53 protein-coding genes, 1 tRNA gene and 1 pseudogene (1 of these 55 only partly in view) are annotated in these 57,671 nt (G+C 36.7%); 26 read left to right on the top strand and 29 right to left on the bottom strand.

Going from position 1 to position 57,671, the window contains the following annotated elements:
• Positions 1 to 137: 137 nt before the first annotated feature.
• The 6 genes and pseudogenes from ASG21_RS18450 to ASG21_RS20650 all read left to right on the top strand — a co-directional run.
• On the top strand, positions 138 to 692 hold the full coding sequence (locus tag ASG21_RS18450) for a hypothetical protein (RefSeq protein WP_056084246.1): 555 nt from the start codon (positions 138 to 140) through the stop codon (positions 690 to 692).
• A gap of 68 nt (positions 693 to 760) precedes the next feature.
• Positions 761 to 1,411, top strand: a complete 651-nt coding sequence (locus ASG21_RS18455) for a hypothetical protein (RefSeq protein ID WP_056084249.1) — start codon at positions 761 to 763, stop codon at positions 1,409 to 1,411.
• Positions 1,408 to 3,042, top strand: coding sequence for a hypothetical protein (locus tag ASG21_RS18460; protein ID WP_056084252.1), 1,635 nt, complete (start codon positions 1,408 to 1,410; stop codon positions 3,040 to 3,042). The genes ASG21_RS18455 and ASG21_RS18460 overlap by 4 nt, the downstream gene beginning before the upstream one ends.
• A gap of 84 nt (positions 3,043 to 3,126) precedes the next feature.
• Positions 3,127 to 3,387, top strand: coding sequence for a helix-turn-helix domain-containing protein (locus ASG21_RS18465; RefSeq protein ID WP_056084255.1), 261 nt, complete (start codon positions 3,127 to 3,129; stop codon positions 3,385 to 3,387).
• 76 nt (positions 3,388 to 3,463) lie between these two features.
• Positions 3,464 to 3,793 (top strand): hypothetical protein, encoded by a 330-nt coding sequence (locus ASG21_RS18470; RefSeq protein WP_199767890.1) that lies wholly within the window; start codon positions 3,464 to 3,466, stop codon positions 3,791 to 3,793.
• A 405-nt stretch (positions 3,794 to 4,198) separates the two neighbouring features.
• A pseudogene (locus tag ASG21_RS20650) lies at positions 4,199 to 5,170 on the top strand (recombinase family protein); the annotation flags it as partial.
• A 553-nt stretch (positions 5,171 to 5,723) separates the two neighbouring features.
• Here ASG21_RS20650 and ASG21_RS18475 read toward each other — a convergent pair.
• Positions 5,724 to 5,794, bottom strand: a tRNA-Gln gene (locus ASG21_RS18475).
• A 99-nt stretch (positions 5,795 to 5,893) separates the two neighbouring features.
• Between ASG21_RS18475 and ASG21_RS18480 the strand changes: the two genes are divergently transcribed.
• The 5 genes from ASG21_RS18480 (at position 5,894) to ASG21_RS18500 (ending at position 10,217) form a co-directional block, all read left to right on the top strand.
• Positions 5,894 to 6,925 (top strand): AMP-binding protein, encoded by a 1,032-nt coding sequence (locus tag ASG21_RS18480; protein WP_056084258.1) that lies wholly within the window; start codon positions 5,894 to 5,896, stop codon positions 6,923 to 6,925.
• A gap of 33 nt (positions 6,926 to 6,958) precedes the next feature.
• Positions 6,959 to 7,351 (top strand): alternative ribosome rescue aminoacyl-tRNA hydrolase ArfB, encoded by a 393-nt coding sequence (gene arfB / locus ASG21_RS18485; protein WP_056084261.1) that lies wholly within the window; start codon positions 6,959 to 6,961, stop codon positions 7,349 to 7,351.
• A gap of 45 nt (positions 7,352 to 7,396) precedes the next feature.
• Positions 7,397 to 8,065 carry a hypothetical protein gene (locus ASG21_RS18490; RefSeq protein WP_056084265.1) on the top strand — a complete coding sequence of 223 codons (669 nt, stop codon included), beginning with the start codon at positions 7,397 to 7,399 and terminating at the stop codon, positions 8,063 to 8,065.
• Between the two features lie 27 nt (positions 8,066 to 8,092).
• Complete coding sequence (locus ASG21_RS18495; protein WP_047444737.1) at positions 8,093 to 9,064, top strand: deoxyhypusine synthase family protein; 972 nt, start codon at positions 8,093 to 8,095, stop codon at positions 9,062 to 9,064.
• 64 nt (positions 9,065 to 9,128) lie between these two features.
• Complete coding sequence (locus tag ASG21_RS18500) at positions 9,129 to 10,217, top strand: acyltransferase (protein WP_056084268.1); 1,089 nt, start codon at positions 9,129 to 9,131, stop codon at positions 10,215 to 10,217.
• 88 nt (positions 10,218 to 10,305) lie between these two features.
• On the opposite strand, the gene ASG21_RS20375 is transcribed toward ASG21_RS18500, so the two are convergent.
• Together ASG21_RS20375 and ASG21_RS18505 are read right to left on the bottom strand one after the other, a co-directional pair.
• Positions 10,306 to 10,452, bottom strand: a complete 147-nt coding sequence (locus tag ASG21_RS20375; protein WP_185113747.1) for a hypothetical protein — start codon at positions 10,450 to 10,452, stop codon at positions 10,306 to 10,308.
• A gap of 203 nt (positions 10,453 to 10,655) precedes the next feature.
• Positions 10,656 to 11,447: a glucose 1-dehydrogenase gene (locus ASG21_RS18505; protein ID WP_056084272.1), complete on the bottom strand. Its 792-nt coding sequence runs from the start codon at positions 11,445 to 11,447 to the stop codon at positions 10,656 to 10,658.
• A 57-nt stretch (positions 11,448 to 11,504) separates the two neighbouring features.
• Here ASG21_RS18505 and ASG21_RS18510 point away from each other — a divergent pair, with 57 nt between their 5' ends.
• Both ASG21_RS18510 and ASG21_RS18515 read left to right on the top strand, forming a co-directional pair.
• Positions 11,505 to 11,714 carry a hypothetical protein gene (locus tag ASG21_RS18510; protein WP_056084275.1) on the top strand — a complete coding sequence of 70 codons (210 nt, stop codon included), beginning with the start codon at positions 11,505 to 11,507 and terminating at the stop codon, positions 11,712 to 11,714.
• 639 nt (positions 11,715 to 12,353) lie between these two features.
• On the top strand, positions 12,354 to 12,650 hold the full coding sequence (locus tag ASG21_RS18515) for a methylated-DNA--[protein]-cysteine S-methyltransferase (RefSeq protein ID WP_056084279.1): 297 nt from the start codon (positions 12,354 to 12,356) through the stop codon (positions 12,648 to 12,650).
• Between the two features lie 337 nt (positions 12,651 to 12,987).
• Here ASG21_RS18515 and htpG read toward each other — a convergent pair whose 3' ends face one another.
• Complete coding sequence (gene htpG, locus ASG21_RS18520; RefSeq protein ID WP_056084282.1) at positions 12,988 to 14,880, bottom strand: molecular chaperone HtpG; 1,893 nt, start codon at positions 14,878 to 14,880, stop codon at positions 12,988 to 12,990.
• A 462-nt stretch (positions 14,881 to 15,342) separates the two neighbouring features.
• Between htpG and ASG21_RS18525 the strand changes: the two genes are divergently transcribed.
• From ASG21_RS18525 to ASG21_RS18535, 3 genes are all read left to right on the top strand, one after another.
• Complete coding sequence (locus tag ASG21_RS18525; RefSeq protein WP_128414362.1) at positions 15,343 to 15,945, top strand: hypothetical protein; 603 nt, start codon at positions 15,343 to 15,345, stop codon at positions 15,943 to 15,945.
• Positions 15,946 to 16,022: 77 nt separating this feature from the next.
• Entirely contained in the window at positions 16,023 to 20,027 is a 4,005-nt protein-coding gene (locus ASG21_RS18530) for a hypothetical protein (RefSeq protein ID WP_056084289.1), read from the top strand.
• A 120-nt stretch (positions 20,028 to 20,147) separates the two neighbouring features.
• Positions 20,148 to 20,720 (top strand): hypothetical protein, encoded by a 573-nt coding sequence (locus ASG21_RS18535; protein ID WP_056084292.1) that lies wholly within the window; start codon positions 20,148 to 20,150, stop codon positions 20,718 to 20,720.
• 150 nt (positions 20,721 to 20,870) lie between these two features.
• Here ASG21_RS18535 and recA read toward each other — a convergent pair whose 3' ends face one another.
• From recA to ASG21_RS18580, 9 genes are all read right to left on the bottom strand, one after another.
• Positions 20,871 to 21,878 (bottom strand): recombinase RecA, encoded by a 1,008-nt coding sequence (gene recA / locus ASG21_RS18540; RefSeq protein WP_056084295.1) that lies wholly within the window; start codon positions 21,876 to 21,878, stop codon positions 20,871 to 20,873.
• A 300-nt stretch (positions 21,879 to 22,178) separates the two neighbouring features.
• Entirely contained in the window at positions 22,179 to 23,375 is a 1,197-nt protein-coding gene (locus ASG21_RS18545) for an oxygenase MpaB family protein (protein WP_056084299.1), read from the bottom strand.
• Positions 23,376 to 23,603: 228 nt separating this feature from the next.
• Positions 23,604 to 24,377, bottom strand: a complete 774-nt coding sequence (locus tag ASG21_RS18550; RefSeq protein WP_056084303.1) for a LuxR C-terminal-related transcriptional regulator — start codon at positions 24,375 to 24,377, stop codon at positions 23,604 to 23,606.
• A 301-nt stretch (positions 24,378 to 24,678) separates the two neighbouring features.
• Positions 24,679 to 25,689 carry a type I glyceraldehyde-3-phosphate dehydrogenase gene (gap, locus tag ASG21_RS18555; RefSeq protein WP_056084305.1) on the bottom strand — a complete coding sequence of 337 codons (1,011 nt, stop codon included), beginning with the start codon at positions 25,687 to 25,689 and terminating at the stop codon, positions 24,679 to 24,681.
• A gap of 31 nt (positions 25,690 to 25,720) precedes the next feature.
• Positions 25,721 to 26,707: a 6-phosphofructokinase gene (gene pfkA, locus ASG21_RS18560; RefSeq protein ID WP_056084307.1), complete on the bottom strand. Its 987-nt coding sequence runs from the start codon at positions 26,705 to 26,707 to the stop codon at positions 25,721 to 25,723.
• A 292-nt stretch (positions 26,708 to 26,999) separates the two neighbouring features.
• Positions 27,000 to 27,758: a TIGR03915 family putative DNA repair protein gene (locus ASG21_RS18565; RefSeq protein ID WP_056084310.1), complete on the bottom strand. Its 759-nt coding sequence runs from the start codon at positions 27,756 to 27,758 to the stop codon at positions 27,000 to 27,002.
• A 108-nt stretch (positions 27,759 to 27,866) separates the two neighbouring features.
• Positions 27,867 to 28,178: a HigA family addiction module antitoxin gene (locus ASG21_RS18570; RefSeq protein WP_056084313.1), complete on the bottom strand. Its 312-nt coding sequence runs from the start codon at positions 28,176 to 28,178 to the stop codon at positions 27,867 to 27,869.
• A gap of 12 nt (positions 28,179 to 28,190) precedes the next feature.
• The gene (locus tag ASG21_RS18575) at positions 28,191 to 28,472 is read right to left on the bottom strand and encodes a type II toxin-antitoxin system RelE/ParE family toxin (RefSeq protein ID WP_056084315.1); all 282 of its coding nucleotides are present in this window, start codon (positions 28,470 to 28,472) and stop codon (positions 28,191 to 28,193) included.
• Between the two features lie 122 nt (positions 28,473 to 28,594).
• Complete coding sequence (locus tag ASG21_RS18580; protein ID WP_056084317.1) at positions 28,595 to 29,854, bottom strand: putative DNA modification/repair radical SAM protein; 1,260 nt, start codon at positions 29,852 to 29,854, stop codon at positions 28,595 to 28,597.
• Between the two features lie 196 nt (positions 29,855 to 30,050).
• On the opposite strand from ASG21_RS18580, the gene ASG21_RS18585 reads away from it, so the two are divergent.
• From ASG21_RS18585 to ASG21_RS18600, 4 genes are all read left to right on the top strand, one after another.
• A complete protein-coding gene (locus ASG21_RS18585) occupies positions 30,051 to 31,382 on the top strand; it encodes a hydroxymethylglutaryl-CoA reductase, degradative (RefSeq protein ID WP_056084320.1) in 1,332 nt (443 codons plus the stop codon).
• A 3-nt stretch (positions 31,383 to 31,385) separates the two neighbouring features.
• Positions 31,386 to 32,048: a hypothetical protein gene (locus tag ASG21_RS18590; RefSeq protein WP_056084323.1), complete on the top strand. Its 663-nt coding sequence runs from the start codon at positions 31,386 to 31,388 to the stop codon at positions 32,046 to 32,048.
• A gap of 26 nt (positions 32,049 to 32,074) precedes the next feature.
• Positions 32,075 to 32,461: a DUF423 domain-containing protein gene (locus ASG21_RS18595; RefSeq protein WP_056084326.1), complete on the top strand. Its 387-nt coding sequence runs from the start codon at positions 32,075 to 32,077 to the stop codon at positions 32,459 to 32,461.
• Positions 32,462 to 32,630: 169 nt separating this feature from the next.
• A complete protein-coding gene (locus ASG21_RS18600) occupies positions 32,631 to 33,908 on the top strand; it encodes a chloride channel protein (protein WP_056084329.1) in 1,278 nt (425 codons plus the stop codon).
• Between the two features lie 251 nt (positions 33,909 to 34,159).
• On the opposite strand, the gene ASG21_RS18605 is transcribed toward ASG21_RS18600, so the two are convergent.
• Genes ASG21_RS18605 through ASG21_RS18620 form a run of 4 tightly spaced genes read right to left on the bottom strand, consistent with a single transcriptional unit; the run spans position 34,160 to position 39,221 of the window.
• Positions 34,160 to 35,563 carry a TolC family protein gene (locus ASG21_RS18605; RefSeq protein ID WP_056084333.1) on the bottom strand — a complete coding sequence of 468 codons (1,404 nt, stop codon included), beginning with the start codon at positions 35,561 to 35,563 and terminating at the stop codon, positions 34,160 to 34,162.
• Positions 35,547 to 36,860: an HlyD family efflux transporter periplasmic adaptor subunit gene (locus tag ASG21_RS18610; protein WP_056084336.1), complete on the bottom strand. Its 1,314-nt coding sequence runs from the start codon at positions 36,858 to 36,860 to the stop codon at positions 35,547 to 35,549. The genes ASG21_RS18605 and ASG21_RS18610 overlap by 17 nt, the downstream gene beginning before the upstream one ends.
• A gap of 13 nt (positions 36,861 to 36,873) precedes the next feature.
• Positions 36,874 to 38,541 (bottom strand): ATP-binding cassette domain-containing protein, encoded by a 1,668-nt coding sequence (locus ASG21_RS18615; protein WP_056084338.1) that lies wholly within the window; start codon positions 38,539 to 38,541, stop codon positions 36,874 to 36,876.
• Positions 38,542 to 38,546: 5 nt separating this feature from the next.
• Positions 38,547 to 39,221, bottom strand: a complete 675-nt coding sequence (locus ASG21_RS18620) for a TetR/AcrR family transcriptional regulator (RefSeq protein WP_056084342.1) — start codon at positions 39,219 to 39,221, stop codon at positions 38,547 to 38,549.
• Positions 39,222 to 39,503: 282 nt separating this feature from the next.
• Between ASG21_RS18620 and sucC the strand changes: the two genes are divergently transcribed.
• From sucC to ASG21_RS18635, 3 genes are all read left to right on the top strand, one after another.
• Positions 39,504 to 40,694, top strand: a complete 1,191-nt coding sequence (gene sucC, locus ASG21_RS18625; protein ID WP_056084345.1) for an ADP-forming succinate--CoA ligase subunit beta — start codon at positions 39,504 to 39,506, stop codon at positions 40,692 to 40,694.
• Positions 40,695 to 40,879: 185 nt separating this feature from the next.
• Positions 40,880 to 41,257, top strand: coding sequence for a hypothetical protein (locus tag ASG21_RS18630; protein WP_128414363.1), 378 nt, complete (start codon positions 40,880 to 40,882; stop codon positions 41,255 to 41,257).
• A gap of 16 nt (positions 41,258 to 41,273) precedes the next feature.
• On the top strand, positions 41,274 to 43,478 hold the full coding sequence (locus ASG21_RS18635; RefSeq protein ID WP_056084352.1) for a reprolysin-like metallopeptidase: 2,205 nt from the start codon (positions 41,274 to 41,276) through the stop codon (positions 43,476 to 43,478).
• Positions 43,479 to 43,544: 66 nt separating this feature from the next.
• Here the strand turns inward: ASG21_RS18635 and deoC are convergent, their stop codons facing one another.
• From deoC to ASG21_RS18660, 5 genes are all read right to left on the bottom strand, one after another.
• Positions 43,545 to 44,291, bottom strand: coding sequence for a deoxyribose-phosphate aldolase (gene deoC, locus ASG21_RS18640; RefSeq protein WP_056084353.1), 747 nt, complete (start codon positions 44,289 to 44,291; stop codon positions 43,545 to 43,547).
• Positions 44,292 to 44,762, bottom strand: a complete 471-nt coding sequence (locus ASG21_RS18645; RefSeq protein ID WP_056084358.1) for an Lrp/AsnC ligand binding domain-containing protein — start codon at positions 44,760 to 44,762, stop codon at positions 44,292 to 44,294.
• Between the two features lie 47 nt (positions 44,763 to 44,809).
• Entirely contained in the window at positions 44,810 to 45,742 is a 933-nt protein-coding gene (locus ASG21_RS18650; RefSeq protein WP_056084362.1) for an endonuclease, read from the bottom strand.
• Positions 45,743 to 45,960: 218 nt separating this feature from the next.
• Positions 45,961 to 46,632, bottom strand: a complete 672-nt coding sequence (gene trmD / locus ASG21_RS18655; RefSeq protein ID WP_056084365.1) for a tRNA (guanosine(37)-N1)-methyltransferase TrmD — start codon at positions 46,630 to 46,632, stop codon at positions 45,961 to 45,963.
• The gene (locus ASG21_RS18660) at positions 46,629 to 47,891 is read right to left on the bottom strand and encodes an NAD(P)/FAD-dependent oxidoreductase (RefSeq protein WP_056084368.1); all 1,263 of its coding nucleotides are present in this window, start codon (positions 47,889 to 47,891) and stop codon (positions 46,629 to 46,631) included. Before ASG21_RS18660 ends, trmD begins: the two co-directional genes overlap by 4 nt.
• A gap of 60 nt (positions 47,892 to 47,951) precedes the next feature.
• Here ASG21_RS18660 and ASG21_RS18665 point away from each other — a divergent pair, with 60 nt between their 5' ends.
• On the top strand, positions 47,952 to 48,815 hold the full coding sequence (locus ASG21_RS18665) for a GH25 family lysozyme (protein WP_056084371.1): 864 nt from the start codon (positions 47,952 to 47,954) through the stop codon (positions 48,813 to 48,815).
• 1 nt (position 48,816) lies between these two features.
• On the opposite strand, the gene ASG21_RS18670 is transcribed toward ASG21_RS18665, so the two are convergent.
• The 4 genes from ASG21_RS18670 to ASG21_RS18685 all read right to left on the bottom strand — a co-directional run bounded on the left by ASG21_RS18670 (position 48,817) and on the right by ASG21_RS18685 (position 53,000).
• Complete coding sequence (locus ASG21_RS18670) at positions 48,817 to 50,463, bottom strand: alpha/beta fold hydrolase (RefSeq protein ID WP_056084373.1); 1,647 nt, start codon at positions 50,461 to 50,463, stop codon at positions 48,817 to 48,819.
• A 129-nt stretch (positions 50,464 to 50,592) separates the two neighbouring features.
• Positions 50,593 to 51,723 (bottom strand): hypothetical protein, encoded by a 1,131-nt coding sequence (locus ASG21_RS18675; RefSeq protein ID WP_056084376.1) that lies wholly within the window; start codon positions 51,721 to 51,723, stop codon positions 50,593 to 50,595.
• Positions 51,724 to 51,764: 41 nt separating this feature from the next.
• Positions 51,765 to 52,283, bottom strand: coding sequence for a DUF1761 domain-containing protein (locus tag ASG21_RS18680; protein ID WP_056084378.1), 519 nt, complete (start codon positions 52,281 to 52,283; stop codon positions 51,765 to 51,767).
• 99 nt (positions 52,284 to 52,382) lie between these two features.
• Positions 52,383 to 53,000 carry a hypothetical protein gene (locus tag ASG21_RS18685; RefSeq protein WP_056084381.1) on the bottom strand — a complete coding sequence of 206 codons (618 nt, stop codon included), beginning with the start codon at positions 52,998 to 53,000 and terminating at the stop codon, positions 52,383 to 52,385.
• 67 nt (positions 53,001 to 53,067) lie between these two features.
• On the opposite strand from ASG21_RS18685, the gene ASG21_RS18690 reads away from it, so the two are divergent.
• A complete protein-coding gene (locus tag ASG21_RS18690) occupies positions 53,068 to 54,969 on the top strand; it encodes an ABC-F family ATP-binding cassette domain-containing protein (protein WP_056084384.1) in 1,902 nt (633 codons plus the stop codon).
• A 62-nt stretch (positions 54,970 to 55,031) separates the two neighbouring features.
• Here the strand turns inward: ASG21_RS18690 and ASG21_RS18695 are convergent, their stop codons facing one another.
• The 3 genes from ASG21_RS18695 to ASG21_RS18700 are packed head-to-tail and all read right to left on the bottom strand — an operon-like array spanning position 55,032 to position 57,450.
• Positions 55,032 to 56,204, bottom strand: a complete 1,173-nt coding sequence (locus tag ASG21_RS18695; protein WP_056084386.1) for a redoxin domain-containing protein — start codon at positions 56,202 to 56,204, stop codon at positions 55,032 to 55,034.
• Positions 56,205 to 56,209: 5 nt separating this feature from the next.
• On the bottom strand, positions 56,210 to 56,368 hold the full coding sequence (locus ASG21_RS20265; protein ID WP_157844476.1) for a hypothetical protein: 159 nt from the start codon (positions 56,366 to 56,368) through the stop codon (positions 56,210 to 56,212).
• 23 nt (positions 56,369 to 56,391) lie between these two features.
• Positions 56,392 to 57,450 (bottom strand): Gfo/Idh/MocA family oxidoreductase, encoded by a 1,059-nt coding sequence (locus ASG21_RS18700; protein ID WP_056084390.1) that lies wholly within the window; start codon positions 57,448 to 57,450, stop codon positions 56,392 to 56,394.
• Between the two features lie 148 nt (positions 57,451 to 57,598).
• Here ASG21_RS18700 and ASG21_RS18705 point away from each other — a divergent pair, with 148 nt between their 5' ends.
• On the top strand, positions 57,599 to 57,671 hold the start of the coding sequence (locus tag ASG21_RS18705; protein ID WP_056084395.1) for a hypothetical protein. It continues 443 nt past the right edge of the window; 73 of the gene's 516 nt are visible here — the first part of the coding sequence; its start codon is at positions 57,599 to 57,601; its stop codon lies off the right edge, out of view.

Raw genomic sequence — 57,671 nt, forward strand, 5'->3', positions numbered from 1 at the left:
ATTAATTCGTCTGAATTGTAAAGTTAAAAAATTATCCTGTAAAATATCCCTTCCAACGGATATTTTATTCACTAGAAAAATAGAATACTCAGTGGTAACAACAGAATTTAGTTCTCACATTTTAAAAACGTATTCTTATGAAAAAGACAAAAATATCTTTGGAGACGAGTTTCTGGGCACTCGATGAAATTGAAAATCCATTTCAACTCATCAATGCTTTTTTCAACTATTGTACTGTAGACAGTTACAAGAACACACTCAGCGAAATTATGCTATATGTCTATAAAGCGGAGGTCTGCAAAAAAGACCATCCTGGAGATGTCTTTGATTTCCATACTGCTGTAAAATCATTTATAAGAGCAAGTTATCTGCTAACATTCAAAGCTAAAAAATGGAAGGTAAAAAAAGCTCCCGAACAATGGCAGATCATGAGTCAGGCATCTTTGAACAAAGAAGAATATGAAGATCCGTTTTTGGTTTTTCAAAAAGCATTTGATTGCAAAACACTGGAAGAATACGAGTTTTTTCTTAATGAAATTGTTCACGTATCACTCTCACCTTACAAGGAACAATTTGATTACGATCTGATCACTCCGCACATCTATCTTGTTAAAATGCTGGATGCAGCGCAGGTAATGAGTGAAAGAGGTCTCAAAAAGATCAAAAATAAACCGATAGACAATCCCGAATAATATATCCCTTTTCGGAATAGATTATCCCTCAGTCCTTTTTCAACTTTACTAAAGATAAAATTATTGATATGAAAGATAAAAAATACTTTAGCAAAGATAATCAGCTTGTAAAAACAAGAGAGCAGGCTGAGATCGCACTGGGCATTCTCGTTCAGAATTCTCAGGGAGAAGATCTTGAGGTTGGGATATTCAGCCTGTGTGACCAACTGAATAATCCGAAACTTACAGAATTTCTGGACAACTATCCCGATCTGATTCAAGAGCATAAGTTGGAAGAACTGCTGGCAGGTACCATCGATTTCAAGGATGGAAGCACGCAGGATCTCAAGACGGCAGGACTGCTGTCCTGCATATTATTACTCATTCATTTTTACTTTGACGGCAAAGCAAATAATTGGGTCGAATCCCAATCCGAAAGTGATGAATTGGATAATTTTAACAGTGCGCAATATATCATTAATACCACTACTTCTGAGAAATGTATCAATGAATTGTTTCTTCTTATATTATCAATAGTCGGAATCGACTATTTTGAGAAGTATCAGGAAAAGATGAAAGACCCTGATTTAGTTTTCAAACAGACTATAGGATATGATAACGATCCCGAGATGGATCTACATATCGATCTGATGGTCTGGTTTGCCTTGCTTCGCTTATTTATTGAGGCTATCTTTATATACTACGATAGTGATTATGAAACTAAAAACGATCAGCTATGAAAACGCCAAAGAAATCTTCCTTTTCCGTTCTCGCCAATGAGTTCTTGGAAAATACATTGAATCAACTTGTACACGACTATTCAATCGTTCAGATATTCTACAAACAGGAAAAGAACTCAACGAAATCACACCTGCTGATATCCGTCTCTAAAAATGCAGATGCTCTGAAATTACAGTCAAAAAGATGGGTTACCGAGGTTAGAGAACTATATCAGGTCTATATTTATTTTATTGATTATTTTAGAATCGAATACCAATTTTCAAAAGGTCATCCATTTATAGAATATTATTGCCAACAGTCATCAATGATCTATCAGAATGAACACTTACTACCTGCATTTTTAATCAACAGAAACTGGAAAAACTATCACAAAAAGTTAAATCGGTACGAGGATACTTTCCACCACGACCACGAGATCCATCAGTTGCAGGTCGAAAGGCTGATCACTGAGAATTCCTACAATAGTGTCTTTACTTCTTATGAAAAACTTATCGAATATGATCTTGAATATTTGGAAGAATTATTTACCGGTAACAGGACATTCGACATTGATCTGAACAAAAGGATAAATAAGCTGCTAATCTACATTCCTGAACTCAAACAATATTTTGTCAAAAAGAATCAGCACGAATATTTTATCACTGAAATTTTTGACGAAACAAAGAGATCAATTGAAGAGGATGATTTATTCTACAATTCAGAAATGTTTGATTCATTACGCATTATTTCAGATTCTTTATATACATTCATCTCAGTTCGATTCTACAATTTGAAGCATCTTATTAAAAAGCAATATGACAAGGTATCTATCGTTGATGAAGGTCTATGCCCAATCGAGGAATCTCCAAAAGATGAGATTCTAGATAAGGCTATTGACAGAATATTGACTTTTGCAGAATTAGAACAGATCTATCTTTTTCATCGAACAACCTATGGAGAAGTAAAAACCTACTATCTGCTTTTGATCGGTATGAATGTAAACAATGAAAAAATTAAAGCCATCACACATTCTTTGATGAGCCTTTTTGGAACTCAATACAAATTTTTATTGGTCGGTCACGATCGGTACTGGATTCAAAAGAATCTCCGTGAGTTCCAGAGTTTCTTTGTTTTCATTATGCAAGGTAAAAATATCGTCTATTCCTCAGATCAGTACCATCCGGAACCACATTGGGAAACGCCCCATCATCCTCAGCACAATGATCTGTATTTTTATTACAAAAGCACATTGGGAAGTTCATTGCAGTTTTATAAATTGATCGATGGAGAGGAAGGAAATTATCAGGGAGTCGATAATATCTTTTCTTTATTTCTCCTGTCATTTTTGAGAACTTATGTCTATGCTAAAACCTACTATCTGCCAAATTATATGACCACCGAAGCCCTTTGGCAGTTATGTATCTACGCAGATACGTACATATATAAGTACCACTATCTCTTTGATCAATTCTCTACCAACATATTTTCTTTTACTGATTATAATATGAGCGTACATCATAGTATAGCAAAAGTAAACAAAGAGAAAGCAGATCAGATGAAAATAATCGTAGAGAAGTTGATGAATGAACTTAAAGAAGCTGTAAGAAGTGGTCAATTATTACCGAATTTTGAAAAAGAATCTATCAATTAATAACCTAAAAATTAATATTCACTTTCAATTACCAAAGGATTTTTAATTCTTTAAGCATCTCCTTTGAGATCAAAATTAATAGTTATGAAAATAGACATTATTACCAAAGAAGATTTACAAGTGTTCAAGACAGAATTACTGGAAGAAATTAAGAATTTGCTTCAAGTCAAAAACTCAGAAAACAAAATGTGGTTAAGGTCAACGGAGGTAAAAGAACTTCTGAAAATCTCTACCGGAACATTACAAAACCTTCGTGTTAATGGAACCTTGTCTTACACCCGCATTGGAGGAACTTTATATTACAATTACAAAGATATCGAACAGCTATTAAATAAGAAACCTTGATAATGATTTCATCTTTGTCATCACTTTTCACTGCGGGATAAATCATAATGCATATCAACTTAATACTTTCAGCAAAATGAATTATATCAAGCACTTAACAGCCTTCTTTGGAAAGGTTGCTCAAGAACATACACTTAATCCTACTCATATCAGCCTGTATATGGCTTTGTTTCAATTCTGGAATTTCAATCGCTTTAAGAATCCGATCAGTATTTCTCGGGATGAGGTTATGCGAATTAGTAAAATACACTCAAGAGCTACTTATCATAAATGTATAAAGGAACTTCATTCTTTGGGTTATTTCGAATATCAACCTTCGTATAATCCATTTGAAGGAAGTCAAGTTAATATGTTTGATTTTGCCGGAGAATTAAAACCAACACCTAGGGCAAAAAGACCTTTATAATAAAGATTGATGGCTCACTAAATAATGGCAAAGACTTACAAAGACGATTGAAGCCAATACCAATCAATTGTCTAATGTCGGAGTTTCTCTGAATTATATTTAGAGAAATTCTGTATTTATGTCTCAGCCAAAAGAAATCAAAAGGATCCCGATAGAGGAAGTAATGGAATACTTCAAAAGCGAAGGTATGGAAGTAACACAAGAGGAGGCCGAAGCAATAATGCAATTTCTCTACAGTCTTACATTGATCGTTATCAAAAAATATTTCGACAACGATGAAGAGTGACATATTTCGGGATATCATCATTTATAAAACTGGGATTAAATTAATTCCATCATTCTCTTTTTGACCACTTAGTCAGCACAACGCTACACTACACTACATAAAATTAAATCTTAATCATTATGAAAACAGCAGATCTATATATACGTGTTTCTACAGATGAACAAGCAGATAAGGGTTATTCTCAAAGAGATCAGGAAGATCGTTTGCGACGTTTTTGCTCACAAAATAACATTACCGTTGGAAGAATTATCTATGAAGATCATTCCGCAAAATCATTCAACCGTCCCGAGTGGACAAAATTATTGGTCGAGCTTAAAAAGAAAGGTTGTAAAACCAATTTGATATTATTTACCAAGTGGGACAGGTTCAGCAGAAATGCAGGCGATGCCTATCAGATGATAAGCATCCTTACAAAATTGGGAATAGATCCGCAAGCGGTTGAACAACCCCTTGATCTTTCCATCCCGGAAAACAAAATGATGCTGGCAATCTATCTCGCTGCGCCCGAGGTCGAGAACGACCGACGAGCATTGAATGTATTTTATGGAATGAGAAGAGCCGTAAAAGAAGGTCGTGTAATGGGAAAAGCACCTTTCGGATATGCCAATAAAACAACTGAAAACGGAAAGAAATATATCGCACTCAGCGAACCCGAAGCTTCAAAAATGAAATGGGCATTCGAAGAAATATCAAAGGGGATTTATGCTTCTAATCAGATCAGATTGAAAATGAATGAATCACTTCGGAAGAAAATAAGCCGAACGTCTTTTCATATTGCCATCAGAAATCCTGTTTATTGTGGAAAGGTTTTTATCCCCAAATTTAAGGATGAAGAAGCTTATTGTATCATTGGTCAACATCAACCATTGATCACCGAATCTCTATTTTACAGGGTACAGGATATTTTGGATGGAAAAAAGAGAATACACAGACCTAACGCTAAGATATTATCAGATGAATATTTTCCATTGAGAGGCTTTTTGATCTGTCCTAATTGCGGAAAGAATATTACGGCAAGTGCATCGAAAGGTAGAAGCAACAGATACTATTATTATCATTGCAACGCTACCTGCGGTTTTCGCCACAGGGCTGAGATTGTCAATTCTGTATTTGAGGACGGATTGAAGGCATTGCAAATGACAGAAACCGTAAAGAAATTGGTCAGAAAGCTATTCTTAAATTCTTATGAGAGATTCATTAAAACACCGAGACTCGAAAAGAAAACACTATCAGATGAGATCGATAAACTGAATTCAAGGTTATCTATCGCTAGAAATAAATTGCTTGCGGAAACGATTGATGATGATGAATATATTGAGATAAAAAAGGACTGTAAAGAGCAAATTGAAAAGCTGGAAATTCAGTTGAATATACTACCCGAGCAATCAAAAGTTGACATTCCAAAACTCATCGATCAGGCTATTGAAAGTCTTACAAATATCTGGAAAACATACTCGGAAGGGGGAATTGCGGTCAAACGGCAAATTATCGGTTCGATATTCCCCGAGAAACTGGAATTTGACGGAAATCATTATCGAACCACCCGAATTAACACCATCGTAAATCTTATTTTTCAGATTAACAATGAGTTGCCAAAAAAAGAAAACAGGAGAAACGATAATAATAATCATTTCTCCTGCTATGTAGACCCACAGGGATTCGAACCCCGAATGACGGTACCAAAAACCGGAGTGTTACCGTTACACTATAGGTCTGTTTTATTTTGGTGATGCAAATTTAAAACTTTTTTCGTTATCTGCAAATCATTTTTTTTATTTTTTTTAAATTTACAGTAGATTTATAACGCCGGAACTATGCTGATCAACTTCAATAATCTCGAAATTAATAAATTACAACCTCAAACAGAGTTTGAAAATAAAGTTGTTTTTTTCATTGAAGACTGGTTATCGTCTGCGGAAACTGTAAAAGTGCAGACTTCCGGTTCTACAGGTGTTCCGAAAGTTTTTGAAATTGAAAAGCAGAAGATGCTCAATTCGGCGAAAATGACCTGCGATTTTTTGAATTTAAAACAGGGTGATTCAGCTTTGATCTGCCTGCCTGTAGAATATATTTCCGGTAAAATGATGGTGGTGAGGGCTTTTCAGAGAAAATTAAATTTGATAATTAAAAATCCTTCCACAAAACCTCTGGAAGATTTAAGCGAAGAAACCGGTTTTTGCGCAATGACTCCTTTACAGGTTGAAAATTCTTTAGATAAAATTCATTTCATCAGAAATCTTATTATTGGTGGTGCTGTGGTTTCTGAAAGTTTAAAAAACAAACTCTGTCAAACTCTTAAATCGTCCAACTCCCAAACAAAAATTTACGAAACTTACGGAATGTCCGAAACGCTTTCCCACATTGCTTTGAAGGAAATTTTTCCGAAACAAAATGAGTATTTTACTGTTTTGGATGGTGTAGAAATTTCAGTGGATGACAGAAACTGTCTGAAAATATTGGCGCCGAAATTAAATTCTGAACTTTTGCAGACCAATGATCTTGTGGAAATTTTTAACGGTCATCAGTTTAAATATTTAGGAAGAATTGACAACGTAATCAATTCCGGCGGAGCAAAGATTTTCCCTGAACAATTAGAATCTTTAGTAAAAAAAGAAATTCCCAACGAAGCGGTTTTTCTTGGAATTCCGGATGATATTTTGGGACAGAAATTAGTTTTGGTAATTGAGGGTTTTCAGGATGAAGAGGTCAAATCTCAAATCTCAAATCTCAAATTTAAAAAATCTTTCCATAAGCCGAAAGAGACGATCTTTGTTAAGAAAATTCCCAGAACGCCCAACGGAAAAGTAAACCGTAAAGAATTATTAAATTTGATTAGCGGCATTTAAAACTTCCAGCATCAAACATCCAGCATCCAAAGCATGAAAGATTTTAGCAAAGAACTGAATTTTAAAACTTCCCGAAGCAGCGGTGCGGGTGGACAAAACGTGAATAAAGTGGAAACTTCTGTTACTGTCACATGGAAAGTTTCAGATTCTGAGTTTTTCAATGAAAGACAAAAAGATTCAATCTCAGAAAAACTTAAAAACAGAATTAATCTGGAAGGATTTTTATTTTTAACGGTTTCTGAGAGTAGAACGCAGCTTCAAAATAAGAAAATCGCCATTGAGAAAATTCTGGAATTGGTAGACAAATCTTTAATAATTCCAAAATTCAGGGCAAAGACAAAACCAACCAGATCTTCTGTGGAGAAACGTATTGAGCAGAAAAAACAGCATTCCAGTAAAAAAGAAAACAGACGGTTTAAATTTTAAGTCTCTGTATCTGGAAAAACGGTATTTTTGCGGAAAATTAATAAAATGATCAAAAAACTAATACTATTGGCAGTGTCTGCTACACCTTTTTTCTATTCTGCACAGGAAGTCATTACTTCACAGGAACCTAAAATTGCAATCACACCTTCGGTAGGTTACGCATGGCGTTTATCAAAACTTCCCTCAGGAATCAATAACGATACAAGAAATTACATCAAAGGTCTGAAAAATGGCGTTGATGTTGGTGTAGGAGCTTACTATCTTTTAAGAGGTAACGGTGCCATTGGTTTGAAATATTCAGGTTATTTCGCATCAAGTGAAGGAAGGATTACGGTTCAGGATGCCGGTGGACAGTATGTTACAGGATACGTGAGCACAAAGGACAATATGAGTTTTGTCGGTGTTTCATACATGCTTTCCAATTTTAAAGATGATACCAGACATAAACTTTTTTATGATGTTGCCTTAGGTGTCATCACCTATACCACCAAAACCGGAAATGTAAAAGGTACCGGATCCAGTTTTGGTGCAGACATCAATATCGGATATCAGTATGCTGTAAATGAACATTTTTTCATTGGTCCGAAGATTGGCTTTACCGGTGGAACATTAAGCAAAATGAAATACAACGGTACAACAGTCAACTTTGGAGAAGATCAAAAAGAAGGTTTGACAAGACTTTCTTTAAGTGCTGCCGCTACTTTCCGTTTTTAGTTTTATCTTTGCAAAAAATAAAAAATAATGAGTAAGCCGATCACGGAATTTATAGAAAAATATTACCTGCACTTCAATGCAGCAGCTTTGGTAGACGCATCTAAAGGGTATGTTGCCCACCTGAAAGAAGGCGGAAAAATGATGATCACTTTGGCTGGAGCAATGTCTACGGCTGAATTGGGAAAGATTTTAGCTGAAATGATCCGTCAGGATAAAGTTGATTTTATTTCCTGTACAGGAGCAAACCTTGAAGAAGATCTGATGAATTTGGTGGCGCATTCTCACTACGAAAGAGTTCCTCATTACAGAGATTTGACGGCTCAGGATGAGTGGGATCTTTTGGAAAGAGGCTTAAACAGAGTAACAGATACCTGTATTCCTGAAGAAGAAGCCTTCAGAAGATTGCAGAAGCACATCGTAGAAATCTGGAAAGATGCTGAAGCAAAAGGTGAGAGATATTTCCCACATGAATTTATGTACAAAATGATTCTTTCAGGAGTTTTGGAGCAGTATTACGAAATTCCCAGAGAAAATTCATGGATGATCGCTGCTGCTGAGAAAAACCTGCCGATTGTTGTACCGGGATGGGAAGATTCTACCATGGGTAATATTTTCGCTTCTTACTGTATCAAAGGTGAACTGACGGCTACGACGATGAAATCCGGTATCGAATACATGACGTATTTGGCAGACTGGTATACAAAAAATTCAGCTGGAAAAGGTGTTGGTTTCTTCCAGATTGGTGGAGGTATCGCAGGAGATTTCCCGATTTGTGTGGTGCCGATGTTGTATCAGGATATGGAAATGCATGACATTCCGTTCTGGTCTTATTTCTGTCAGATTTCAGATTCAACGACTTCTTACGGTTCATATTCCGGGGCAGTTCCGAACGAGAAAATTACATGGGGAAAACTGGATATCACCACACCGAAATTTATCGTTGAAAGTGATGCTACGATCTGTGCTCCATTGATGTTTTCTTACATTTTGGAAAATTAATTTCAGAACTAAATTTAATTATATTTGAAAGGCTTAGCAATAAGCCTTTTGTTATTTTCAGACCTTGGAAACTCTTCAGAAAAATAAATTTGATGCTCTTACAGGAATGCGTGCTGTTGCTGCGATTATGGTATTTGTATATCATAACCGGAAATACTGGCGCAATGATCTTCCGTTTGAAGTGATGCGTTTCATCAGCGAATGGCATATTGGTGTTACCGTATTTTTTGTGCTGAGCGGATTTTTACTGGCATATCGTTATGAAGAGAAACCATTAGAATCTAAAAAATCGTATTTAAAATATATTCTCCTGCGGATCGCAAGAATTTTTCCACTGTACTGGATTTTGCTGAGTGCTTTTTTTCTGGATACTTCTTATTCTAAAGATGTAAAAACCTACTTTCTTCAATACTCACTTTTTTATTCTCTGTTTGAAAAGTATTCCGTTTCGGGAATCGTTCAGGCATGGTCGCTTACGGTTGAGTTTTTCTTTTATCTTCTGTCGCCGCTGCTGTTTTTGCTTTTAAAGAGAAGCTGGAAATACTGCGTTTTGTTTTTAACCGGATTCTTTGTTCTGGGATATGCTGTAGGCTACGGTTTACATTGGTATAATGGCAATCCGAAAGGGTTTTTATATCCTTTAAAACTTATGGTCGGAAGTACATTTTTCGGAAGAAGTTCAGAGTTTTTCTTCGGAATGTTGCTTGCTTATTTAATGAAAAAAGAAAGCGGAATTAAATTTTTACATAAGATTAAAAAACCAACACTTTGGGGTGGACTTGCCATTTTAATATTGATTTTCGCCATCAGATTTTTCGCCAGAAACAATTTCGTACACGGTGTCGAACGGTGGGAAGGAAGGTTAATACATGAATTGTTTTTGCCTATTGGGATTGTTGTTTTCTTTTGGGGTTTAATGAGTGAAAAAACATGGATCTCAAAAGTTCTTTCCACAAAATTCTTTATTCTCCTGGGAAATGCTTCGTTTGTTTTTTATCTGATTCATCTCAGCTATTTCAACATGAAACTGAAATCTTTCATTTATCTTCCCGACCGCAATTTCGTTTTACTTTGGATCTGTTCCATTATCATTTATCTTTTAATAGAGAAACCTCTGTACGAGCTTTGTAGAAAGGGTATTGCTAAAATTTAATATTTTCCGGAGCATGCAGATTTATTTGATTTTTAAATTAATTTTAATGGAACCAGCTTTTAAAAGCTGTTTGATTTCTTTAAAAATATTAATCCATAGAGTTGATCAGAACAAAATATCTGTAAGCCAAGATTCCTTTCTGAAATTTAGTCAGTTTGGTTGGATCTTTATCACTCAGTTTCGGTAAAATTTTCTTGTTGATATTATTTAAAAATTTAAAAACAGACTTTTTCATTGGTAAAAAAATTTGAGATTGATTAAGTAAAATCAAAAACTGTGCATTTTTTGGGAAGCTGGAAGCTGGGCGATGGAAGCTGGAAGTTTGAGTTATCTGCAAACAAAAATTGTCCTCAAAAGTGAAGACAATTTTATAATTATATCGGATACATAATATTCTCGACAATGGATTGCTGATTACTCATCACTCATTACCTATGATTAAGGGTTTCCGTACATATTCGATTCACCGCCGTCAATGGCAATCACCTGTCCTGAAACATATCCGTTTTCATCACTTAAAAGATAAGCAACCAAATTGCCGACATCTTTTGGATCTCCTAATCTTCTGGTAGGATTTCTTGATGCGTATTCTTTTTCTGCCGCTTTCGGATCTGCAGGATTCACCTGATTGAATGCTTCAGCAACCATCGGCGTTAAGATCGCTCCCGGAGCAATGGCGTTAGTTAAAATATTATCCTTTCCATATTCCAAAGCTGCATTTTTGGTCATTCCGGCTACAGCGTGTTTGGTGGCAACATAAGCTGTCTGATTTAAAACACCTCTGATTCCGCCTACAGATGCTACATTCACGATTCTTCCGCTGCCGTTTTTCTGCATTTCAGGGATTGCATATTTCATTCCGTAGTAAACGCCCAAAAGATTGATGTCGATTACTTTTTTGAAAACTTCAATATCATAATCGATCAGGGGTGCCTGTTTTCCCTCGATTCCTGCATTGTTATATAATCCGTCTACTTTTCCGAACTCCTTGACGGTTTGATCGACATAATTTTTTACATTTTCTTCGACCGAAACATCGGCTGTCACAGTCAGGAATTTACTTTCCGGATATTTTGACTGTAAATCTGCTTTTGCTTTCTCTAAAGCTTCGCCGTTAAAATCTACTAATGTAAGATCAGCACCTTTAGAGGCTAATGCATCTGCTGCGGCCAATCCTAATCCCATTGCAGCACCGGTCACGATCACTGCTTTTCCTTTAAAATTTGACATAATTATATTTTTTTATTTAATGCTTCAATTTACAACAATGATGCCTAAATAGTATTGATGTATGGTAATGTTTTGTTAAATTCAACAGGAAAGCTCATGTGGATTTTTTCAATTTTAATGCTTCTCAACCTTGTTAGGGTTAATATGGTTGCGAATACAAACCTTAACAGGAATCTTAAGAAGAAAAAGACCCCTTTAGAAAACATGAAGAAATTTGCTGCAAAAACAGATACAGCTGAGTACGAAATGATTTTTGGATTTATTTAAAATACTTCATTTTTAAGAATATTTTTTTAGCAGTTTAGAATTTCGTTCATAATTTCGATGAAGCCCTTGCTTTCTCATGATTGCTCTCTTTTCGTTTTTCCTACCTCCGCACAAAAGAGCTGAAATCAAGTCGGGTAGAGAGCGGTTTTCTGCATGTATTGGAGAAAAAAAGTGGAGTATTTGGCGTGGAAGAGATAGCGCTCCTACGAAGCGCACGCCCATTTACTGCAATTTGTTTTCTACACAGATAATGCTCCTCTGGAGCAAAATAATTGAAAGTATTCCTATGTACATAAATTTGATTTATATTGGATTGCTGATAATTCTTTATAAAGAGAAAAAGAAAAGGTAAAAGAAGAAGATATCATTAAAATTATGTGATGTGGAATAAATAACGCTCCTACGGAGCGCCCTGCATTCGATTATAAACAATTTATTGTCTACACAGATATTGCTCCTCTGGAGCAATTATCTATCAAAAAACTTTGATTCTTCTGGTCAAAATCAAACTTGTTGGTTTGGAATTTATGAACCTTTGAAAAAAATCTTATTACCACGAAAAAGTTACATCTTCTCAAAAAATTGCAGGAGCAAAAGTAAAGTGAATTTTTTTATAAATTTATATTTTAAAAAAATCCAATGAACGAACTTTTCAAACAACAGGTCTGGGAAATTTCAAAACTGATTCCCAAAGGCAGAGTTTCTTCTTATGGAGCGATTGCAAAAGCTGTTGGTTTTCCAAATCATTCCCGACACGTTGGAAAAGCGATGGGTGGCTGCCCGAAAGATGTTCCGGCGCATCGGGTAATTTCGAGCTCGGGAACTTTGTCGGTTCCGGAATTTCAGGAAAGACTGGAAGCAGAAGGAATCGAGGTGAAGAATTTTAAAATTAAAAATTTCAAAGAGTTGTTTTGGAATCCTTTAGAAGAACTTTAGTTGGCTTTTTGCGGATTGTGATTTGCTTTTAACGTTTTTTTTTAAAAGTTTGGATTTCTGGAAGTAATCTGTTGTCGATTTGAGCATTATGTTGTTTGTAATACGAATTCCCTAGCCCCGATAGCAGCGACATCCTTTTTTGCTTTTTCGGATATTTTCTACTGATAAAACAATTTCTAAAGCAAAAAAGATACAGCGGATAGCGGGAAATAGCTCCTTATCATGAGTAATAAGTAATGAGCAATCTTTGATAAATAAGTTTTCAGCAAAAAAAACGGCGAAGTTAAAACTCCGCCGATAATCTATTATTTAAAACCCTGAAAGTTTTGTAGAAAAACTATTTCTCCAACTGCTTATAGCTTCTCTGGATGAAGTCGGTAAGCTCCTTTCCTTTCAGTAAATTCTGAGATAATTTCGCTAAATCTAAAGCGTATTTAATCTGGGTACTTTTCTCGTCAGCATTTTCATTTGCTAAAATTTTAGTTGCAAATTCGCTGTTCGAGTTTACGATTAAATTATACATTTCAGGGAAACCACCCATGCCGAACATACCGCCACCGCCGGTTGCCTGCATATCTTTCATACGACGCATAAATTCCGGTTGGGTAATGGTAAATGGTGCATCAGTGCTGTCTAAATCTTCCAGTTGAACTGTGAATTTTTTGTCATTAATAGACTCTTCAACATTCTTCTTCAACGTTTCCTTTTCAGTTTCGTTTAATTTAGAAATTGCAGGTTCGTCTTTTTTAATCAGATTATTGATGTGATCAGCATCCACTCGTGCGAACGAAATTTTCTCTTTTGAAGTTTCCAGTTTCTGAATCAGATGCGGAACAATCGGTGAATCTAAAAGAATAACTTCGTAACCTTTATCTTTCGCAGACTGGATGTAAGAGTGCTGTTCATCGGCGTTTGTCGCGTAAAGAATCACTAAATTTCCGTCTTTGTCGGTTTGATTAGGTTTTATTTTTTCCTCTAACTCATTCCAAAGGAAATATTTTCCATCGGTAGTCGGGTAGAGTGCAAATTTGTCAGATTTCTCGAAAAATTTATCTTCGGAAATCATTCCATATTCGATAACGATTTTAATGTCATTCCATTTTTTGTCGTAATCTTCGCGGTTTTCATTGATCAGAGAAACCATTTTGTCGGCCACTTTTTTAGTGATGTAAGAAGAAATTTTCTTCACAGCACCGTCTGCCTGCAGGTAAGAACGCGAAACATTTAACGGAATATCCGGAGAATCGATCACTCCACGAAGCAACATCAAGAAGTCAGGAACAATTCCTTTTACCTCATCGGTTACGAAAACCTGATTTTGGTAGAGTTGAATTTTATCTTTTTCAATGTTTAAATTATTCGCAAGTTTCGGGAAGTATAAAACTCCTGTTAAATTGAAAGGATAATCAACATTCAAATGGATATTAAATAACGGCTCCTCAAACTGCATCGGATACAGTTCGTGGTAGAAAGCTTTGTAATCTTCATCTTTTAATTCGCTTGGAGATTTCGTCCATGCCGGAGTCGGGTTGTTGACGATGTTGTCTACCTCAACCGTTTCGGCAACGGCATCTTCGGCAGCGCCTTCAGGTAAAGGAAGTGTCTCAGTTTTTGTTCCGAATTTAATAGGAACAGGCATGAATTTATTGTATTTCGTCAACAGTTCACGGATTCTGTTTTCTTCTAAAAACTCCGTAGAATCTTCGGCAATGTGAAGAATGATCTCTGTTCCTCTGTCGGCTTTTGCTGTCGTTTCTTCTAAGGTAAATTCCGGGCTTCCGTCGCAAGTCCAGTGAACTGCTGGCTCGTCTTTATAAGATTTAGAAATAATTTCCACTTTTTCCGCAACCATGAAAGCCGAATAGAAACCTAAACCAAAGTGTCCAATAATTCCTGAGTCTTTCGCAGAATCTTTGTATTTATCTAAAAACTCTTCAGCTCCGGAGAATGCTACCTGGTTGATGTATTTTTCAATTTCCTCGCCAGTCATTCCCAATCCTTGGTCGATGATGTGAAGTTTTTTGTTTTCCTTATCGATTTTCACCTCGATTTTCGGATTTCCGTAAGCAACCTGTGCTTCACCGATGTTGGTTAAATGTTTCAATTTCAAAGTTGCGTCGGTTGCATTTGAAATTAATTCTCTTAAAAATATTTCGTGATCGCTGTACAAAAATTTCTTAATCAGCGGAAAAATATTTTCCACCGAAACATTGATATTTCCTTTTGTCATTTTTTTGGATTTTTAAATTTGAGGTTTAATTCTCAAAAGAAATACCATTGAAGGGAAAGTGACAGATTGTCTTGATTGATATCAAACTGGATAAATCACCATTAATGCTTTATATATATAGTTTTTCCTTTTAATCAATATTAATGTTATACAATAAAGTAATATCAGTGCACTTTAAGTTACTTTTTTGTCACATAATAGGGGGTAATTTTATGTGAAATCATCTTTTTTATGTCAATTTTATGTGACCTGCTAATATTTTTTAAATTTTTTTTCTGTCTTTGTTTCATATTGATAAAATGTTTATTAATCGATGTTTTGAGTGATGATAGTTCATTTTTTTATGAAAATTTAAGAAATAGACGCGACCGTTTTTGTTATTGGGTTAATTTATTTTAAATATTATCCTACTTTTGTAGAATAAAAACACAGTTGCAGAGGGTCAAGAAACATATTAACAATGTGGTATCTTTACTGGATTTAATTTTAAAATCTGGATTTTGGCGTCGTGCATTTACAACAGTTTTTATTATTTTTTGTGCAAATTCATTTTCACACGCACAAATTTATGTAGAGGGTGGTGCTACGATCGTAAACCGGGAGCAGATCCATTCAAACCTTAAAATTACTGAAAAGGTAGACAATTCTTCTGATGTTATTTCTATAAATGGGGAAGTATATGTAATCGGTTCAGACAAATCTGTTATTTCTAAGGTAGAGAAGAAGCATAATGCACAGGTTGTTATTAAGAAAAGAGTTTTAAAAACTGCTTTAGTTTTCAAAGAAAAACCATCAAAACGGAATAAAGTTTCTTCTCTGAAAAAAATTGCAATACATTACAAGCCAATTGATAATCAGGATCAGTTTATTGGGGCTAAACATAAATATAAAACATTCAATCTTCCCACGGAACATTCGTACAAAGTATTGGGAATTGCAGAAGAGCAGACATTTTTAGTAAGAAACTTTTCTTTAGAAAAAACAAGAATTCTTACTTCGGAATTCTTCAATGCACATACTTTTAATTCTGCATTTTACACACGCCCTCCGCCTGTTAGAGTTTGATTTTTTAATGCATTTCAAACTTTAAACTAAAAATATGATTTTAAAACAATTTTTTAAGGTGCAATTGCTATTGGCTTTTGTGCTCATTTCCTTCTTCAGCGGAAGGTTCCACTGCCACAAGTGTGATTAATGGGAATGGTTACAGAATAGGCAATTCAACATTATCATTATCGAGTACAAGTACCGTATCCAACTCAAATAGTATAGATGATGATCATCAGACAGATTTTGGTATTGTAATCGGTCATTCAGGAAGTGCTGATAATTTTGATGACAGAGTGGAAACAACATTAACATTTTCACTGCCAATTTATAATTTAAATTTTAATCTTAACGATGTTGACGCGGGAGACCGTATCAGAATCCTGGCTTATGATCAGACAAACACTCCGATTAATTTCGGTGCAGGTAATTATACTCTCTTTAATACGCCATCAGCAACTCAGGTGACCTATACGGCATCTCCCAACAAGGAATTTTCTTCCAGTGGAACCAATATTCCCTCTTCAGACAGTAATCTGAGAGCCAGGATAAGCGTGAATTTCAATGGACAATATGTTTCCAGATTGGTTTTGCAGTATTATGATGTCGATTCAAATGGTACATATACCATTGCAAACATGACCGGAGCTTCACTCTGTGCCCAAAACGACACTTTTGGTAATGTGCAGCTGGGAACAGCGACGACCGCATCCGTTTTGGCAAATGATTTTTCATCAACAGGAATAGCGGCGTCTTCTGCCAATACGAACGTAACCTTGACTAATCTTGGAGGTTTGACAGGTGCAACCATCAATGCAAACGGAACAGTAAATATTCCACCAAATGCATCTCCAGGCTCATACACACTCACATACAGAATATGTTCGCCTACAGGCCAAACTGGTTTCTGCACAACAGCAACTGCGAGTCTTACCGTACTTGCATGTCAGGCAGGAACTGCAGCTCCTGTTCTTACGGGAAGTGGTGCTTTTAACCCGGCAATTTCTGCATATAAAATTCCGTGTGGTTCTACCACAGCCAATCTGGGTATTATTGGAACAAGCAATAAACCTACCCCTACAACTGTTACCTTGACGTGGCACACAGGATCACCGGCTACAACTGCGAATAAAATAAGCAATATTACAGCAGTAACGGGAACTACCCGGTATTATGCGTCATTTTTTGACTCAGTAGCCAACTGCTATTCACCTACGAAAGAAATTGTTGTACTTGCGCCTATATGTGCTACGAACAATGATTTTACAAGTATTTCCATTACAGCCGGGGTAGAAGCTACACTTCCTTCAATTTTTGCAAATGACAGTTACAATGGCATTACAATAACTGATATTTCAGCCATTACAGCAGAATTTGTATATGAGTATTGGACGCCATCAAATGCAATTATAAATAATAACGGTACTCTCACGATACCAGCGTCGGTAGCTCCAGGAGTATATACTTATTATTATCAGCTTAATGATACTGATCCTGATTTAGGTACAGTGATTAACCAGATAAATTTTGTTGAAGTGAAATTCAGAGTTTCTCCAAACACTGATGGTGATGCTTATAATGATTATGATGACTGGGATGATGATAATGATGGCATATTGGATGCTGTAGAAAGCCCTGTCTGCTTTTATTCAAGCACTGAGGCGAGTACTATTCAGAATGTGACTTCTCCGTTTGATGGGGCAGCAACAGATCCTACTGCCGGAACGGCTGTTTCTACGCTGTTTAACGGAAGTGGGTCAGATACAAATCCATTTAATTTTACAGGACAGGCTATTGCATCAGGAAGTCCTGTTTTTACGATCTCGTATCCTGCAATTATCAGTTTGACTTCTTTGAGTATAACTCAGGCAGCAAATGGTATGGCACCAGCAAACCGATTTGGTAGATTGTTCGGTTCAAATGACGGAGTAAACTTTGCACCAATTTCTGCAGCAGCAGGTGTTGCTTTAAATTCAACCACTGTATCATTTGCAGTAACATCTACAACACCTTACCGCTTTTACGAGATACGTTACATTGGTACTGCTTCCGGAGGTAATGCAACAGCAGGAACTCTGGGCACAGCAGGAATTCAGGAGGTAAGTGCAGTATATAATTTACTGGCTTATCAACCCTCGGCCAATCCTAAACCGACCACATGCACTTCAGGTTCAGATTCTGATGGCGTACCTAATTATTTGGATTTAGATTCTGATGGTGACAACTGTTTTGATGCTATCGAAGGCGATGAAAATGTAGCAGCAGGAAACTTAGATGCAAACGGCAGAATTACGGGGGCCGTAAATGCTAATGGGATTCCTGATTTGGTTAATCCTTCCGGAGCTGCTGATGTGGGAAGTGATGTAGGTCAGGGAATTGGCTTCTCTCAGATTTCCACAATCACAGAATGTTTAGATACTGATGGTGACGGTATTCCTGATGCGTGTGATCTTGATGATGATAATGACGGTATTCTTGATATCAATGAAAACAGCTGTGCACTCACCGGCCAAACAATCAGAATAGGATATATTCCTAATGCAAGAGATTTGGATACTGACAATGGATATACTTTTGATGGTGGTTATATGAGTGGCTCAGGTGCTCTGAAACTCACAAACGCTGCTAATTTTGGACCATCAGGAATTGTAAATACAACTTTTGTATTAGTGAATATGGGAACTGCTCCAATTACAAAGGCGCTTATTAATTCATTAAATCTGAATGTTATATTTTTAGGTGGAATCAATGATCTTACAACCTCCTATCTTACAACAGCAGAATTTGATGCTATAAAAGACTGGTCAGATGATTCACCAAAAAATATGGTAGTCTCTACACAGTTCCAAACTTTACCTTGGGGTGCAAATATTACTGCGGCAAACCTTAATCCAAATACTCCGACTCCTTTGGGAAGTCAAACCGCTATTTTTAACGGACCTTTTGGTAATGTAACCTCATTTAGTCAAGGAGGAAGTTTTCAGGCACATTTTTCAAGTATCAATTCCGTGTGCAGCGCCTCACCGCTTGCGGTTGATGGTAATAGCAGGGCGGTCATTTACGTGGATGGTGCATACAATGATATTATGATTTCTGATGTTGATATTCTTACAACTATTGGTGGCATGTCTTCTGGAAACGGTGTTTCAACAAATAATGACCGGGTTTTTATGAATTTCTGGACTTTTGTTGCTCAGCAGTCGTCTTGTGCAGATAAAGACACTGACGGAGATTCAATCCCGGACCGTCTGGATTTAGATTCAGACAATGATGGTTGTCCCGACGCTATCGAAGGAGCTTCTACGACTATTACAACTGCAAACCTTTTACCGTCATCTATTCCGGGAGGTAACAGCGGCGCGACAAGCGGAACTTTCAATCAGCCTGTAACTCAAAATTTAGGAAACACTGTCAATACAACTGTAGCATCACAAAGTTATGGCGTACCGACAATTGCAGGAACAGGCCAGGCTATAGGAACTTCTCAAACAGCCAATCCGGTATTAAATGCAGGAACTGCAGGTGCAAACCAGACGATTACTTCGGGAACTGCACCAGTTGCTTTAACTTTGACAGGTTCTTCAGGAACTATTCAATGGCAGGTTTCTACAGATAATGTGACGTTCACTAATATACCAAGTGCTACAGCAGCAACTTATTCACCGGGAACATTAACCGCTACCAGTTATTACAGGGTATTAGTTACGAGTGTGGGCGGATGCACGGCAATTTCTAATACGGTAACAATCACAATACAAACTGTCTGTTACGAAGATCCCACATTGGTAGCCGGTGCAACCTATCCTGTGAAGCATGGTATCACTTTACTTGGTAGAGCCGGCAAGATCAATGTATCAGCACCGGTTTCTGCAAGTGACTGGCCTATGGTCAGAAATTCAGCTTACACGGCGTTAGAATCAAAAACCAAAGGTTTCGTTGTGACAAGAAATTCAAGTCCTGAAACGACCATCGCTATTCCGGTTGTAGGAATGATGGTATTTGATACGGATGAAAATGCCGGTGCAGGCTGTCTGAAAATCTATACAGGGCCGGGAACAGGTGAAGGCTGGAAGTGTTTCAGTACACAGGGCTGTCCTTAAGCTGAAATATTTAGATTTAAAGTATTTAAGCACTTGAAAAATTTAAATAAGTTCGGATTATTATTAGTTTAAATCAATCTTTAGGGTTTAAAAATCCCTGAAGGTTTTAAATAAAAAAACATGTACAAAACAGCAATTATATTATCACTTACTATTTCCGCACTTGCTTTTTCGCAAGTGAGAATTGGGTCGACTAACTCAGTGGGAAATGTGACTAATACTTCCGTTTTACTGGAATTCGGAACAGATAACAATAAGGGGATTATTCTTCCTTACGTAGAAACAGTGCCTACGGGTGTCAATACAACAAAAGGTGGAACTATTATTTTTGATGTTTCAGCAAATACGGAATATAAAATAAAAGTAAAGAACGAAAATGCAGGCTGGAAAGATCTGAGCGTTCAGTCAGGGTATTCATCTGCTGTTGAAGCGGTAGTGAAACCACCGCAAGCTTCACCTCTGGCGGATCAGTCTGGATCAAAAGTGGTGATTGGTGATGAGACAACCACCACCGATGGTGTTCTTGTTTTGGATTCTCCTACCAAAGCTATGGTTTTACCAGTCGTGTCAAATTTTACATCCATTCCAAATCCTTCACCGGGAATGATGGCGTTTTTACAACATCCAACTGATTCTACAAAACATCGTCTGATTGTTTTCAATGGTCAGAAATGGGCATTTTGGAAACCGTAATAAATTGGATTTAACCTAAATTTTAAAACCGCTTCTGAAAGGAGCGGTTTTTTATACGATTAAATTAGATGTGGGAAATCAACTGCTTATTTCAGATTTAATCAAAAAAAGACAGCCTCCCAGCTGTCTTTGTATTTCAATCAGAAGAAATTAGTTCTTCTTGTTGATGATCTCTTCTTTTACTTTATTTTCAAGTTCTTCTGCGAGTTCAGGATTGTCTTTCAGTAAATCTCTTACTGCATCACGACCCTGACCAAGTTTGGTTTCACCGTAGCTGAACCAGGAACCGCTTTTCTTCACAATTCCCATATCTACTGCCGTATCTAAGATTTCACCGGTTTTAGAAACACCTTCTCCGTACATAATGTCAAATTCTGCCATTTTGAAAGGTGGAGCAACTTTGTTTTTCACAATTTTCACTTTCACACGGCTACCAACAGCTTCATCACCGTTTTTAATCGGTGCGGATGCTTTTCTGATGTCTACTCTCACCGAAGCGTAGAATTTCAAAGCGTTACCACCGGTAGTTGTTTCAGGATTTCCGAACATTACACCGATTTTTTCTCTCAACTGGTTGATGAAAATTACGGTACATTTTGTTCTTGAAATGGTTGCCGTCAGTTTTCTTAAAGCCTGAGACATTAATCTTGCGTGAAGACCCATTTTAGAATCTCCCATTTCACCTTCGATCTCTGCTTTTGGAGTCAATGCTGCTACCGAGTCAATTACTACGATGTCAATTGCGCCTGATCGGATCAGGTTATCGGCAATTTCCAATGCCTGTTCTCCGTTGTCCGGTTGAGAAATAATCAGGTTTTCAAGATCGATTCCCAGTTTCCCTGCATAACCTCTGTCGAAAGCGTGCTCGGCATCGATAAATGCTGCAATTCCACCTGCTTTCTGGGCTTCTGCGATGGCGTGTAAAGTTAAAGTTGTTTTACCTGAAGATTCAGGACCGTAGATTTCAATAATTCTTCCTCTTGGATATCCGCCAACGCCCAAAGCGATGTCTAATCCTAAAGATCCGGAAGGAATAACTTCGATGTTAGTGTCAATTGCACTGTCTCCCAAAGTCATTACAGTTCCTTTTCCGTATGTTTTATCTAGTTTATCAAGCACCAGCGCAAGTGCTTTTTTCTTATCATCTATGTTGCTCATATTGTATTAAAATAATTTATCAAAATTACGGAATTTTAAGATTAAAAGCTAATATATTTTGTTTGTGAAAATTGTTTTTAACGTTAAAAAATGATAAAGTTTTATTCGTCAATAAAGATGTAAATTTTGATTGCAGAATTACTCAGTATGTAATGTCTTCGTTTGAATGGGTAAATTAGTGAAGATGAAAATGCTTTTGGTTTTTAGCCCCGATTGGCGCGGCATCCTTTTTCTGAAATGGCTTGCAAAAAGCGCTGGCGAAAAAGATACAGCAGAAAGCGGGATCAGCTCCTGAAAAAATCAATGAAAATTCGAATTCTGAGTTACTCTTAAATAATCCGCCAAAACCTTCGTCTGATCTTTATTTCCTTTCTTTATTCTCGCGTCGCGGCTTACTGTGGAATCATAAATTGTATTGATGATTTTTTTCGTCACCGGAAAGCCTTTTTTCAACGGAACATCCGGAATCTGAAGTCTTTTGCAGACATCATCACCCAATAAATACCAGGTGCAGCAGATGTGCAGATACCTCAGATTTTTTTTCTGAAATTCATATTTTAAAATCGGATTTTCCAGAGATTCATTTAATAACGAGTGTGCAAGCAAAACCGAATCTTTGTCCGATGAAGGCTGTACGGAAGTCCACAAATAAAAATATTCTGTTGCCTGTTTTTTGTTGTCGGGGAGGAGTTCTTCAGGAATTCCCAGTAAATAACCGACATATTTCCAAAGATGAAAATGTCCCTTCTCTTCCTCTTCAGAAATTGTGTTTCCCAATTTTTTCAGACTGTGCATAAATACCAGACTGAATCCAATATACGTTGCCATCATATCCCATGAATTGATGGGTTCGCCCCAGTTTTCGGTATCCCAGTTTTTGTAATGTTTCCTTATGGAAAGTCTCGCGTAAGAATGGATGAGTCTTGTTTTAATGGCAAACTCATAGCCTTTTTTGTGAACTTCCAAAGCATCGTATCGCGTAACATTTACCCAAAAATCCAAAGTTTCTGAAAGTCTTTTTACTGCACCTTTTTTCAGAGCTTCGGTAACGATCAGGGGTTTGTTGAGGTAGGCGTAATCGTAGCCTCCGATCAGGCAGTAATCTCTGAGCGAAATCAAAGAATCGAGATTGCAGCGCATGCAAAGTTCGGCGCCGCTTCTTATCAGATTTAAATCAAGCCAGTCTGGAATAGTTTGGGTTTGGTTAAACAGTCTTTTTACGCTTTCCGGAACGTCATCATTTTCTGAAACGCCATTTCGGATGTATCCCTCAATTTCTCTTGAAGCTTCGGGATAGCTTTTTTTGAAGTACACTTCACGTACAACTTCATCCCCAATTTCATCCACATGATAAAAGTATTTTGAAAACTTTTCAAAATGATCAAAACTGACTTCAGCTCCGGAAAGATCAATCAATTGCTTTCCGTTTCCCGTAGTCCAAAAGTCTTTAAAATGTTGTGAATCCTTAAATCTTGGCTGTAAAATCTGCTTTTCCATTAAGAATAAAGTTAAGGAATTTTTATATGAAAGCTGCTGTGAGATTTGTCAGTTGATTTGAGGTTTGAGGTTTGAGATTTGAGATTTGAAATTCGGGGTACGGGTACGGGATTCCGAATTCCGGATTTGAGATTAACTTAGGATTATTAATTAAATATTTATTTATCAATTATCAATTATCAATTATCAATTATCAATTATCAATTATCAATCATTATTCATTACCCATCAAACCAGTCCCCATTCAAACGCTTTTCTGATGAGTTCTTTGCTGTTTCGGGAATTTGTTTTTTTTAAGATGTTTTTGCGGTGGCTACGGATGGTGTGCTCGGAAAGAATGAGTTGGTCTGAAATTTCTTTTCCGGAATATCCTTTGGCAATTAAAATTAAAATTTCGGTTTCTCTCTTGGTAAGATTTGGCTGATCTGAGTTTTTTTTCTCATCTGTTGGCTGTACAGTGAACTGATGGAAATCTTTGCGCGGACTGATTCCTGTGATCAAAACAGTATAAGGATTTTGAGGTGTAATGTGCTGAATATTGGTGTGAATATTAACAGACTGAAATAAACGGTGCTTTTCGTCAATCATGGTATGAACTGCCTGATGATGAAACAATTCATATTTTCCTTTTTTTGTTTTCATTCTGAAACAGTAGCTGGGTTTTAAGAACAGCTGATGTTCAGTTCCGATCTGTTTTATTTTTTCTACCACCGCATGTTCGGCCTTCAACACAAAGGGGATGTCGTCCGGATGAATGAGAGTGAAAATTTCGCTGAGGTGCGTGGGATAATCTGAAAGACCATGGATTTTAAGAATGTTTTTGTGATGATTCGAAATTGATGAATCTGCGAGATTAATTACATAGTAGTAATAATTTCCAATAGTGAACATTTCGCCTATTATTTTTTCTATAAAAGGCTTTGGTAGCGCTTGAGATTTATCTTCTGCGGCAATTCTTTCCCAGATCTGAGAAAGCAGATGTTTTTCCTCCGGATTACCCATTCTTAAGATTTTAAACGAAAATACTTAAAATTTGTTAAAAATACCCCAAAAGGGGTATTTTTTTATGTTAAATAATTTGCAATTTTTGCATTAACAATAAGCATGAAAACTCATTTATAAAATGAAGTTATTTTAAAGTTTTATTATCCCTTAAAACTTTAAATGCGGGAAGGTAAAGCACCGGTGATGAAAAAAAAGAAAAAAATCCTTGAAACAGCCACTGTATAGAGATCAGTGGTTTTTTTATGCAAAAAAAACCTTCCAAAAGTGGAAGGTTTCATTTATTATAAGCTATTGCTTTTTATTTAGTTAAAGAAGCAGCGTGAATCAACATATCTACCAACTTGTTTGAGTAACCCATTTCGTTGTCATACCAAGAAACAAGCTTTACAAAGTTTGGAGAAAGTGAAATACCCGCATCTTTATCGAAGATTGAAGTTCTCTTGTCTCCGATGAAATCCTGAGAAACCACAGCATCTTCAGTGTATCCAAGAATACCTTTCAGTTCACCTTCAGAAGCCGCTTTGATTACAGCACAGATTTCTTCATAAGAAGCACCTTTTTCAAGTCTTACTGTTAAATCTACTACAGAAACGTCAACAGTTGGTACTCTAAAAGACATACCTGTCAGTTTTCCGTTCAACGAAGGGATTACTTTTCCTACTGCTTTTGCAGCACCTGTAGAAGAAGGGATAATATTGTTTAATGCAGCTCTACCGCCTCTCCAGTCTTTCATTGAAGGACCATCAACCGTTTTCTGAGTAGCTGTTGTAGCGTGTACTGTAGTCATCAAACCTTCTACGATTCCGAAGTTATCGTGAATTACTTTAGCCAAAGGAGCTAAACAGTTTGTAGTACAAGAAGCGTTTGATAAGATTTTTACGTCGTCTGTAAGTTCGTTGTGGTTTACACCCATTACGAACATTGGCGTATCGTCTTTTGAAGGAGCAGAAAGAATTACCTTTTTTGCACCGGCAGTAATGTGTTTTGCAGCACTTTCTTTATCTAAAAATAAACCAGTTGATTCTACTACATAATCAGCACCGATTTCGTCCCACTTAAGATTAGTTGGATCTTTTTCTGCAGTAACTCTGATTTTTTTACCGTTTACTACAAGATCGTTTCCATCTACAGAAACTTCTCCAGGGAAAATACCGTGTACAGAATCATACTTTAACATGTAAGCCATGTATTCTGCGTTAATAAGGTCATTGATACCAACGACTTCGATGTTGTCTCTTTCAGTCATTGCTCTGAAAACAAGACGACCGATTCTACCAAACCCGTTAATACCTACTTTGATTGTTGACATAATTGTTTTGATTTATTTAAATTATATAATATTAGATTGCTAAAATTTCTGAGATCAGCAGAAGATCTTTGTTGATTTCGTTGTGCTTTTTGATGGCTTCTTCGATCGGTGTATAAACGATGTCATTAGAACGCATTCCTGCCATTACGTTGGTTTGGCCTTCCATTAAACCTACTACCGCACCGAAACCGAGTCTGCTTGCCAAAACCCTGTCTGCACAGCTTGGCGAGCCACCTCTTTGGATGTGTCCCAAAATCGCAACACGGATGTCATATTCCGGGAATTCTTTTTTTGTTTTCTCAGAAAGTTCATAAATGTTTGCCAGCTCTTCGCCTTCTGCCACCACCACGATACTTGAAGATTTCCCTGTTTTCTCCGCTTTTCTGAAATTTGCAAACAGATCTTCGATACTGTCTTTTTTCTCAGGAATTAAGATGTCCAGAGCTCCGGTTGCCAAACCACTGTTTAATGCAATAAATCCAGCATCACGGCCCATTACTTCCACAAAGAAAACCCTGTTGTGGGAAGTTGCCGTATCACGGATTTTATCAATCGCATCCATTGCAGTATTCAAAGCTGTATCGTAACCAATCGTGTTGTCTGTGCCAAAGATGTCGTTGTCGATTGTTCCCGGTACGCCGATGGTTCTGATTCCGAATTCTTCGTTGAAAATTTTTGCTCCTGTGAAAGTTCCGTCTCCGCCGATGCATACCAAAGCTTCAATTCCGTGTTTTACGCAATTGTCATAGGCTTTCTGTCGACCTTCTTTGGTCATAAACTCTTTGGAACGGGCAGATTTTAAAATAGTTCCACCCTGGTTGATTATATTTTTTACGGAACGGGGACCCATTTTCAGGAAATCATCGTGGATAAGACCATTGTAGCCTTCTCTCACTCCGTAACATTCGATGTTATAATAATTTGCAGTTCTTACAACCGCTCTTAATGCTGCGTTCATCCCCGGAGAATCTCCTCCTGAGGTTAAAACTGCAATTTTTTTTACAGCACTTTCTTTCATTTAATAAAAAATTTCGAAAACAAATTTACAAAAACAAGTTCAGATAACGGCAGTATCTTCACAATACTTTTCATCCTTTAGTATCCTGCTTTTTTTGAAGAACCAAGTTTAAAGTAAAAAGAGCCAGGTGCAGGGTACAAGTACAAAAAGAATATGGTAAAGGTTTAATTTACTGACAAGGTTGTGCAAATTTGATTTCTTCGTAGCTGAACAATTTATTTTAGTATTTTAATAAAAGATCTGCAAAAACCTGCGGTATAATCCACTCTGTAAAATAAATCTGCGGGAAAAATCACCACTTTTCTGTCAAATATTTCCAGTACCTCCTCGGAACGTGCTGAAGATGCAGTTTTAAATTTTTCCTTTCCACAATATTGGTTTTGAAAAAATAACGTTGCCAAAGCTTTTGATATTGGTTTTCTTCATCATGAAACTTCTCCTGATACTTTTTTAAATCGATTTTCTCATCGGGATAAAAGAAATCGCAGGTTTCAAGATCGTATAGAAGTCCGTAGTTTCTCCGCAAATCGTAGATCATCCATTTCTGGTCCTGATAACGGTCTTTGAAATGTTTTCTGATCAAAGGAAGCACATTAAAATCCGGATCAATTTTGGCAAAAAAAACTTCATCCTGCATTTTTTCAAATCGAACGAAGGCGGTCATCCGATGACGTTCACGACTCACAGATTTACAGATTTTGGCGATCCTTAAAATATCAGGGTCTGCATAATTCTGCAGAATATTTTCTTTCGGATATTGAATAGACTGTTTTACTACGGAAAGAATGATTTGCTCTAAATCCGGTTCTTCCGACAAAAAAACTTTCACCAATTCATGAATACCCGATTTTCCTATATTTGCTTCCAGTTTATTTAAAACTCTTTCTGATTTTGCTTCCTGAGTGATCACTTCATGAATTTCGGCAAAAATATTCTCCTGATGAAATCTTTCTCTGCTCACAATTTCCACTTCTTTATACTTATATTCAAAAATCTCGAATATCGCAGTGAAAAGTCCGTCGAAACTGCCGTCGTAGAGTAAGGTGGTCATTTTTTTAATTTGAAAATTTGGAAATGAGATAATTTGAAAATTATTTTAAAACAATATATAATTCATTTTTATTTGAATTTCCGATTCTTCAAAGAATACTGTAAAATCTCAGGCGACCTTTTCGTCATTATTTTTTCTTATTTTTTGAATTCTATTTACTTCATTTGATTTTTCAGACATTTCGTTTTCAATGTCATAATCGTCCTGAAGTCCTAACCAGAACTTTGCAGAATTTCCGAAATACGCACTTAATCTCACCGCGGTATCAGCAGAAATTCTTCGGTTGCCTTTCACTATTTCGGATATCCTAGTCTGGGGAATTTCTAAATCTTTTGATAATCTGTATTGTGATATCTCAAGAGGAATTAGAAACTCTTCCAATAAAATTTCTCCAGGTGTTATATTTTTTAATTTTTCCATTTTCTTTACGTTCTAATGATAGTCAATAATTTCAACGTTAAACGCATTTCCGCTTTCCCACTTAAAAATAATCCTCCATTGATTGTTAATTCTAATACTGTAGAATTCTTTTAAGTCTCCTTTTAACTTTTCAAGACGGTTGGCAGGTGGGATTCTTAAATCATTAATATCAATCGAGTTGTTAATCATTCTGAGTTTTCTTTTTGCTACTTCCTGAATTTCCCGTGGAAGTTTTTTGGAAACAACTCCTGTCCAAACCTTTTCGGTTTCTTTATTTCCAAAATTAATGATCATACCTTTTGCGTTACTAACGTCAAAGATAAGTAAAATTTTTTATTTTGGATTTTCTATAGGTTGAAACTTTTGTTGATACTATATATGGAATTCGTAAAAATTCGTGTAATTTGTGATTACATTTAGAAAAGCGTCAACTGCTGCGAAAACTGATCCTGAAATTTTGAAGTACTTCCGCTCACCAAAAGTTTTTTCAAATTTAAATCGGTCAAATGTCTCAGAAAAACATTTCCTGCATTAAAATCAATAAAATATTTCGCACGGTTTACCGCGGCACCTAATTTCTGCAAATTTTCAATCGTCAACACCTGAAAACGTCTTGCTGAAACAATTTTCTTTGCCGTTTTCACCCCAATTCCCGGAATTCTGAGAATCATTTGATAATCTGCCGTTTGAAGATTCACGGGAAACCGATCAAGATGTCTCAATGCCCAACTCAGTTTAGGATCAACTTCCAAATCCAGAAACGGCATGTGTGGATCTAAAATTTCATCAGCTTTAAAACCATAAAAACGCATCAGCCAATCCGACTGATACAGACGGTTTTCCCGAAGCATCGGAACTGCCGTCGTCAATGCCGGCAATCTGTTGTCCTCCAAAACAGGAACATATCCTGAATAATAAACTCTTTTTAAACTGTAATTTTTGTAGAAATGATCAGCAACTTTTATGATCTGCAAATCGTTTTCATTGGTTGCCCCAACAATCATCTGCGTCGACTGACCTGCCGGAGCGAACTTCGGAACTTTTCTGAAAATTTTCTTCTCTTCTTTATATTGCGTGATTCCTCCCTGGATATACTTCATAGGATTGAGCATATCCTGTCGGTTTTTCTCCGGAGCTAACAATTTCAACCCGCTTTCGGTGGGGATTTCAATATTGATTGACAGTCTGTCTGCATACAAAGCTGCTTCCTGCATCAAAATATCACTCGCGCCCGGAATTGATTTTAAGTGAATGTATCCGTTAAAATTTTCCTCAAGCCTAAGTTTTTTTGCTACCCGAACTAAACGCTCCATCGTGGTATCAGCATTTTTGAAAATTCCAGAACTTAAAAACAAACCTTCAATATAATTTCTGCGGTAAAAATTAATGGTTAAATCAACTACTTCTTCTACCGTGAAAGCTGCTCTTTTAATATCATTCGAACTTCGCGAAACGCAATAGGCACAATCGTAAATGCAGTGGTTGGTTAAGAGCACTTTCAAAAGAGAAACACACCGCCCGTCTTCGGTATAGGTATGACAGATTCCGCTTGCTGAACTGTCGCCCAAAGCACCTTTTTTATTTTTTCTGGAACCACCACTGGACGAACATGATACGTCATATTTCGCAGCATCGGCAAGGATTTCAAGTTTTTCTTTAAGGCGGTCAAAATTCATTTAGTTTTACTTTAAAATCAGATTAAAAATTGCAGTTCCATGTACAAAACTAAGTCCGAAATTGAGAAATGTCACTCTTTTTTAAAGCAACTTATCCACATTTTAGACTAACAAATTTACTATATTTACGGTCATTAATTTATGCGTGAAATCGTAAACGAACGATTACCCTTTCTAATAATTGAAAATTTACATTATGAATCATAAACCCGTTGAAGGTTTTTCTAAACTGACAAAGCAAGGGAAAATCGATTGGCTTGTCAGCGAATATCTTGAAGGAAATACCGATTATCAAAATATACTCAATCAATACTGGAACGGAAATGCGGATCTTCAGAAACTTCATGACGAGTTTTCTGAAAACACGATTTCCAATTTCTACATGCCTTACGGAATTGCCCCGAATTTCCTGATCGACGGAAAATTATTTGCCCTTCCAATGGCAGTTGAAGAGAGTTCAGTTGTTGCAGCAGCTTCTAAGGCAGCAAAGTTCTGGATTGATAAAGGTGGTTTTAAAACTACTATTATCAATACCGAAAAATTAGGTCACACTCATTTCATCATCGATGTGGAATCTCATAAGCTTCAGCATTTTTTTAATTTTAATTTAAAGAAAAAACTTTTTGAGGCTACCGAAGACATCACGGCAAACATGCGAAACCGTGGCGGCGGAATTTTAGAAATAAAACTGATTGATAAAACCGCTGAAATGCCGAATTATTATCAGTTGAAAGCAAGTTTTGATACAGTAGATTCTATGGGTGCGAATTTTATCAATTCGTGTCTGGAACAGTTTGGCAAAACTTTAAAACAGGAAATCGCAGTGAGCGAAGATTTTTATCAGGAAGAAAAAAACTCTCTACAGGTGGTGATGAATATTCTTTCCAATTTCACGCCCGATTGTATCGTGAGAGCGGAAGTTTCCTGCAAAATTGAAGATTTAAAAGACGACAGTGGAATTTCTAACGAAGAATTTGCCAGAAAATTTAAACAGGCAGTAACGATTGCTGAGATCGAACCTTTCCGTGCAACGACGCATAATAAAGGAATTATGAATGGGGTAGACGCTGTAGTGATTGCCACCGGAAATGATTTTAGAGCAACGGAAGCATGTGCTCATGCCTATGCTGCAAAAGACGGAAGATATTCTTCACTCACACACTGCACAATCGATAATGGAATTTTCAGATTCTGGATTGATCTTCCGATTTCTGTGGGGGTTGTAGGAGGTTTAACGAATCTTCATCCTCTGGTTAAATTCTCTTTAGCTTTACTTGGAAAACCGTCTGCTCAGGAACTGATGAGCATTCTGGCTGTTTCAGGTTTGGCTCAGAATTTTGGAGCGTTAAGGTCTTTGGTGACTACAGGAATTCAGAAAGGTCACATGAAAATGCACTTGTTTAATATTCTGAATCAATTTGGAGCAACGGAACAGGAAAAGCAGCATTTTGTGACGTATTTCAAAGATAAAACGGTGAGTCATCACGAGGTGATTGCGGAACTGGAGAAATTGAGAGCCAATAACTAAAGTATGAATTACAAAAAATATCTGATTGCTTTTGCGGTTTTCAGTTCTGCAACAGCATTCGCTCAGAATACAAGATTTACTTTACGGGAAAAAGTTGGTAAAATTTACTCAGATGTAAAAAATGAATGTGGTAGCGACTTTGGGTTGCTGGATGCCAAATACAAAGAGATCGCTGCAAAATCACAGGACGGGAAACTTTCTAAAACTGAGGAGGAAGAATATTCAAAGCAGTTTGATGCCTTGAAAAATTCTTATCTCGAATGTCAGGATGATAATAAACCGATAAGGATTGAAAAGTTAAAAGTTCTGCTGTCGCAGGTAGAGCAGGAAAATAAAAAGGAATACACGCCGCCAAAAAATACAATGCTGCCGGTTCCAGAGGTGTTTTCTCAGGATGTGCTTCGTAGGAAATTATCCGAAAGGTTGGCTGGTCATCCGCTTTTCGAAAGTTTAGAAACTACTTTAAGGCTCAGGCTGACATTTACTTTAGATACAGATGGTCAGACAAAAGAGGCTAAAATTACAGGAACAAATGATGAAGAAATAAAAATGTTTATTCTTCTGAATTTTTATTCGGTTTCAGATGTTTTTAAACCGAAAGAATCCGATGGGAAGGCAGTAAAAGAGACCTATACCATGCCGCTTGTTCTGATGGGACTCGAATAAGCAATAAAATTAATTTAAAATTAAAAATGAAAACAATTACTCTCGTCTTTGGAGCTGCCTTCGGAATGTTATCCGTTATTTTAGGCGCTTTTGGAGCACACGCTTTAAAGAAAATTTTATCTGTAGAAAGACTTGAAAGTTTTGAAACAGGCGTAAGATATCAAATGTACGCCGCATTTTTTTTGCTGATTGCAGGTTATATTTTAAAATTTGACACCTCATCACAAAAATGGATTTCGATATTGATGATTGCCGGAACGATGCTGTTCTCTTTCAGTATTTACGGTCTGAGTTTACAAGATCATTTTGGTTTAAACCTAAAATTTTTAGGCCCGATTACTCCGCTTGGAGGATTGTTTATGATTTTAGCTTGGTTGATGCTTATTTTTTATTTTGTGAAAAATAAGATTTAGTATTAAAGTTTTCGACAAGCTCAGACTGACCTGTAAATCGCTGGCATGCAGTAATAGCGATGTCATGCTGAGCCTGTCGAAGCATTCTTAAGTTTGGCGAAATGCCTTTTCGCTAAAAAACAAAACACACTCTCAACAAATGATGATCGTAATTTTAAAATAAATTAAAATGAAAATCAACAGAAGACGTCGACTGATACGAACTTTCAATCTTTTGGATCAACCCATCAGGTTCAATCCTTTCGTATTCAGCCGAACTTTTTTTATGTGGGCAATCACAGGCCTGGTTGGCGGAATTATCGCCGGATTATACTGGATTGTCTTGGAACATTTCACAGATTTTTTACATCAGTTCCATGGATGGATGGTGATTCCAACGATGGCAATTGCCGGACTTCTGGCTGGTTTGGTCATTCACTTTATTGGCGATCCGGGAGAAATTCACTTAATCGTCAACAACATCAGATTTAATAAAGGAAAACTGGAGCCTAAAAATAATCCTTCCATGATTTTGTCGTCGCTTTTCTGTGTGGCATCAGGCGGAAGTTTGGGTCCGGAAGCTCCTTTAGTACAAGTGACAGGTTCTACAGGAACCTATTTGGGAAAACTGTTCAGATTGAAAGGTGAAGAATTGCGTTCGTTGAGTATTGCCGGAATGGCTTCAGGTTTTACCGCACTTTTCGGTGCGCCACTGGGCGGAAGTCTGTTTTCTCTTGAAATTCTTCATCACAGGCACGCTGTAGAATATTACAAAGCGATTATTCCGGCTTTGGTGGCGAGCTGTTTCAGTTATCTGATGTTTGCTTTGATTATTCATTTGGGAATTGGAGCAACATGGGATCTGAAAGCTTATCATTACACCGGAGTTTATGATTTCCTCTACGCTTCTCTATTTGGAATTGTAGGAACATTATTTGGCTGGATTTTTATTTTTGTGGTTAAATTTTTCAAGAAAGCTTTCGAATACAGAAAGTTTCCAATCTACATTAAAACGCTGACAGGTGGAATTTTATTAGGAATTATCGCGTTCTATTTTCCTCTAACAAGATATTTCGGGCATCATGAAGTGAATGAGCTCATCAATGGAAACTATAGTCTGAATTTTTTAATTATTATTTTAATTTTTAAAATTCTTGCGATTGCCATTACTGTAACTTCAGGCTGGAGAGGCGGTTTTATCATTCCGCTATTTTTTGTGGGCACTACCTTAGGGTTGATTATTCATCATTTATTCCCAACCGTTGACACGACTTTAGCGATTGTAAGCTGTATGGCTGCAATTAATGCGTGCGTGACGAGAACGCCGATGAGCACCACTATTATTTTGGGAACTCTCACCGGTTTTACCTATTTCGTCCCAATACTTTTTGCGAGTTTAACAGGATATTTTCTGGCTCCGAAAATTCCGTTTATCGGTTCGCAGTCTGAGAAATTAGCTGAAGAATAAAAAACATTCGACACAAAAAAAAGTTCAGGTTTTGCCTGAACTTTCTTATTCTCCCGCAGATTTCGGAGATTATGTAGATTTTTTTTTATGATCTGCTCAATTTGCAAAATCTGCGTGATATGGTAAGTTTACAATTAAAGTAAGATTGGTCAGGAAAAATCAATTAGAATTTTGAAGCAGACTTCTGAATGCTAACATAGCTTAACTCAACTTAAAAAAAATTGCTCAACTTAGTGTTTAATAAGCAAAGTTTATAGTGTGAAATTCTCCTTCATCCACTTAAGTTTATTAAAGCTTTTTAAAAACTTAGTACGGATAGAAATAAATTTTTCCTGAGCTTCAATCACTTTGTTTTCCCTTGAATTGATCAGGAAAAGTGAACTTTCACCGTTGCTGTACCTCATTTCTTCAGCACTCAAAAGTCTTCTGTAATTCAGAAGATTGTCTCTCGACAAATCAATCTGAGTATAATAATTCAGAATCTCGTTTTTGTAGGTTTCAATTTTTACATCCAGTTCCCTAATCTTAATATTGGTGTCGAGCTGGTTTTGATTTAATTTAATCTTCGCCATCTGATAATTTGCTCTTGCCTGCCGTTGGAAAACAGGAATCTCCAGTTTTAAACCATACTGAAAATTATTATCAAACAAAGGCAGAAAATCGGCAGCGTAATTTTCTTTATTAAAAAAATTGTAAGTAAAATCGAGTTTAGGAAGAAAGCTTTGCCATTTTAAACGCCTCTCACTTTCCAGAATATTCTGTTTCTGACCGTAATATAAAACAGATAAATGGGAATTGATCTGCCTCGAATTGACATCATTAATCAGAAATTCAAAATCAGAATAGGCCTGATGTTCCGCAAGATTATCTGAAGGATAAATCATTTCCGAAAGCTCGTAAAACTGTTGGTTGTCTTTCCAGAGATAGAGCTGAAGTTGCTGCGTACTTTTCACAAAACTTAAAAATGCATCTCTCTGCTGAAGTTCAAAACTTTGAAGTTGCGAAAGGGCTTCAATGGTATCGATGGCCGGTTTTTCACCAAATTCAAAAGTTTTTCTTGTTAATTTTAATCTGTCTTTATTGATCTCAACAATTTCAGTTTTTAATTTGTAAATTTCATAGTTCTGAACCCATTCCCAATACGTATTTTCGGCTTCCAAAAGCAGATCGTTGGTCAAAACTGCCTGTTCAGCTTCGGTCATTCTCAATCCAAATCTTGCCTGATCGAGCATTGCTCTTCTTTGGTCATACAGCAGGTTTTTAGCCAATGGAACTGTAATTCCGAATTGATATAAACCTCCGCGCGTATCGCTGTTGTTCAGTTTTTGTCCGTCAAGATGATTATAGCTTCCGTGAAGATCAATTCCGTACCATGTCGGAATGCCGAGTTCTATGTTTTTCTGTTCGTAGTACTTTGTTCCGTCGATATTTTTTTCGCCTAATTTTCCTGCCAGGACAGGGTCAAAATTACCCCGCGCTCTTCTGATTTCTTCTTCTGCCAATCTGTTTTGAAGCTGGTATCTCAATGCTAAAGGATGATAGTTTTTAACAATACTGATGAATTCAGAAGCTGATATTTTCAGAGAATCCTGTGCGGAATGTAAACCGAACAGCAGGAGAAAAACGAGAAGAAAAATTTTATTTTGTCTTTTCATCTTTAGCTGATTTTGCATTCGTTACTTCATAATAATCCGGTGGGAAGCCATTGATATTTCGCCACAACTCATACCAGATCGGGACATCATTTAAAATGGCAATTCCCTGAACTCCGGTGCCCATTTTGATCTTCGGAGGCCATCTTTTTTCGTTTTTATCTTCTACAATCAGAGCTTTAAACATTCCGTTTGCACTGATATTGCTTTCCACGGCAACTACTTTTCCTGCAAACGTTCCGTAGCTGGAATCCGGCCAGCCGGAAAATACAATGGCAGGGAAACCATCAAAAATACTCATCACGCGCTGTCCTTCTTTGATCAAAGGCAAATCAACCGGTTTGATGTAAATTTCCACAGCGTAATCAACTGTTGTAGGAACTACAGTTCCGATATTTTCACCGTCTTTCAGAACTTCACCAATTCCGGCTTTGTTAAGCTGAACAATCTGTCCGTCCTGAGAGGCTAATATGAAATATAAACCCTGTCTCGCCTTGTAATTGGCAACCTGATTCTGAAGTTTGGCAATATCACCGTCGCTTCCTTCAATCTGACCCATACTTTGGAAACGCTCACCTTCAATTTTGCTCAGTTTCTCGTTGTAATCCTGAGTAACCGAGTTCTGCTCAATCTGCGTGTTGAGAATTTCCTGCTGAGTCTGAGCTACTTTATTTTCGTAAGCAGTTTTTTTGGCAATTGAATTCTGATAAGAAATGCTTCTCTGCTGAAACTGCGTGAGTGAAACCAAACCTTCGTCGTACATTCTTTTCTGTCTTTCAAACTGATCTTCAGAAAGTTTGAGTTCGTTTTTAGCGGCCTCCAGTTCTGCCTGTTCACCAACAAGCTTGCTGTTGAGCTGGATGATTTTTATTTTAACCTGATTTAATTTTAAATCCCTTGAAGCATTCAAAGCTTCCAGCTGGTTTTTTGCTGTTCCTACCTTGGCTTCATAATAATCTCTCACCCCTTTTTTGGCATCTACCTGCTGCTCGGTTCTCTGTACCAAAAGCGGATCCATATAATCTTCCTTAATTTCAGAAAGCTGCAAAAGCGTATCGCCTTTTTTTACATAATCTCCGTTTTTTACATTCCATTTTATAATTCTTCCGGGAATGGGTGAGTTCAGCTGCTGAGGTCTCTGAGACTGATACAGTGAAGAAACATTTCCCTTCACCTTAATATTTTGCGTCCAGGGAAGAAACAGCGTAATGATTCCTGCAATTAAAATAAAGAGGAACCAACTTTTAACCCTTGATTTTTTGTTGATATGGTATATTTTTTCGTACGACTGTAGTTTCATATTGTGCTGAATTTTATGAAATAATACTTAAAGTTCCGTCTTCGAGGTGAATGTGCTGATCGGCATTGTAAATCAGATTTTTATCCGGCGAAACAACAACGATGGTACACGTTTGCTTGAGCTCCTGAAGATATGCGCTGAGTTTTTCCTGAAAATTTTCAGACATTCCTGCCAGAGGATTTTCAAGTAAGATCAGTCTTTTCTCGCCCAGCAGAGAGCGGAGCATCAGAATTTTCTTTTTTGAGCTGAAGGTCAGTTCAGAATCTGTATCGCTTATTTCTGTAGTAAAACCATTGCTGAAACTGCTCGAAATGCTTTCTATACCAAGCTTTTCTGAAAGCTGCAGAATACTTTCCGTGTTACTGTCTGTGTTTCCTAGCAAGATATTCTGTAAAACATTCCCCTGAATCACTTTCATATTTTCAAGGTATAAACCGATGTTGCTTCTGAAATCTGTTTTGTTTAAATTTTTAAGTGGAATTTTGTCGAAAAGAATCGTTCCCGAACTCGGCTCATAAAATCCTGCAAGCATATTAAGAAGAAGAGATTTTCCGGTACCCATTTTTCCGGTGATCACCGTGAGGCTGTTTTCTTTTAATCTGAAATTGACGTCAGATAAAATCGCAGGTGTGTCGTTGAACGCAAAATCAACATCTTTAAATTCAATTTCAATTCCTCTGTCTTTTTGGGAAAGTACGATGTCGCCATCTGTTTCTTCTTTCAGTTCTGTTACTTTAGAAAGTTTGGCAAATGAGGCGATGAGGTCGTAATAACTTTCAAGGCTTACAATGAGTTTTTCAACTGCAGCCATTATTGTCAGAACCACAATTTCTGCTGCGATAAATGCACCGATATTCAGCTGTTGATTGATCATCAGATAAGTTCCGATGGCTAAAATTGCCAGTGTGATTATGACTTTAAAAGCAATAATGGTTTTATACTGAAAAACCAGGATTTTAAAGTGAGAAGTTCTGTGATCCAGATACTCCACAACCCTTGAATCTGTACCCTGAAGATGCGTTTTTCTTCCTGAATGCATTTTAAAAGTCTTTACGGATGCAGCAATATCTTCAATCCATGCAGCGGTCTCATACTTTTTATCACTTTCCTCGAGGCTCGATTTAATTCCGCTTTCCATACTGTAAATGAAAATAAGAACGACAAGGATAATGACCAAAGCACCGAATGCCAAAAACCACGGATGGTAAAAGGACAAAAGTAAAATTCCGAATACAATCTGAATCAATGCTGTTGGGATTTCCAGTAAAATTTTTGAAATTCCTTTCTGAAGATTCTGAACATCAAAAAAACGGTTCACCAATTCAGGTAAATAGTATTTTCGGGTATCTGAAAGATTGATTCTCGGCAGTTTTTCTGCAAAAGCCATTGAAAATTCTACAAAAATTTTCTGCTGTATTTTTTCAATGATCTGGAAAACTTTGAGTCTGAAATGACCAACCAAAAAAGTTCCCAAAACCACAAAAAAGATGAGTAAATAAATGGAAGTTGCCATCGTAGCTCCCATAACGAAGCTGATAATCGACTGAATTCCCAGCGGGATGCTCAGTGAAACCAAACCATTGAGAATTGCGTAAAAATAAATGTTTGAAACGTCTTTTTTTTCTTTCGTGATGTAGCGAAACAGTTTTTTACTGTGATCGCTTGCTGATCGTAATGCCATTTTTCTTATTTAATAAGGTTAAATGTGATGTGTTTTAAATATCCGAGTACATAATTCGTATGCTCAGCGTTCTGATGATTGTCTGTAAGATTCGGCAGGTGTTCGCTGAAAAAATGCTGATCGTGGGCCGTTTCCAGTAGCGTGCTCGCCATAGAAAGCGGGTAGGGGAAATCCGGTTTTGACTGAGCAATAATCTTTGATATGCATTTGCAGAGACTTTCCAGAGGGTTAAAAATCATTTCCTTGCTGATCTCGTCCACTTCTTTCACCAGATAAGATTTGCTGCTTTCTGAAATAACAATAGAATGCAGTTTTCGGATGTCATAGTCATCTACCTCATCACAGGAATTGTTGTGATGGGTGATGATTTCAAGGATTTTTTCCAGTTTCTCCAAAGGTTTTTTTATTTCGGAAGTTTTAAGTTCAGACATAAACTCAAGGTAAGACCAGTACCAGTTGAGAATATAGGTGAGCAGTTTGTATTTGGATGAAAAATAACGGTAAACCGTTGCTTCGGTCGAACTGATTTTCCCAGCCAGTTTTTTAAATGTAAAATGCTCAAAACCCATCTCAAAAATAAGCTCAATGGCGTTTTTGACAATGGATTTTCCGATCTCACTTTTTTCGGGATCTTTAAGGTAAAGTTTTTCGTTGACCTGGAATTTCAGCTGAAAATTCATGTTTGTAATGTTGCAGTTTTTAACGCTACAAAAATACATAACTATTTTTAATGATAGTATTACTATACATTAAAATAGTATTAAAATGTGATTAGAAAATGATGTTTCAGGATTTGAAAATGTTTTAATACCGATGAACAGCAACAATTATCTTTAAAATGAGAAAAAATTGATGGCAAAAGGATTAAATCATTTAAAAGTATCATAATTTATTTTCCTTCCTTATTCATTTTTATTAAATTTGTCAACCTTTAAATATTAAAATAAAATAATAAAAATAATATGAATCTTCACGAGTATCAATCAAAAGAGATTTTATCAAAGTATGGAGTAGCTATCCAACGTGGTTTCGTTGCAAACAACGTAGATGAAGCTGTAGCAGCTGCAGAGAAATTGACTGCTGAAACCGGAGCTGAGGCTTGGGTTGTAAAAGCACAGATTCACGCAGGTGGCCGTGGTAAAGGTGGTGGTGTAAAGTTTTCTCCAAATATGGATAAACTTAAAGAAAACGCAGGAAACATCATCGGAATGCAGTTGATCACTCCACAAACTTCTGCTGAAGGTAAATTGGTAAACTCTGTATTGGTTGCAGAAGACGTTTATTATCCTGGAGAATCTGAGACTAAAGAATTTTATGTTTCTATTCTTCTAGACAGAGCTGAAGGAAAAAATACAATCGTATATTCTACAGAAGGTGGTATGGACATCGAGCACGTTGCTGAAGTAACGCCTCACTTGATCCACAACGAATTAATTGATCCAACTTTGGGTCTTCAGGGTTTCCAGGCAAGAAAAATTGCTTTCAATCTTGGTCTTGAAGGAAATGCTTTCAAAGAATTCACAAAATTCATCTCTTCTTTATACAATGCTTATGTAGGAATTGATGCGTCTCTTTTCGAAATCAACCCGGTTTTGAAAACTTCTGATAACAAAATTATCGCTGTAGATGCTAAAGTAACTTTGGATGGTAACTCACTGTTCCGTCACAAAGATCTTGAAGCGTTGAGAGATACAAGAGAAGAAGATCCTTTGGACGTTGAAGCTGGTGAAGCTGGTCTAAACTTCGTAAAATTGGACGGTAACGTTGCGTGTATGGTAAACGGAGCCGGTCTTGCAATGGCTACAATGGATATAATCAAATTATCTGGTGGTAATCCTGCCAACTTCCTTGATGTTGGAGGTACTGCTGATGCACAGAGAGTACAGACTGCTTTCGGAATTATCTTAAGAGATCCAAATGTAAAAGCTATTTTGATCAACATCTTCGGTGGTATCGTAAGATGTGACAGAGTTGCTCAGGGTGTTGTAGATGCTTACCACGCAATGGGAAGCCTTCCGGTACCGTTGATCGTGAGATTACAGGGAACAAATGCTGTAGAAGCTAAAAAATTAATTGACGAAGCTGGATTACCAATTCACTCTGCAATTACTTTGGAAGAAGCTGCAAACAAAGTAAAAGAAGTTTTAGCATAAGCTAAAATTTTCTTATAAATTTAAACCGTTTCATTTTTGAAGCGGTTTTTTTGTTTAAAATATAATAAATGATTCATTTTAAAACCTTAATTTTACTACAGTTAAGTTCTAAAATGAAAATATATCTATGTTTTTTTCTGTTTTTATTTCTTAATTGTCAATCTCAGGTTGGTAAAAGACAATCTTTGTCTTATTCTAAAGTAATTCACTTCGAAGATAAATATCACTATCCTTTTACCTTAACTCAAAAAGATTTTCTGATAATAACTTCTCAGGAAAAAATGGACGAAGTTTTCGGTTTAATCCATCAAAATAGTAAAGGAAACCGATATTCTCCTGTTCCGGCAGTTGTAAAGGATGAAACTTACGTTCTCGTAAAGCCCAAATTAAAAAATTCCAATGATGTTTTAATAGAGGAAATCAGTTTAAATAAAAATATACTTTACCTTAAAATAAAAGAATTTTACAATCCTGATTTTGAAAAATCTGCCCGGAAACCACCCAATATTCTTTTAAAATTAACCGGAAATATCAGGTTTAAAAAAGTAATCACACAATATTAATATTAATATAATTTACATGAAAACAAAAACATTTATTCTTTCGTGTCTGCTGCTGGCGGCACAGAGTTTTGCTCAGGATAATTATTGGTCAAAACTTAAAGACAACAAGGTGAAAAGTGAAAATCTCAGCCCGAGATGGGTTGTGCCCAATACATTTTCGCTTTATAAGCTTGATTTAGATAAGATAAAAAATGATCTGAAAAATGCACCTCAGCGTTTTTCAAATAAAGAAAATTTAGTCATTAAATTTCCTGATTCTGACGGGAATACGAGAGATTATATCGTTCAGGAAGCTTCTATAATGGAACCTGAGCTGCAGGCAAAATTTCCTGAAATCCGTACTTACGTCGGATGGCAGAAAAATCATCCCGAAAATACAATTCGTTTCAGTACTACACCTTCTACAGGAATCAGCGTGATGTATTTTGATAATTGGGAAGTAAGCTATCTCGACAGTTATGCAAAAGATCATTCTTCTTTTATTCTCTACAAAAGAAAAGATCTTCCAAAAAATGACAGACTCTTCGAATGCCATATTGAAAATGAACTGGATAATTTAAAAAACAACGGTGGCTCAGCAAACAAGGCACCCTTGGTCTCTGACGGGCAGTTTAGAAATTATAGAACTGCAATTGCTGCAACAGGAGAATACACCACTTTTCATGGAGGGACAGTTGCTGCGGCAATGGCGGCTATAGTGACTACAATGAACAGGGTAAACGGTGTCTACGAAAAAACAATTTCTACTACAATGACATTGGTTGCCAATAATAACCTCATTGTTTACACCAATGCAGGGACGGATCCTTATACCAATGGAATGCCGGGAACGATGATTACGCAAAATCAATCAAATACAAATTCCGTTATAGGTAATGCAAACTACGATATCGGTCACGTTTTTGGTACAAACAGTGGTGGTCTGGCAGGTTTAGGTGTGATTTGTGTGGCCGGAAGCAAAGCCAGAGGAGTCACCGGATCGGGAGCTCCAGTAAATGATCCTTTTGATATCGACTATGTTGCTCATGAATTGGGACATCAGTTCGGAGCAAATCACACATTCAGAGCAGCGACTTCTTCCTGTAGCGGAAATGCAAACAACTCTACTGCTTACGAGCCTGGAAGCGGAAGTACAATTATGGCTTACGCAGGAATTTGTGGAGCCAACAATAATGTTCAGAATAACAGTGATGCTTACTTCCATGCGGCTAGCATTCTGGAAATGTATGCTGTCATTCAGAGATCGACCGACTGTTCTGTAAAAACCTCAAACGGTAACGGGGTTCCTACAGCTGATGCAGGCGCAGATTACATCATTCCGAAAGGTACAGCATTCGTGTTGACAGGCGTTGGTACAGATCCCGCCAATGATCCGCTGACCTACTTATGGGAACAGTATGATAATACCAATAACACACAGCCACCTGTTTCTACAGCAACGGCAGGACCTGTTTACCGTTCCTTGACTCCTACAGTTTCTCCGTCAAGATATTTTCCGGTTATGACCTCTGTTTTAGCTAATAATTTGATTCCGAAATGGGAAGTTACTCCAAGCGTGGCAAGAACGCTCAATTTTTCGCTTGTCGTAAATGATAACAATATAGGAGGGAATCAGGCTGCTAGAGATGTGATGGTTGTCACAGTTACTGATGACGGTCCGTTTGCAGTGACGTCTCAAACGTCAAATGCAGCGATTGACGGAAATTCTACAATTTCTGTAAACTGGAATGTTGCAGGAACGAGTGGAGGAACCATCAATACTGCCAATGTCACAATTCTGCTTTCTAAAGATGGCGGTGCCAACTTCAATACTGTATTGGCAGCAAGCGTTCCGAACAATGGTTCTGCGAATGTGACGATTCCTAACGAAAATATTGCTAATGCAAGAATTATGGTAAAGGCATTGAATAATATTTATTTTGCAGTAAATTCTTCGAATTTCCCTGTCAATCAGGTAGCTCTTTCTACGTCTGAAACTGCAGTGACGAATTACTCAATTTATCCAAATCCAGCTTCTGATTTTATCACTGTTTCACTAAAAAAACTGTCTCAAAAAGCAGATTACGAAATGTATGACGCTTCAGGAAGATTGATTTTGAAAGGAAATTTTGCAGGAGAAACTAAAATTGATGTGAGAAGTTTAACCAATGGAAATTATGTTTTGACTATGATTTTAGATAACGGTGAGAAGATCTCAGAGAAATTTATTATTAAAAAATAAAAATTATGTTCCATAAAAAAAGCTCCGAAGAAAAAAAACTTCGGAGCTTTTACGTTAAATACTTTTTTAATATCCTTCACCGGATGACTGATTTTCCAGTAAAGCCAAAGCGGATGAGGTTCCGATTCTTTTTACGCCGAGATTAATCATTTTCACGGCATCAGAGTGATTCCGTACGCCTCCTGCAGCTTTTACAGGAAGTTTTCCTGCACTCTCCAACATGATTCTTATGCCTTCAAAAGTCGCTCCGTTGGGCTTCCCATCTTTGGTTTCATAGAAGCCGGTAGATGATTTAACAAATATTGCTGAAAGGTTATTTTCATCAAAATTTTCTTCTGCCCAGTTTGAAATTTTTCCGGTTAAGTCTGCAATCTGATCATCAGATAATGCCGCAATTTCAATGATCCATTTGGCAATCTTCTGATGCTGAAGACACAGTTTTGTGCACTCCAGAAATTCAGTTTTTACCAAATCAATATTTCCGTTGAGGTATTCTGAATAATTAATGACAAAATCAAGTTCGTCAGCGCCGTCGTCAATGGCTTTTCGGGCTTCGGCAAGTTTTTCTTCAACTGAATCCGTTCCTTCATGAAAGCCGATTACAGTTCCGATTTTCACATCAGAATTTTTATCGGTCAGAAACTTTTTAATTTCAGAAACATATTCGGGCCTTATCATCACGGCAAAAATTCCGTTGTCGTTGGCTTCGGTTGCCAGCTCTCTGTCTTTCTGAACTGTCTGTTCCTCTGACAGACCGGATTGCTGCGGTGTTTTAAGATAAGTTGAATCTAAATAATCTGCGATATTCATCAATTATACTTTAAGCTGTCTTGCAATGCTCTGTTCTAGAGAAATAAATGTTTCAGTACGGGTTACTCCCTTGAATTTCTGCAGTTTACTCAAAATCTGCATAAGGTGGTCGTTATCCTTGCACAGAACTTTAATAAAAACGGCGTAGTTTCCGGTGGTGTAATGCGCTTCCACTACTTCATTCACTTCCTTCAGGGCTTTTACAACATCTGCGTAGTGACTTGGCTGGTCAAGAAATATTCCGATAAAGGAAACTACTTTAAAACCGATTTTTTTAGGATTTAAAAAAGAAATGGTACTTTCTATCACACCTGCGTGCTCCAGTTTTTTTATTCTCTGGTGAACTGCAGTGGTTGAGATCCCGACTTTAGACGAGATGTGTGCAAGTGAAGTCTTGGAGTTGTCCATCAGCATGTAAATAATCTGCTTGTCGATGGCATCCAGATAGTAGTCAGTATTGTTAGCGTTCTTCATTTTTGATTTAGTTTAATGTTTTTAAAGAAATGATGTTAATTTATATCTTAGTTTTTTAGTTTAACGAGAACAGGAAAATGATCGCTGTAGCCTCCCAGATAGCGTGTTCCGGCAAAGGTTCTGAATGGTCTTCCTGAGAGATTTCTGGACTTTAATGTGAGTTGGGGGTGATTAAAAACCTCTGCCATCTCAAACTGCAGCTGATCTTCCTGATGATAAAAATTCCCTGACAGTAGAATTTGATCAAATAACAAACCACTTTTGTAGTGAAATGTAGAATATTTTTTGTTAAAAAATAAATCTGCAAAAGGATTTTCAAGTGCATTCTTCTGAAACGTCTTGCCTGAGAGGATTTCCAGCACTTCATCATCAGGATTTTCATTAAAATCTCCGCAGACAATTACTTTCTCATCCGCGTTTTCCTGGATTTTGTCTATTCTGTTTCTTAATTCCTGAAGAATGTATGATCTTTTTGGCTTATTGACGTCTTTTTCTCTTTTAGAGGGAAGGTGAAGTACAAATACGTTAATGATTTCTTCCTCAAATTTTACTTTGGCAAAAAGTATATCACGTGTGGTGTCATAATATTTTTCGTCAAGGCCCGATTCTTCGAAGAAAAAAGTAATAGGTTCAGATTCTAAAATTTCAATTTTGGAATGATCGTACAGAAGTGCGACGTCTACATTTCTTTCATCCAGAGATTTGTAGTGCAGAATACCGTATTTCCCCTGAAGAGGTTCTGTCTGAATTAAATCTTTCAGAACATGATCTCCGGAAATTTCGGCAAGACCGATCATGAAAGGCAATTGATGATGCTGCTCTCCGATCAGCCGAAAAGCATGTGCAATTTTATTAAGTTTATACTGATACTTTCTGAAATCCCAGTTGAAAAGACCACTTTTGGTTTTCTCAGACTTATGGCCTGCATTAGAATCCGGTAAAAACAAATTTTCAACGTTATAGAATGCAAAAATCTCCATGATTTGTTTGCGAAAAATTAATATTCTACCTAGCCTTTCAAAAATTTGTGTGGTTAAAAATACAAATAGTTTTTGATGAATCGGTATTTTAATTGATATTTTAAGGTTAATTCTTATAAACATAATGATATTTCATTGATTTACAAAAAAATAGAGTTTAAAATAAATGTGAAATTAAATTCGGATAAAAACGTCGGTAAAATTTTCAATTTTATAATCTACAGTAAGTCAGGTCTTTTCTCTGTAGTAATGCGTACAGCCTCTTCGTAACGCCAGTCTTCAATCATTTTAGAATTTCCGCTGAGCAGAATTTTAGGAACCTCAAGACCTTTATAGACCTCGGGTCTCGTGTAGATTGGTGGCGACAGAAGATCATCCTGAAAACTGTCTGTCAAAGCACTCTGTTCATCATTTAAAACTCCCGGTAAAAGTCTGATCACAGAATCAGCCAAAACGCAGGCAGCAAGTTCGCCACCCGTTAAAACATAATCACCGATCGAAATTTCTCTGGTAATGTGAAGTTCTCTCACGCGCTGATCAATACCTTTGTAATGACCACAGAGAAAAATTAAATTGTTTTTTATAGAAAGTGTGTTGGCGATTTTTTGGTTTAAAGTAACACCGTCGGGGGTGAGATAAATTACTTCATCATAATCACGCTTAGCTTTGAGTTCAGAAATACATTTATCTATCGGTTCAATCATCATCACCATTCCGGCCCCGCCACCGTAAGGTTCGTCATCTATCTGCCGGTGTTTGTTGACTGACCAGTTTCTGAGCTGATGAAAATGAACTTCGGCAACGCCTTTATCCACCGCCCGTTTAAGTATAGATGTTTGAAATGGACTTTCCATGAGCTCTGGAAGTACGCTTATAATATCAATTCTCATTGTAATGTTCCGTTTTTCTTATTGGATAAAATGATCAGTCGCAAAGACGAATCTTTATTAAAATAACTCCACATCCAGTTAAAGAACACGGCAAGTTTATTTCTGACGCTCAAAATTAGCATTAAGTGAAGGAACATCCAAAAATACCACGCAATAAAGCCCTGAAATTTAATAAAAGGCAGATCAACTACGGCTCTGTGTTTGCCGATGGTCGCGAGAGAACCTTTGTCATCGTACTCATATTCAGTCCATTCTGACTGATTTTTTTTCAGGAAATTTCTGCCTAAATTTTTTGCCTGATTGATCGCTACATTTGCTACCTGAGGGTGTCCCTGAGGATATTTTGGAGTTTCCATGTAAGCGATGTCTCCGATGGCATAAATATTATCAAGACCTTTGATTTTGTTGAATCTGTCGGTGATGTATCGGTTTCTGATGATTTTTTCCTGCTCAAATCCGTCGATGATATTTCCAATAACTCCAGCTGCCCAGATGACGTTGTTGGAGGCAATCTGTTTTCCGCTTTTCATGTAAACCCTGTCGCCATCGTAATCGGTAACATATTCGCCACTCAGAAAATCTACACCGAGATCCTTCAGATATTTTTCAGATTGAGTCTGAGCTTCGTCGCTCATTACTGCCAACGGTTTTTCGGTAGAACTTACGAGGATGATTTTAAGATTGTCGAAATTCATGTAAGGATAATCTCTGGGAAGAATTTCTTTTTTCATTTCAGAAAAAGCACCGGCCAGCTCCACGCCCGTTGGTCCGCTCCCAACGATAACGATGTTCCAGTTGCCGTCGTCACTGCGGCTTTTTTCAAGAATTAATTTCTCGAAAGTCATTAAAACATGATTTCTGATGCTGATGGCTTCCTGAGTGTTTTTCATCCCGAAAGCTCTGGATTCCATTTCTTTATTGCCGAAAAAATTGGTTTTACAGCCTGTCGCGATAATCAGTTTATCATAACTGAACTCTGCGCCATCGGTAATCACTTTATTTTGGGAAGGAATAATTTCTTTCACTTCGGTCAGCCTGAACTGTGTATTTCTCGACTGCTGAAAAATTTTACGGAAAGGGAAGGAAATGTTGGAAGGTTCGATCCGTCCGCATGCCACCTGATAGAAAAGAGGCTGAAACATGTGATGGTTTACGCGGTCGAGAACGATGACCTTTTTGTTTTTGTTGTTCAGTGTTTTAGCGAGTTGCAAACCGGCAAATCCTCCTCCAATGATGATAACTTTCTCCCTTGTTTCCATAGTAACAAATTTACAGATTTATTTTAGTAATTAATGTCAAAAACTTAGTTTTGCATAGCAATGACAAAGAAAAGGTACACCAAAAAAGCTGCCACTAACCGACACAGAAACAGACGCAAAAAATCAAATTTGCGAAGGATTATTGTTTTGGTAGTCCTTGCTGTGGCCTTGCTGGGAACCGGTTTTTATCTGAAACAGAAAATTTCTTATTATTACGCTCTGTATTTTAATAAAACCTCGCACAAAAAACTAAAAAACTCTGAGCGTGAAGCTGCAAGAATTCAGAAAATCATCAGCGAAAATTTAGATAAAACTTACGGTCTTGATATTTCTCATTATCAAAATAAAGAGGATATCAAATGGGACAGTCTGAGCATTGGCAACAAAACCATTCCACTGGAATTTGTGGTGATGAGAGCTACGATGGGAAACGCCAATGCAGACCGTCATTTCAATGATTTCTGGGAGCTGGCAAAAAAGCATGAACTGATTCGGGGAGCTTATCATTTTTACCGTGCCGACGAAGATCCTGTACGTCAGGCCAACAATTTTCTTGAGAATGTAAAGCTCGAAAGCGGAGATCTTCCTCCAATTTTGGATATCGAAAAGATTCCAAGAAAAAAATCTAAAGAAAAATTAGTGGAAGATTTGAAGGTTTGGTGCAAAATAGTGGAAGAAACTTATGGTAAAAAGCCGATTATTTACACGTACTACCATTACTACAAAGATTTTCTTAAAGGTGAATTTGATGATTATCCTCTTTGGTTAGCCAACTACAACGATGTCCCGACACCTTCACCAGATGACCATTTTGATTTCTGGCAGTTTACCGAAAACGGAATTGTACACGGTATCAACACCAAGGTTGATCTGGATCTGTACAACGGAAGCCTTTGGTCACTGAAAAGTTTGACTTTGGATTAACTTATCTCTTCAAAAATTCAACGATATCTTTATTAAGTTCATCGGCATTTTCAAACGGAATCATGTGCGTGGCATCTTGGTAAATTTTCAGCTTTGCATTGGGTATTTGCTTTGAAATCAGCTCTGAATGTGCAGGCTTGATCACATCCCTTTCGCCGACAATCACCAAAACTTCAGACTGAATTCTATTTAAATCTTTGCCTGAAATATTCGGTTCTTTCAGCATCAGTTTAAGCAATCTCAGTTCATTGAATTTCTTCGGATTTTTTTCATACTCCATTGCTTTGAGATTCAGTTTGAATGTAGTGATTAATTCATCATCAATTCCGTCAACAGAGGCGTTGGCTCCGATGGTAATCAGTTTGTTTAAATTTTCAGGATATTTTAAGGCAAATTCAAGTCCTGTAGTTCCACCGTCACTCCAGCCGGCAATGTTTACTTTTTTTAATCCTAAATCGTCGACTATAGCTTTCACGTCATCAGCGAAAATTTTATAGGTAAAATCTTTTTTAGTTTTGTCAGTACTTTTTCCCTGTGCTCTGGTGTCAATGGCTATTACTTTAAAATGTTTTGACAGTTCCGGAATCTGCTGATAAAAATCTCTGATGCTTCCTGAATTTCCGTGGAGCAACAGCAGAGCCTCGCCCTCACCGTACGTTTCGAAGTACAGTTCTGCATCTTTCAGGTTCAAAACTTTACCTGCAGGAGCATTTTTTCCGTAAATTGATTTTTCGGCTTCCATATGATATTTGCTTACATCAGGAATAAGATGTGAAAGATGGCTATTACTCTCATCCGATTCCTGCAATTCATTTTTTCCGTTTTTGTCTACTTTTACATCAATGTTAATCGCTGGAGCAGCCATGGTCATTTTTTCCCAGTTGCCATAGAATTTTCTCAAATAACCTGTTCTGAAAAGCGCGGCACTGATGTTAAGTCTTCCTTCAAATTCTTTTAAAAACTGAATTCCAACAAAAAACTTACCCTGAACCCAAATATTTTGGTCATTGACATCTAAAGTAAAGGTATCATCTACAATTTTATCCTTCGTCAGTTCGACAGTGATCTCTTCATCTAAAATACTTTCTCCCGGCAAGCCATTTTTTTCATTATAAATGGTGTAGCGCATGATTACAGGACGGTCTGCAGTGATGCTTGCGATATTGAGATGAATGTTTTTAATCTTGGATCTCTTACTCGCCTTAAATTCCAAAGCTGTTTCACCTAAAAAATTATCTTTGCTTAACTCAGGATTTACAGAATACATGACACTTTTCGTTTTTGTATTCACGCCCCAGTTTTTATCAACAAACTTTTTGGGTGTAATTTTTACTTCCTGAATATTTTTGATTTTTTCCTGTAAGAAAATTTTTCGGTCATTTTGTTTTAGAAAATCATGAACACTTTCTGTGTAAGTTTCGTAACCAGCAACATCAATTCGGACTTTGGCAGAAGGATTTACATTCGAGAAATCGATAGAAAAGTGACCTTTCTCGTCACTGATGATCCCGGTGGTTTCTTTTTCAACACCTACTTTTACATAGGGAATCGGAGTGTTTTCTTCTTTAGACAAAACAGTTCCGGAAATAATCTGAGCCTGTAGCCAATACACCGTAAAAAACAGAATTAAAATATTGAGTTTCTTCATAACAAAAGTTTGATGCAAAAATCAATATTACAGTTCACAAACGCTCTTAATATGTTACTAAATTTAAAGAAGTTTTAGTTAAATAAAGTTTAAAAAAAATCACATCAAAGTGAGCGAGTCTATTTAAATTTACTTAAATGGTTTCCTCTGAACCCATTCTGTTTGTGGAGAAATTGAAGGGAAAATTCTGCTCATAAAAGGATTAATCAGAAAATTATTGTGCTTTATCAGACCAAAAATTTCGTAAGGTTCGGCGCCGATGGTAGATTTGATTTCTAATGCTGTTCTTCCGAAAATAATTCTTGAAAATTTTTCTTCAATACCGAATTTTACCATATCCAGCAGCATGTTCAGATAAATTTGTTTTTCTTTCTGAAGATCTTTGTCGTAGCCTAAAAAATAAGTATCAACATCAGAATTATTTAAAATTAATGTATAAAAACCAATCATTTGACCATTAAGAAAATATCCGAAAACTCTGAAATTGTCTTTCATTGATTCTTTGAGTCTGTAAAAATGATTTTCAGGTAGAAAAAATGTATTGAAAGGTGCGTTATCGGCTACATTTTGATAAAGAATATTTATTTTTCCGCTCCACTTTTGAATATCATTTAAATCTAATTCTCTCTTCTCAATATCTTTCGATTTTTTTCTGGCTGTGTTTGCTCTGCTACGGTATTTTGTAGAAAAATCATTCAGATAATTATCAAAACTTTGCCATGAGTCTTTTATTTTGAGCATCATATTTGGCTGTACAGAAAACCTGAAGTAAGGTTTGAAATTTTCCCCGGTGAACAGACCGATAAATTTGGTTCGGAAATCTTTATAAATAATCAGTGAAGATTTTCTGTACTTTTTCTGCATCAACTGTACAGCCTCGCCAAGCAAAGCCGATGCATCGTGAGTGCTTATCTTTTCATTATTAAAATAGAAAGCATTTTGGCCTGTAAGCATATTGTTTCCTACAAACATCACATCTCTGCTGAATTTTTTTGCGAGGAAATTTTTAACATTACAGAACATTTCATCCTTTTGAAATGTCTGATGCTGCGTAAAGCTCAGATACTGAAACAATGCGCCTCCCACAAGATTTTCATCAGCAAAAAATGCCGCAAAATAGCAGTCCATATTATCGGGTTTCGAATCTTCCAAAACTTCAAAATATCCGCGCGATAAAAGAATGTTCTGCTTCCCGACAACGCCGTCCCACGATGTAGGAAGTTCTTTTGCTGAATGATAAATTTTAAAAGTGTACGCCATAAAAAAAGGTCACAAATGTAACCTTTAATTTTAAATTGAAATTATTTCGGTGTGGTTAAATTAAAACCATCCAAAGCGTACCATCCGCAGATAATTCCTCCCATGATTGTAATTGTTATGGTCCAGTAACCTGCATTCAGCATTACATATTTCCAGGTTTTTCTTTCAAAAGCAGCGTTGATTCCGAAAAGTGGGAATACAAAGAAAATCCCAGTCATAAACGAATGTAGAGCACCATGGCCAAACGATCTGTACGCCATTCTGTACTCATTCATAAACGCCGTGTAAGACGTTTTGGCAAGCGTTTCATTGCCACCAATCATTCCCAAAGCACCAAACTGATGAATCGTTACAAACTGCAGGAACATGCCGATCAGTATCGACAAAAATATGCTGAAAAGAAAGATGAAGAGCATATTTGATTTCTTTATTTTGTCTTCACTTACTCCTGCAATTCTCATCCAAACCGTTCCGAAAACTTTTGGATGATACCAGATAAAGCCCGTAATTAAAGGAACCAAAGCAGCTGTGAGAATGGCGAAAAAATTGGTTGGCAACATGATTTTGTGTTTTAAATGATTGTTGCATAAATCTACATTAAAAAATGGTACGGTTAAAAATTTGATTAAAAAATTTGAATCAATGCATTTAAGATTGAATTATTTTAAAAAATCAAAAATTTTAAGTAGGTCTTCAGGGAAGATAATGTAATAATATATCATGTTGGGAATCGCAGAAACTAAAGAAAGTACAATTGCAAAAACAGGAACTAAGGCATACATAATCCAAGGAAATTTCCGTTTCCGGACAAATTTTTTAATCATCGCATGCCAAATAATTTTCACCCGTTCTTTATCATTCCACAAAATAGCAAAACAGAGAATAAAATAAAATGCAAATCTGAAAGAAAAGGCATTTCCCATCGCGTTATTCATAAAGCTGATATCCATTAATACAATATTTGCCGCTACAGGAATGAAAAAAATAACACCAAGGATTGCCGTAGATTCAAACAGCAGCAGTAACCCTGTGACAATTTGAAGAATTCCGACTGTTGTTTGGAAAGGTCCATGATCAAAAAGATACCACATCACTTGAAACAGAGGCAGATCTTTTAGTGGCTTACTCATTTCTGCAGCAGAAATTCCAAACTGACCACCGGTTGTGAGTTTACCGTAACCGTAGTGAATAAACGTGTAAGCCAAAAGAAATCTGGATACCAAAATGAAATAATCCCAATATCTTTTTCTGGAAACCGCAGGTAATTTTGCTGTCATATTTTTAAGGTTTAAATTTTGTACTTTTGCCGCTCGATTCAATATCAATCAAAAGCTTCACATTATAATGAATTACGTTTCTGTCGAAAACCTTACCAAATCGTATGGCATCAAAACTTTGTTTAAAAATGTCTCATTTCACATCAACGAAGGTGACAAAATAGCCATCGTTGCCAAAAACGGAAGCGGGAAATCAACTCTTCTCAAGATTTTAATGGGAAAAGAGATTGCAGACAGCGGAACTGTAGTGATCAATAAAGATATTCAGGTGGTTTTGTTTGACCAGGAAATCGATTTTGAATCTGATCTTACGATCGAGGAATTTATGATGACCTTAGATTCTGCACCCATTTTAGCTTTAAAAAAATACCATCACGCCTTACTTTCCGGTGATCCGGACGAAATGGAAACTGCATTGGCTGAGATGGAAATCCACAAAGCATGGGATCTTGAAAATGAGATGAGCCAAATCCTTTCTCAGCTTAAAATTACAGATCTCACCGCAAAAATGGGAATGCTTTCCGGTGGACAGATCAAACGTGTTGCACTGGCAAAACTTTTAACAGAAACCAGAGCCGAACACCGCCACACGCTTTTAATTATGGATGAACCTACCAACCACCTCGATGTGGAAATGGTAGAATGGCTTGAAAGCTATCTGAATAAAGCAAAAATCACCCTTCTTCTTGTTACGCACGACCGTTATTTTCTTGACGCAGTCTGCGGAATTATCTGGGAAATGGAAGATCAGAATCTCTACGTTCACCAGGGTGCTTACGCTACTTATCTTGAAAATAAGATGATTCGTGAAGATAACATGAACTCTACGATCGATAAAGCACAGAACCTTTACAGAAAGGAACTGGAGTGGATGCGCAGACAGCCGAAAGCACGAACTACAAAATCGAAATCAAGACAGGACGACTTCTACGAAACCGAAAAAGTCGCAAAAACCGATACGCGTAAAGAAAAACTGGAGCTTGATTTTGAAATGAAAAGATTAGGCAACAAAATTCTGGAACTGAAAGATATTTCCAAAAGTTATGGTGATAAATTATTGCTGAAAGATTTCAGTTATTCTTTCCAACGTGGTGAGAAAGTAGGAATTGTAGGAAAAAACGGTGCGGGAAAATCTACTTTATTAAATATTATCCAGGGCTTTGAACCAAAAGATTCCGGTGAAATTGAAACAGGAGAAACGATTAAATTCGGATATTTTTCTCAGAAAGGACTTAAGTATAAAGAGGACGAAAGAGTGATCGATTTCATTAAAGATATTTCTGAAAATTTCCCTTTGGCTAACGGAAGAACGATTACAGCATCGCAGTTTTTAAGATTATTCTTATTTGATGATCAGACGCAGTATTCACCGATTTCCAAACTTTCCGGAGGTGAAAAAAGAAGACTGCATCTGATGTATATTCTCTATCAAAATCCTAACTTTTTGATTTTTGATGAGCCTACCAATGATCTTGATCTTCCTACTTTGACGGTTCTGGAGAATTTCCTTTTAAATTTTCAGGGAAGTTTAATCATCGTTTCGCACGACAGATATTTTATGGACAGAATCGTTGATCACATTCTGGCCTTCGAAGGCGATGGAAAAATTAAAGATTTCATCGGAAACTTTTCAGAATACAGAGAAAATAAGAAACTGGAAGACGGAAGTCAGAAGCAGGAAGATAAAAAAGCAAAAACTGTTGTTGAAAAAGTAATAGAAAAACCTGTAGAAACCGTCGTATCGCAACCGCAAACTTCGAAAAGGAAACTTTCTTTTAAAGAGCAACGCGAACTGGAAACGATTGAAAAAGAAATTCCGGAACTGGAATCAAAAAGAGCTGCAATTTTGGATTTACTCAGCAATGAATCAGACTATGACAAGATTTCAAAGCTTTCAGATGACCTTCAAAAACTTTCAGACAAACTGGAAAATCATGAAATGAGATGGCTTGAACTTCAGGAAGAATAGGCTATCACTAATTTCATTTTAAACATAATAAAACGGGCTGTTCATTATTGAGCAGCCTTATTTTATTTTATTAGATTTCTTATTTCAGCTTCTATTTTCAAACCGTTTTTTTCGTCGAAGCCTTCGGTTACAGACACTATTTTGCCAGATTGATTTATCAGTATGAAAGTTGGAAATGCCGTAACAGCATATATGTCTGCCACTGTCTTTCCATTGCTTAATATCGGATATTTAACTTTGTACTTATTGGAAAACCATCCAATCTTTTCTAGGGAATCATAAGAATTTATACTTATAACCTTAAATTTTTCATTTTTAAATTTTTCTTGAAGAGCGTTAATATGAGGAACACTTTCTATGCAGGCGTTACAGTTTTTAATCCAGAAATCAAGCAGAATCACATCTCCTTTCAGGTCTTTTAGTGACATAAATCTGTTTTCATTAAAAACTTTAAGCTCAAATTCCGGAGCCAAAGATCCTGCTGACAACTTCTTCTTTTCATCTTTTTGAAGTTTAAACTCATTTTTATAAGTTGAATAAAACCAGGAAGATTCTGAAATTTTTTTTGGCTGTGTTTCAATATTTTTAAAAATCGTTTTGATAAAATCTCTGTTAAGATTATTCTTCTGAATGATCTGAAGCGGAAAACTGCTGCTTTTATCAATCATCAATTCATAAATAAAATTATATTCTGTGGTCATCTGGTCAAAACCAGTACCTAGATTATTTATTCTTCTTTTACCAAGATCGACCGTCACTGCCTGATATAAATTCTTACCAATCACTGAATCTTTAATGGTTTTTACAGCTTTATCATCAGAAATAATCAGAGGTAAAATATTCCGTAATGTGATAAGAGAATTGTAGAAATAACTTTTAGAATCAAAAGATTTTTCTGAAATCTGCTCTGCAATTTCAAGTGAACTGTTTTGTTTATTCAGCTGAAAACTCTCAGTTCCGTTATAGATTTCTTTAAATTGTGAATTTTCTATCTGAAACCGAAACCCAGGTGTATTTTCTCTTTGATCAAAATCGAAATAGCATTTCCAGGAAGTTGTATTTTTATAATCTTCCGACGAAAAATCAGATTCTCTCGTCAGATCATAACTTAGAAATTTCGCATTGTTTAATCTTTCATATACTTTATTTAATGTGGAATCTACAGATGAATTCTTTTGTCCACAGACAATGATCAATCCAAAAAAACAAAAAAGGAAAGTGGAACAGTATTTCATTTAAATTATTTCTTTTTTACCATCGTAAAAATGCTGTAGGAAAGAAATGCGATTCCAAGGACAAGAAATCCGTATTTTAAATAAATATTATCCTCCATCAGGGTAATTCCGATGATGACAAACAATAAACCGAGCACTGTAAAACTTGAACTTCGCTTCTGCATAATTTATTTTTTTCCTGTTAAATTTAAACCAAATCAATTACCTTTCCCTGTCTGGAACTTTCCAAAACAGCTTCTATGATTCTCATATTCTGAACCACTTCTTCGGCAGGCGAAGGCAGATAATAACCGAAAACTATATGCTCGTAAATATTCTGATAATAATTCATGTAATTTCCGGGCTCGCTGGATGTAAGCGTTCTTTCTGTTTCTGAATTTTCATTAAAAATATTTAAAATTCCATCTTCAGAATCGAGTGGGGCAGTCCATTCTGTTCCATACTCAGGGATGGCTCCGCCAACCAGCTGATTTTCCTGATCGTCTGATCTTTGCTGAAGAAAACAGCCTCTGTCACCGAAAATTTTGTATGCATAATGATCTTCTTTCGTGAAAACAGATGATTTCAGACGGACACGCAATTCGTTTTCATAATAAAATAGGATTTCAAAATAATCATTGGCAAAATCATTTCCTTTCATCGAAAATACATCGGCAAAAACTTTTTTCGGAAAACCAAAAAGCTGAACCGCCTGATCGATCAGGTGAGCACCGAGATCGTGTACTGAGCCTGAACCTGAAAGATTGGGATCTTCCTTATGAAGTTTTGCACTCGCTTCAGTTCTGAATCTGTCGAATCTGATTTCGACTTCTTTGATTTCTCCTAAAACTTTATCATTCAAGACTTTCTGAACCTGAAGATAATCACGGTCAAATCTCCTGTTCTGATAAACACTTACAAAATGATTTTTTTCTGCTGCCAGTTTTGCCAGGTCTTCGGCTTCTTTTGCATTGATGGTAAAAGGCTTTTCCACAATCACATTTTTGCCTGCCTCCAAAGCCATTTTCGAATATTCAAAGTGAGTCTGAACAGGCGTGTTGACAACAACCAAATCCACGTCTGCATTTTGCAGCATTTCTTCAACGGAGAGAAAAATCTGTGCGTCGGAATATTTTTCTTTAGATTCTTCCTTTGATCTTTCTACAATTGCTGTAATAAAAAAACCGGGATGCTCTTTCAGGAAAGGGGCATGAAAAACTTTTCCACTCATTCCGAAGGCGCATAGACCTACTTTTACAAGTTGCATAATTTAATTTTTATCAAATATAAGATTAAAATTCCCTTTAATTAAATCTTTCGTTTTTCCTTTTTTACTAAAATTTAATTAAGAATTAATAAAAATAAGCTTTCAGAATCTGTTGCTTTGTCGCATTTTTGCACTTTAAAATTTTTACATGGACAAAATCAAGGATACACGCAGTTTTATGAGAATCATCCACCGTTATCTGGGCTACTTCATGGCTGGAA

Source organism: Chryseobacterium sp. Leaf394, assembly GCF_001424105.1.
Classification (GTDB): Bacteria; Bacteroidota; Bacteroidia; order Flavobacteriales; family Weeksellaceae; genus Chryseobacterium.

Bases quoted from the DNA above. Each gene is read 5' to 3' on its own strand.
- recA (WP_056084295.1), bottom strand. From the start codon at position 21,878: ATGAGCAACATAGATGATAAGAAAAAAGCACTTGCGCTGGTGCTTGAT.
- ASG21_RS18670 (WP_056084373.1), bottom strand. From the start codon at position 50,463: ATGAAGAAACTCAATATTTTAATTCTGTTTTTTACGGTGTATTGGCTA.
- ASG21_RS18610 (WP_056084336.1), bottom strand. From the start codon at position 36,860: ATGAAACTACAGTCGTACGAAAAAATATACCATATCAACAAAAAATCA.
- ASG21_RS18595 (WP_056084326.1), top strand. From the start codon at position 32,075: ATGAAAACAATTACTCTCGTCTTTGGAGCTGCCTTCGGAATGTTATCC.
- ASG21_RS18605 (WP_056084333.1), bottom strand. From the start codon at position 35,563: ATGAAAAGACAAAATAAAATTTTTCTTCTCGTTTTTCTCCTGCTGTTC.
- ASG21_RS18695 (WP_056084386.1), bottom strand. From the start codon at position 56,204: ATGAAATACTGTTCCACTTTCCTTTTTTGTTTTTTTGGATTGATCATT.
- ASG21_RS18535 (WP_056084292.1), top strand. From the start codon at position 20,148: ATGTACAAAACAGCAATTATATTATCACTTACTATTTCCGCACTTGCT.
- ASG21_RS18495 (WP_047444737.1), top strand. From the start codon at position 8,093: ATGAGTAAGCCGATCACGGAATTTATAGAAAAATATTACCTGCACTTC.
- ASG21_RS18600 (WP_056084329.1), top strand. From the start codon at position 32,631: ATGAAAATCAACAGAAGACGTCGACTGATACGAACTTTCAATCTTTTG.
- ASG21_RS18505 (WP_056084272.1), bottom strand. From the start codon at position 11,447: ATGTCAAATTTTAAAGGAAAAGCAGTGATCGTGACCGGTGCTGCAATG.
- ASG21_RS18650 (WP_056084362.1), bottom strand. From the start codon at position 45,742: ATGGAGATTTTTGCATTCTATAACGTTGAAAATTTGTTTTTACCGGAT.
- ASG21_RS18450 (WP_056084246.1), top strand. From the start codon at position 138: ATGAAAAAGACAAAAATATCTTTGGAGACGAGTTTCTGGGCACTCGAT.
- ASG21_RS18480 (WP_056084258.1), top strand. From the start codon at position 5,894: ATGCTGATCAACTTCAATAATCTCGAAATTAATAAATTACAACCTCAA.
- ASG21_RS20265 (WP_157844476.1), bottom strand. From the start codon at position 56,368: ATGCAGAAGCGAAGTTCAAGTTTTACAGTGCTCGGTTTATTGTTTGTC.
- ASG21_RS18580 (WP_056084317.1), bottom strand. From the start codon at position 29,854: ATGAATTTTGACCGCCTTAAAGAAAAACTTGAAATCCTTGCCGATGCT.
- ASG21_RS18550 (WP_056084303.1), bottom strand. From the start codon at position 24,377: ATGGGTAATCCGGAGGAAAAACATCTGCTTTCTCAGATCTGGGAAAGA.
- ASG21_RS18510 (WP_056084275.1), top strand. From the start codon at position 11,505: ATGTATGGTAATGTTTTGTTAAATTCAACAGGAAAGCTCATGTGGATT.
- ASG21_RS20375 (WP_185113747.1), bottom strand. From the start codon at position 10,452: ATGAAAAAGTCTGTTTTTAAATTTTTAAATAATATCAACAAGAAAATT.
- ASG21_RS18455 (WP_056084249.1), top strand. From the start codon at position 761: ATGAAAGATAAAAAATACTTTAGCAAAGATAATCAGCTTGTAAAAACA.
- ASG21_RS18660 (WP_056084368.1), bottom strand. From the start codon at position 47,891: ATGGAAACAAGGGAGAAAGTTATCATCATTGGAGGAGGATTTGCCGGT.
- ASG21_RS18675 (WP_056084376.1), bottom strand. From the start codon at position 51,723: ATGGCGTACACTTTTAAAATTTATCATTCAGCAAAAGAACTTCCTACA.
- ASG21_RS18690 (WP_056084384.1), top strand. From the start codon at position 53,068: ATGAATTACGTTTCTGTCGAAAACCTTACCAAATCGTATGGCATCAAA.
- ASG21_RS18565 (WP_056084310.1), bottom strand. From the start codon at position 27,758: ATGACCACCTTACTCTACGACGGCAGTTTCGACGGACTTTTCACTGCG.
- ASG21_RS18645 (WP_056084358.1), bottom strand. From the start codon at position 44,762: ATGAAGAACGCTAACAATACTGACTACTATCTGGATGCCATCGACAAG.
- ASG21_RS18490 (WP_056084265.1), top strand. From the start codon at position 7,397: ATGATCAAAAAACTAATACTATTGGCAGTGTCTGCTACACCTTTTTTC.
- htpG (WP_056084282.1), bottom strand. From the start codon at position 14,880: ATGACAAAAGGAAATATCAATGTTTCGGTGGAAAATATTTTTCCGCTG.
- ASG21_RS18680 (WP_056084378.1), bottom strand. From the start codon at position 52,283: ATGTTGCCAACCAATTTTTTCGCCATTCTCACAGCTGCTTTGGTTCCT.
- ASG21_RS18620 (WP_056084342.1), bottom strand. From the start codon at position 39,221: ATGAATTTTCAGCTGAAATTCCAGGTCAACGAAAAACTTTACCTTAAA.
- ASG21_RS18570 (WP_056084313.1), bottom strand. From the start codon at position 28,178: ATGGAAAAATTAAAAAATATAACACCTGGAGAAATTTTATTGGAAGAG.
- sucC (WP_056084345.1), top strand. From the start codon at position 39,504: ATGAATCTTCACGAGTATCAATCAAAAGAGATTTTATCAAAGTATGGA.
- ASG21_RS18635 (WP_056084352.1), top strand. From the start codon at position 41,274: ATGAAAACAAAAACATTTATTCTTTCGTGTCTGCTGCTGGCGGCACAG.
- arfB (WP_056084261.1), top strand. From the start codon at position 6,959: ATGAAAGATTTTAGCAAAGAACTGAATTTTAAAACTTCCCGAAGCAGC.
- ASG21_RS18665 (WP_056084371.1), top strand. From the start codon at position 47,952: ATGACAAAGAAAAGGTACACCAAAAAAGCTGCCACTAACCGACACAGA.
- pfkA (WP_056084307.1), bottom strand. From the start codon at position 26,707: ATGAAAGAAAGTGCTGTAAAAAAAATTGCAGTTTTAACCTCAGGAGGA.
- ASG21_RS18575 (WP_056084315.1), bottom strand. From the start codon at position 28,472: ATGATCATTAATTTTGGAAATAAAGAAACCGAAAAGGTTTGGACAGGA.
- ASG21_RS18470 (WP_199767890.1), top strand. From the start codon at position 3,464: ATGAATTATATCAAGCACTTAACAGCCTTCTTTGGAAAGGTTGCTCAA.
- ASG21_RS18685 (WP_056084381.1), bottom strand. From the start codon at position 53,000: ATGACAGCAAAATTACCTGCGGTTTCCAGAAAAAGATATTGGGATTAT.
- gap (WP_056084305.1), bottom strand. From the start codon at position 25,689: ATGTCAACAATCAAAGTAGGTATTAACGGGTTTGGTAGAATCGGTCGT.
- ASG21_RS18590 (WP_056084323.1), top strand. From the start codon at position 31,386: ATGAATTACAAAAAATATCTGATTGCTTTTGCGGTTTTCAGTTCTGCA.
- trmD (WP_056084365.1), bottom strand. From the start codon at position 46,632: ATGAGAATTGATATTATAAGCGTACTTCCAGAGCTCATGGAAAGTCCA.
- ASG21_RS18545 (WP_056084299.1), bottom strand. From the start codon at position 23,375: ATGGAAAAGCAGATTTTACAGCCAAGATTTAAGGATTCACAACATTTT.
- ASG21_RS18460 (WP_056084252.1), top strand. From the start codon at position 1,408: ATGAAAACGCCAAAGAAATCTTCCTTTTCCGTTCTCGCCAATGAGTTC.
- ASG21_RS18615 (WP_056084338.1), bottom strand. From the start codon at position 38,541: ATGGCATTACGATCAGCAAGCGATCACAGTAAAAAACTGTTTCGCTAC.
- ASG21_RS18700 (WP_056084390.1), bottom strand. From the start codon at position 57,450: ATGCAACTTGTAAAAGTAGGTCTATGCGCCTTCGGAATGAGTGGAAAA.
- ASG21_RS18515 (WP_056084279.1), top strand. From the start codon at position 12,354: ATGAACGAACTTTTCAAACAACAGGTCTGGGAAATTTCAAAACTGATT.
- ASG21_RS18465 (WP_056084255.1), top strand. From the start codon at position 3,127: ATGAAAATAGACATTATTACCAAAGAAGATTTACAAGTGTTCAAGACA.
- ASG21_RS18585 (WP_056084320.1), top strand. From the start codon at position 30,051: ATGAATCATAAACCCGTTGAAGGTTTTTCTAAACTGACAAAGCAAGGG.